Genomic DNA, 57,671 nt, shown 5'->3' with positions numbered 1-57,671 from the left:
TCGATGCCGGCATCCAGTTCACCTAGATGCGAACGGGCATGGCCGCGCCACCTGATGCCGCTGCTTCGACGCGCCGTGTAGCCGTGTAGTTCGCAAATCTTGACGATCTTCGTAGCATTCTCAAGGAGTTCCTTGTATTGCCCAAGTAGCGCACACAATTCGCACTGGGCGAGAAGACACCACGCGAGGTCGAAAGGCTTATCGACCTGGTTAAAATTTCGAATTAGGCGCTCTTTCTCTTCGACTGCAGCATCAAATAAACCCAATGTGATCAGCGTTTCGCTGAAATATTCCTGGGCAGAGACACGGGGTTGATCCGCACCGGCGAACAAGATGCCAGGACTTGGGTCAACACGATCAAGCAAATCCAAGGCCTTGCGCAAAGCTTCCGCTGCCTGCGGCTGCTCTCCCCGATTGGAATGAGCCATCCCCTTTGTTGCCCAAAGACTACCCAGATGGGCCGCTGGAAGGAAATCGGCACAGTTTGCGAGCTGCTCTTCGGCCAGGATCAGGTAGTCGTGATTGCGCCCAGTGGCATAAAAGAATGGAGCGAGTGAAAGCGCAACGTCACATTGCAATTCGACCGATGCAGCGTTCGCGGCGACAAGACGTGCATCCTCAAGGGCCTTCTCAAGGCGCTCAGACCGATACCCTTCAGCCTGCATCAAGGCATTGGCCATCGCAAGGTGGAGACGTGTCATCCGTTCAGCGCCGCCGGACACATCGCCAACTCTCCTGCTGCAGTCAATGGCACTGGCAAAGTGCGACACGGCTTCCCGGGTAGCCGCTCTGACCAGAGCGGCCACTCCCGCCTTTTGCCAGTGATCGAGCGCGCCCGACCAATCCCCGGCTTCCTGCAGATGGTGTGCGAGGAGCTCGGGTTGCGCTTCAGTGATGTCGGGCCACTTTTCCTCCAATACGTTTGCGACACGCTTATGTAGCTCCTGGCGCTTAGCGCGCAGCAGCGTGCCATACGCTGCGTCCTGAACGAGCGCATGCTTGAAGAGGTAAGTGGCCAGTGGCCGCGTCCCGCGGCAGAACACCAGACCGGCGCCGACGAGTTGATCCAGTGCATCATTTAGCTCAGCGGCATTTCGCTGTGTGACTGCTGCCAGCAATTCGTAGGAGAACTCCCGACCGAGAACCGCGCCGACCTGCGCGACCTCCTTAACGGCTGAGCCGAGGCGATCGAGGCGCGCCATCAACGAGGCATGCAGCGTGGCGGGAACGTTCAATGTCATCGCGGCAGCTCGTGAGAGCGCTGTCCTGGCGTTGCCGCTCTCCAACACCGCCTTGGTCAGCTCCTCGACGAACAGTGGCACCCCATCCGTGCGCTCGATGATCTCCGCGATCACGTCCCTCGGCAGCTCTTCGGTGCCGACGACCCGCTGGACCAGCGCGGCACCTTCACGACGATCGAGCCGATTGAGGACCATAACCGTGACGTGCGACTGCCCGATCCACGGTGGTTGAAACTCGGGGCGGTAGGTGAGGAGAAGCAGAACCGGCAGGCGCGGCACCCGATCGATGACTAGGTCGAGCAGCTCGCGCGAGCTGGGGTCGATCCAGTGCACATCCTCGAAGAGCATCAGCACCGGACCTTGTCGCGCCAGATCTTCGAGCTGCCTGAGCAGCGCATCGAAGGTTTTCTCTTTCTTACGCTGCGGCGCCAGTTGGAGAGGCGGGAAACGGCCGTCGGTCGGCAACGACAGCAGCTCAGCCAGCAGCGCACCGTCCTCCGACGAGGCCGGGGCAAGCAGGGCGCCAAGCTTATCCAGCTTTCTCTCAGGCGGGTCGTCGCGCTCCAACCCGGCGGCGCGTTCTAGCTGCGCAATGGTCGGGTGGAGCGCGCTGTCTTGACGGTGCGGCGAACAGAAATAGCGCAAGCGGGTGTGTGGCTCATTCTGGATCCGCTCCTGCAAGGTGAGGGTGAGGCGCGACTTTCCGATGCCCGGCTCCCCTGAGAGCAGCACCACACGACCTTCACCACTTTTCGCGCGCTGCCAGTGGCGCTGCAGCAGGTCGACCTCCTCCTCACGCCCGACCAGCGGCGTCGGCGTCGTCCCATGCATTGCCTCGAACCGGCTTTCGACAGCGCTCTCACGAACCACTTGATAGGGATGAATCGGCTCCGGAAAGCCTTTCACCTCGAGGGCGCCAAGATCGCGATATTCGAAAAGATCGCCGACCAGCTGCCGCGTTTGCGGCCCGATCACGACCGCGTCGCGTTCGGCAAGAGCTTGCAGGCGGGCGGCGAGGTTCGGCGTCTCGCCCACGACGCCGCGCTCTTGCCCTTCGCCGGCGGTGATCAGATCGCCAACGACGACCTGCCCGGTGCCGATACCTATGCGAGCCCGCAACGGCTCGGGCTCTGCAATTCGCCTGACGGCATCGACGAGAGCAAGACCAGCGCGCACCGCCTGCTCGGCGGCGTTCTCGTGCGCCTGCGGGTAGCCGAAATACACCAAAACTCCGTCGCCCATATATTTGGCGACAAAGCCGCCGAAGTGGGCGACCGTATCGGCAACACACCGGTGATACGCTCCGATTATCTCACGCAGGTCCTCGGGATCCAGACGCGTCGCCAGCGCCGTCGAGCCGACGAGATCCACAAACATGACGGTCAGCTGTCGACGCTCCGTGCTTAGCTCCTGGCGGTTCTGAGCCACGATGTCATCGGTGCTCGGGTCGGGATGGCTTGACGCCGGCACAAGCCCCACTACCGCCCTGCGGAATCGCTTGCGGTGACCGAGGAGCATGCCGAGCTTCTCGAGGTCGGCATCGGTCAGCTCCGGCAGGACTTCCGCGTCGATCGCGTTGTCGCGAAATGCCTGCTCGTATTGCTGGAGGCCGAGGCCTCGCAACCACGCGGCAACGTCCACACAGCTCTCCCAAGGCTGAATTCGGTCCCTCAGCCGCAATATTAGCTCAGATGCCAGGGAAATGCTGTAGACACGGATTTCTTTCGAAGCTGGAGTTCCCTCTGGAAGAATTTGGGGGGCTTCGAGCCCGGCATTGGTTGCCGGGGCAGTGATAGCTTTTGGCAGCAAAGCCGCCGTTCCTTCCGCGCGCAAAACTGAACGGATCCGCGTCAAACGGGACCCATTGCCGGCGGGCGATCCATGCTGACATATGGCTGATTAAACGGCGCGCGATCATCGAGGCGCGGCAAGGCCGTTAATGGGGCCGGAAAACGACCGTCTCCTATTGTGTAAGATCAGCGGTTAACACGCTGCCGGCAGCTGAGTTCGCAGCAGGCAATATTCCCGGTGCCAAGCTGGTCATCTACAACAGTGGCGGACATTTTTTGGTTGGACAGATGCAGGAGGTTCGCACGGCGGTTCGCACGTTTTTGGCTAGCGCGGGCTTGATCCCGTCATCCGATAGCCCAAGACAGTGACTCTCTCCTGAGAGCCCTCGCTCCGCCAAAAACAAAGATCGCACTCCAGCTTCAATATTCGCAACAGCACGGCTACGCTACTCGATATCAGCGGCGGCTCCGCATCATCAGCGTGTCGCGGCTTCCCGCCCAATGGCGGGCCAGCCGAAATCGCTCACAGGAAATGGTCCGTTCCGCGCCCGGCTTCGCGGCGGCGCGCCTAACTGCAGATACTTGTTCTTGTTCGCAACAGTCATCGGCTGACCTGAGAGGAACTATGAGAAGAGCAGCGGGTTTTGGTTTGATGCCGACACGTTCGGCGTCCATCGTCCAAGGAGGACATAATGAGACCAGCAACCGCAACTATGGCCGCTACCGTGATGATGACACTGTTGGCCTCGCCTGCGCTGGCGCAGATGGGCGGGACACCCACACCAGCAGCACCGGCACAGCAGCAGGGAGCCGAACAATCTCCGGGAAACGCCCAGACCCAGGGCTCCATGCGCGAAATGATGCGTCAGATGATGCGTGAAATGATGCAGGAAAGAATGCAAGAGGACGGCGGCGGCCGATGGCACCGCGACTTCCGAGAAGGTCCGCCTGAAGGACGCAGCATGAGGGAGGGCCGCCATGGTATGGGAGCCCGGATGATGCATGGCGCAGCGATGCGCATGATGTTTGCGATAATGGACGCCAACGGCGATGGCGCGCTGTCGCAGAACGAGGTTCAAGATTTGGTTGGGCGGATATTTAACGCCGTCGACAATAACGGCGATGGCAATATCGACATGGAAGAAATTCAAACTTTCTTCCATGGAGGGTCCGATCAGCCACCCGAATAATCCATTGCCGGTGTCCCGGACCGGCGGCACGGAGGACAGAGATCCTCGAAAGCGACTGTGATCGGCGAGCTGTCGCCGCGGTTAACCGCGCGTGCTCTAACAGCGGATACTCGGTCTGGAGCAGCGTCGGGAGGCGCCGGTTGGATCCCGTTCGAGGGAGTTCCGCCCAACTCTCGAGACGTTCGCTGCACGACATCGCCTGACGCGGTGGATCTGTAATTGCTCAAGCGTCTGATACGCTTTCTGCCGGATCAAGCCGGAAATGGGTGGGACCAACTATCGTCGAACAGGAGGCCCACAATGAACGATCGTCTCTCCAGTCCGTCCGGACTTTTGCCTGGGTTATCGCAACTTGGCTCAGCAATTTGCCCTTGGCCGCGATGGTGAACGCATCGCGCGCCTTGCATCGGCCCTGGGGAGATCAATAGGGCTCGGGCGCAAGGCGGCTGCGCCTACACCCGCTGCGGCAGAAAAACCCAAACGGGCTGCTCGTGCGGTGGCCGCGACGACGACTGCTCATTCAAGTCACCCCGAAGAACGCCCACAAGGCACCTGCCAAAGCCTGGCGGGCTGCATCTAGTCGAGGTGCCTGCCTATTGCGGGTCTGAACGCGGCGAATCCTCGCCTTTCGGCAAGGTTTTGCCGCGGTGCGCCTCTTTCTTTCCGCGCTTGGGCAGCACTGAATGTTCAAGCCGTCATGTCAACCTCTCAATCAGCGCGTGGCTGCGTATTGTTTCGAGATTTTTTTACCTTCCGGTCCCAAGCTCGATCCGGAAATTGTCCTCCGCCGCCTCGGCCACTAGACGGGCGCCTTGTGCCAGCGGCGAGAGCCATTCGGAACTGCCGGCGGTGACAAGGCTAGCTGGTTAGTCCGGGCATTTGCTGGAGCGCGTGTTCTCCCTTCTGCTTGGAATTATGGGAATCGAAGATGGAATTCGTCCAAGAATCAGTGACTTACGAATTAAGTGGGGATGCTTGGCAATGCCGCTGCCTGAAACTATCGCGTATCTGAAATGCGGGATAGTTTCATGGAGTTATAGTCGAAGTGTTTTCATGCACAATGATCCCGCTCGATACCCCCACGGGCATTTTGGATTACACTCGAGCATGTTCGATCTGGGTCTCCCTTAAATGAGGGACTTACGAGTTGCACTCTTGCCTACCGACGATCAAGAATCCAAAACCGTCGGAAGCTGGTTCTACGCTCGTCTCGAGGGCGACTCGCCACATGGAGTCGAGTGCAGTGCGCGACGAATTTTTCGATATCCCAGTGACGATCGCACCTTCCGAAACAGGCCCGTCACCTCGTCGTTACACGTACGGCCAAGGCCGCGTCGCTGCTGGCCGAAAATTAGCCCCGAAAGAATGGCCCGCGTTACAAGTCCGCAGTCAAGGCTATTATGGATGTGATGCATCAGCGCAAGACGGTTAGCGTCGCCCGCCTTTACGGCAGCGGCGAAGGAAGCCCATGTTCGTGCGTGAAGGTCGGTTCGACTGGCGGTGCCGCGCCATTGCGCCAAAAATGCATTCGCCGGAATAGAATCCCTGCTTATCGGTACAAGCAGGCAACTTTACCTCCCCGACGACGTTGCGAAGGAATGATCGTTGCATACGATCGACGTAGTGTGAGGAGATAAAAATGAACTTCAAAATTCTCGCCATGGGCGCGATGGCGCTCTCGATGGTAACTGGAGCTGCGCTGGCCGCGTCCAGCGGAGGTACCTCCGCGCTCGACGATCCGGCAAAGATGTCGCCGTTCTTCACCGATGCGGGGATGAAAACATTGAGGTCTGAGGCAGACTTCAAGACCGCCTGGAAGGCCATGAAACCCGATGAACAGAAGGCGGTTCTGAAGGATTGCGGCGATACGACGATCAATAAGTCGCATGCCGACTTCTGCGCGATGGCCAAGATGATGGGCGGCTGAACTGCGAGTAAGGAAGGACGGCGAGAAAACGCCCCTTCCAGTCCCGACCCGCGCGCATTCTTTACGAGCTGTTTGAAGGAGTAAGGCAGAGCGCCTATGCTTGCCTCGGATGAAGGCAGCAATGGGTATACGGTAGTCTGGTACGGAAGACTGGGCATCATTGACAAAGTGACCTTCGACGCTGAGAGGGCAGCCAAAGATCACGCGATGGCCATGTGCCAGACCCGGAAAGGCGACGTTGGAGTCGTGTCGGTCGAGGTTCGCAAGGATAACGTGTTCAGCCATGCGGACATTTAGGAATTGTGCCAGAAAGCATATATAGGCTCGAAAGGAGGCGGCTTAGACTCCTCTCCCAGATCGGTGCTTCCTACATATGGCTGTCGGGCATGAACCGGTTGAGCGAATGTCTGCCTCGACGTCAAACTGCAAGGCCACATGCAACACCAAGTTACCCCATCATCGCGCCCGAAAGGATAGGCGGTGGTGATCGCCGTCTGGCAGGGACTCGCCAAGCATCAAGCAACGCCCTAACTGCTTGACGTGTGCGATGTCGCGACCTTCATAGTGAGACGAAAACGGCAAGGTCCACCCTTGCGTTGAAGTGGTCGAAGCATGAGGCGAATGGCATGTCCGCGTGGTCGAGGCCGACAAGGAAACGACCCTTACCTACGATATGGAATCCTTTGCCCTCGCGTATGCGGAAGGCCAGATTGAGCCACGAGGAACCTGCGCTGACCAATGACGTTTAGGGCTCATCCGCGAGGAGCCCATGACGACGAAGTACCACATCGATGAAATGCAGGGTGACGAAGTTGTAGCCCTGCATATTGCCCACGGCGCGACAGCTTTGGAGGCTGTAAGCAAAGTTACGACCGGACCGTTCGTCGTCAGAACTGTGCAGGCTCATTGGTTCCGGGTCGCGGATGAGGGGCGGCGAGAAGTTTTCAAGTTCGCGGTCGAAAGAGACTAATTAAGCTTGCGCTAATACTTGACAATGCAGCCCGGGCAATCCGTGGGGGCGTCCGTCCACGCTCGCCGGGGAACTCTATCAGATCAGGGCTAGCCCTCCCAGAAATCCTTCAGCGTGGCGTGCGTAGCTTTTCCTCGCCCTTGAGGAACCGAACGCTTCCGACCAGCCCAGGCTTGAGCCACTCAGCCTTGGCCTTTTTCAGACCTATCGGTGTCGGGCCGCCAATCTTGCCTTGCACCCGATCCCAAAGCCGTTGCCGCTTATCTGCTTTGAATGCCACGAACGCGCCGCCGGCATATCGGCCGTTGTCGGCCATCAGCACCATCGCAGGCTTACCGGCCTCCCGTTGCACGCCGATGATGTCCATTTCCTTTTCGGTATAGCACTTGATCTTGCGCCAGTTCATCGTCGGACCACTGCGATAGCTGCTGCCCTTGCGCTTTGACACCATGCCTTCCAAGCCTGCTTGGTCGACAAGATGATAGACGGCATCGCCCGTTCCCGGCATTGCTTCGCTGAACTGGATGCGGCCACCGGTCGGGATCAGCGCCTGGAGGATTTCGCGGCGGTCTTCCACCGGCATGTCGCGCAAATCGTACCCGTTGAGGTACAGGAGATCGAAGGCGACCAGGTATAGGTCGCGCAGGCGTCGAAGCCGAACTCTTTGCCGTTGTCGAAATAGAGCGACTGCGGCATGCCCCACGCTTCGATCATGGCTGCGAAGCCTTCGATCACGTCGCGGTTTTGCACGCCGCCGCGCTTTTCGAAAAAGATCAGCCCCATCCAGAGGCGCCGCCCAGTCTAAGAAGCCGCTCAGTCTAGCAGTGGCGACTGTGCCGTCAGGACGACTGAGGTGAATGTCCCCAGGGTGAACATCGCCTACCACCAACTCTTGTTCGAATATTACAATGTCCCCCAGTTCATGTACGATCGGCTGTTGGAAGCCTCCTCTATCGGACAATTCTTCAATGCTGAAATCAGAAACGCCTATCCCTGCAACCCGATCTGATCGGCCAGTTCTGGTCGGCGCCGGTGCAGTGAAGTGAATTTCCGATGTCCGCAATCGGGCCATTTGTAATGTAGGTCGAACGACTGGCTCGAAGGTGCATTGCCGCCGCCAGCTAACAACCGCTACGGATGAGGAAGGACAAGCAGTGCGCTGGAAGGCGTCAGGCCTCTGTTCACTTGCTATGCGCCCAAATGTGCATATATTGTGCGTATGGTCGGAGATTTGTCATGACTCACGCACAGCTGGCATCGTCGAAAGTGGTCTCAGGCTTCGTCGACAGCCTGCAGGAGCCGCGCACACCTTATATCTCGCCGAAGCGCCTGTCGCAGGCGCTCGGCGTGAAGGTGGCCAACCTCGCCCAGTTGACTGGTGTCCACCGCAACACGCTGCGCAATCCCGCATCGGAGCGCCTGCAGGGCCGGATGCGCGAGATGGTGAAAGTGATCTCGGCCGCGACGGAACTCACCGGCGACGTCGACAAAGCGATTTACTGGTATCGCAACGAACCGATTGCCGATTATGGCCATCGCACGGCGGCCGAGCTCGTCGCGGACGGCCAAGTTGAAGCAGTCCTAGCCTTCATCCGGGATCTCGAGAACGGGGCGCGCGGGTGAAGGTCACCCGCGTCGGGCCGGACGAGATCTTCCATCGCTATCTGACACCCAAATGGGCTTTCCTGCCCACCAGCGGTGCAGGCGCGGCGAATGACGGCGGTCGTTTCAACCGGCCAGGCGTCGAAGCCCTTTACCTGTCCCGCGCACCTCAGACGGCGTTGGAGGAATACAAGCAGGGCGCCAGCATCACTCCGCCGGCCACCCTTGCCGCCTACAAGATAACGCTCTCCGATGTCGCCAACCTTTCGCAAGGATTTGATCCGGACATCTGGGATAGTGCGTGGAAGGAATGGGATTGTGCATGGCGCCAGATCGCGCGCATCGACAAGAAAATCCCGCCATCGTGGAAGCTCGCGGACGTGGTCATCACGGCCGGGCTGCGCGGTATCTTGTTCCCGTCGCTGTGTCACGCCGGCGGTACCAATCTGGTGATCTTTCCGGCCAATCTTGTCGACGGCGATCGTGTCGCGGTTCACGATCCTGATCACCGGCTACCGCACGACCAGTCGTCCTGGCCCTGAGTGATCGCCTGTCTTTGTGGTCGCAGCGCGGCAAGCCCCGCTGATGACACCTCCTAGTCCTCAACGACATCGTCCTCGCCGCTAGGCAAGTCGGCTGGAATACCGCCGGCCAAGAGTTTCTCCTTCGACAGCAGCCCTGCGTCCTCGAGCGCCTCGAAATCCGGCAGCTGGCGCAGCGTGTCGAGCCCGAACTGCGACAGAAAAGTCTTCGTCGTCACATAGGTGTAGGGCGCCCCCGGCTGCGGGCTGCGCGGCCCCGAGGCGATCAGCTCCTGTCGCCGTAGCACGCCGATCAGATCGCGCGAGACCTCCTTGCCGAAGAAGGAAGACAGCTCGCCACGCGTGATCGGCTGGAAATAGGCAATGCACATTAGCACGAGCGCCTCCGACTGCGACAGTTCTTTTGTCCCCTTCCCGGCCGTGCCAAAGGCGGCGTGGATGATGTCGCCAAAGACCTTTTTCGTCCGGTGCTGCCAGCCGCCGGCGACCGACACCAGCTCGTAGGGGCGGCCTTCGAGCTCGGCGCGGATGTCGTCGATGATCAGCTCGAGTTTGCAGTTCTTCCCCACCACGCGCGCTAGGACACTTCGCGTCACCGGTTCGCTGGCGGAAAAAATCACCGCCTCCACCCGGCCCATCCATTCACGCCAGCGCAGTTCTGGCGGCAGGTGATCGAGCTCGGTGTCAAGCAGCGCCGGCTGATCGTTCGGCTTGTGGCGGGCAGAGGCTTCGCTCATCGCTAGAGTCCAAACAGCCGGAAGGTGGGACGGCCGGAAAGCTCGCGCACGGCCTCCAGTTGCTGCAGCCGTTCGAACAGCCGCCGCGATGCAAAGCGCGACAGATCCTTCGTCGTCAGCGATCCGGAGACGGCGTCTTCGTTGAGCAGCAGGAAGATCACCTCGCCGGCACCCTTGGCACGCAGTTTCGGCGTCACCGCCAGGAGTTTTGCGGCGCGGCGCGACAACTCGTCAGCCAGCCGGCAGGCCTGCGCCGCCGCTTGAACGAGCGCCACGCAGACCGCGGGCTCAAAATCTTTCTCCGCGGGTCGGATGCGCTTGGCGCCGACGGCCTCTGCGCGGAAAGACGGGCCAAAGGCCTGCGCCATCAGGAGCGGCAGCGGCCGCGGCCAGCGCAGGCATTGCGCCAGCACCAGGTCGGCGAGCCACCAAGCCAAAAGCTCGGCATCGGGGCGCATGGTGACGACGCGGACGGCGATCGCCGCGGCGGCGAACGGCGCCGGCCGCCGCGAGCGCGCCAGGTCGTCGATGTGTTCACAAAGCGCGGCCAGCGCCTCGACATCCCAATGGAGGCCAAGCTGGTCGACTATCTTCCCGAGCCGGTCAGGCGTAGCGACCGGCGGCTGCCCGGCCAACTGCCGCCAGGCGCCAAAGATGGTGCCGGCGGGTCCAGGGTCAGCCCCGGCCTGGCGCAGATACCAGGCGTCGCGCAAGGCGGCCGCGTCCTCGGCGCGGCCGGCGAGCCGCATGCCGGAGGCGGCGCAATCGAGCGCCAGCCGCTGCCGCCACGCGCCGGCCCAGGCAGGCTGCGCGCGGGCCAGCGTATCGAGGACACCCAGCGCGGCGCCAGCCCGGAAGGCGGCCTCGCCGTCGCGCGGCGCGCCGGCGCTTGCAATCGCCCAGGCCGGAACGGAGGGCGGCGCAGAGGAGCTGGCGGTCGCGGGATCAAGGCGAATCATGATTGTGGAGGGTAAAGCGCTCGTGCGCTTTGTGCCATGAATTTTGCACCAAAACGCACAGCGTGTCGCGGAGACAAAACGAACGATAATCTTGCATTATCACTCGTTTGCTCTTTATAAGAGAAATGGCCATTTTCGTCGAGCAAAGCCCCGAAAACCGTGCTGGGCACCGCTCTGCTGACCAGAGAGAAGGGCCGCAGGGGTCGTGCATTCCCGCATCGGATAGAGTATATAGGCTGAAGGTAGACAATTAGGAACCAAGGTACCCTCAAATGGCCCTCAGCATCAAGGATCGGGAAACGGAACTTCTTGCCCGCAAGCTCGCCCAACGCACGGGTGAGACCATCACCATTGCCACCAAGCGAGCGCTCGAGGAGCGACTGCGCAGGACGGGCTCTGCTGCGCGCAAGGCAGCGCTGCTGGAAGATCTGGAGGCAATTCGCAAGCGCTTGAACGCGCTGCCGATTCTCGACGAGCGAACGCCCGATGAGATCATGGGCTATGACGAGAACGGAATTCCGTCCTGATGGTTATCGATGCTTCCGTGATTGCCGCAATCGCGTTCAATGAGCAGGAAGCCAGCGGTCTCCATGAGAAAATCGCCGACGATCCTGTTCGCCTGATTTCGGCTGCGACGGTGCTTGAGGCAGCCATGGTCATCGAGGCGCGCCTCGGAGAAGCAGGCGGAGCGGATTTTGACCTTTGGCTTCACAAAGCCGAGGTCGGCATCGTGGCCGTGACCGCGGAGCACGCGGACCAGGCTCGCCGTGCCTGGCGCCGCTTTGGCAAGGGACGGCATCCAGCGGCGCTCAATTACGGCGACTGCTTCTCTTATGCCCTGGCCAAACTCACCGGCGAACCGCTGCTTTTCAAGGGCGATGATTTCTCCCGAACGGACATCAAGGCGGCATGAGGATGGCTGATAACGGTCACGGATCACCGGCTTTCGGCGACGACGACATGCCCGACATCGTCGACGTCGTCATGGAGATGGGCCGCGCGCCGGAGGATCCCGCAGCCGACACCCCCTCCCCTTCCCTTCCGGCCGTCCGAACGGAGCCGCGCGTTTCGGCGCATCTGGAGCGCCTGGCCGACCGCGCCCGGAACTATGTCGAGGCAGCAAGCTCGGCCAACACCCGGCGCGCCTATGCGACCGACTGGAAGCATTTTGCGAGCTGGTGCCGCCGCCAAGGCATTGAGGTGTTTCCGCCTGATCCGCAGGTCATCGGGCTTTATATCACCGCCTGCGCGTCGGGTGCCGTCACGGGCGACAAGAAGCCGAACTCCGTGTCCACGATTGAACGGCGCCTCGCCTCCCTAACGTGGAACTATGCGCAGCGCGGCCAGCCGTTGGACAGAAAAGACCGCCATATCACCACCGTCATGGCCGGTATCCGCAACACACACGCTTCCCCACCCCGGCAGAAGGAAGCGGTTTTGCCGGAGGATCTGATCGCCATGCTGGAGACACTGGATCGCGGGACCCTGCGCGGACTGCGCGATAGGGCGATGCTGCTACTCGGCTTTGCCGGCGGACTGCGCCGCTCCGAAATCGTCGGCCTCGACGTGGCCAGGGACCAAACTGAGGATTCGTCCGGTTGGATCGAGATTTTGGACAACGGCATTCTGGTGACCTTGCGTGGCAAGACTGGTTGGCGCGAAGTTGAGATCGGCTTTGGGTCGGCCGACAGCACCTGCCCCGCGGTTGCTTTGAAGACCTGGCTGAAAATGGGGCGTATCGCGCACGGGCCTGTTTTTCGGCGCGTCACCGGCCAAGGCAAGGCCGTCGGCGCCGAACGGCTGAACGCCCAGGAAGTGGCGCGGTTGGTCAAGCGCGCGGCAATGGCCGCAGGCGTGCGGGGCGATCTGTCCGAAAGCGAGCGAGAAATGAAGTTTTCAGGCCATTCGCTGCGCGCCGGTCTGGCCTCCTCGGCCGAGGTCGACGAGAGATACGTGCAAAAGCAGCTTGGCCATGCATCCGCCGAGATGACCCGCCGCTATCAGCGCCGGCGTGACCGTTTTCGTGTCAACCTCACCAAGGCAAGCGGATTGTAGGCCGGTATAAGCCCCCTCCCCTGCCCTTCCATGAGCCTACTATGACCAAGACAACTGGTCCTTCGGCAACCGGCCGCTCGGATCGAAGACAGTTACTTTATGCGGGAGGTCCGGACCCACTCCCACAGGACCAGGTTACGATCCTCGTCCTGGGCACTTGGCGCGAAGCTCGGGACCACAATTCCGGCAATATCGCGAGACCGCAGCCGGTCGTAGATGGACCAGGACGCCGGGCGCTCTGCGTCGCCTAGAGCCGTCGCCCAGGCGCAGGCCATGTCCTCGAGCGCGATGGCGAATTCTCCCCTGGCCTGTTCGGTTGTCAGATCCACGATGTCGTCGCAGTCGACCTCATAGGAGCAAAGGACACAGGGATCGATCCGGTGCGCAAAGCCCTGGTTGGCTTCCTTCACCGCAGTCATGATTGTCAGCCCGAGATAAAGCGCCGGCACGCCTTTAGGGTTGAACCGGGCGCCTCTGATCGCCGCTCCATCACCGGAAGTCGGCTTGAATGCCCAGCGTGGATCGTGCGCCCTGTAACAGGTTCTGACGAACCTCACGCAAAGCCGCCGACGGCCATGTGATCGAGATAATCACGGACCGCGGCGGCCTTGCCATCCTTCACCAACGCTTCGGCGGTGCGTCCGCCAAATGCCGCAAGCGGCTGAGCCCGATACCAGGCCATTGCCTGTTCCTTGCCGCCCGCCCAATCCGTCACGCGGCTGATGATCTCGAGCATTTCGCGCAGACGCCCCTGGGTCTTTGTCGCAGCGCTGCGCTCTGAACGATAGAGTGTCTCACGCGCAAGACCGGCGGTCTGGGCCAACTGACCCTTGGACATGCCAAAACCATCCGCGACCTGCTCGATTGCGATCTTCCCGTTCCGATCCATATAGGACAAGACCAGCGGCCTATTCTGCTCGGCTGTCTTGAGTGCATGCCCCATAGTGTTCATCCACCATATCAGGAGTCATATTTCTTGTGCAAAAGATATGGCATTTATGGACAGCTTTCAAGCCCGGGAGCCCGCCGGCCGTAGGTGGCTGCACGCCGTCACCTACTCAGGTGCCCTTGAGCAGCGCCGATCAACCCTGAGCCCCGAACCCTGTACCTCACTCATCCCGTCATCCTGGTTGCCGGACCATTGGCCTTGAGCGCGGCCATCAGCATCGGTCCGACCGAGAACTGCCCTGCCCGAGCCTTTTCCGTCAGCACACGCAGATAGCCACCGGCCGAATTGATGTGCTGTGCCCGTTGCAGAATACACGCAATCACAATCGCGGCGACTTCCTGACCCATCACATGGCAAGCCTCCTCATAGGCCGACGGTGAAACACCAAGGTAGCCGCGCACCTGGGCCGCGGTGAGCATCAAATCGCGCCAGCTGGCGATGCCGTTGGCCGCATACTCCGCAATCTCCGGGCAGGCCTTCAGCACCAGTCCAATCGGATAGCTTTTCAACCGCTCGTCCGGTGCCGGTCTTGGCTCGACGGCCGCCCTGCTTTTTTCGAAAGCCGGTTCAAATACAAAAATGGAATCTGTGTTTGAATCAGATTGCTGCCGCTCACTTTGGGACTCATTGCCGCCGGGATTCGTGGAATTTGTGAAGCTTTCCAGCATCCTATCCACTTCATCATGGAGCACGGTCATCTCGCCGACGATCGCTTCCAGCTGTGGCAGCCCTGCCCGGCGCGGAATTGCATCCACGATGGACCGAAACCGCCTCCAGACGCCGCCCCAGTCGCCAGAAACCCCTTCCTCGACCGCCGCCTCGACCAGCTTCTGGATGTCCCTGCGATGCAGCGTGATCCGCTCCCGCATCAATTTCAGCGCCAGACATTCGGCGCGGACCTGCTCGGCGGCGCGCTGAAACTCCGAGGCCCGTGTCAGCAAAGGCGCCAACGAGAACCCGAAGACCTCCAGGACAGCACCGCCCTGCCCCTTGCGAGCGAATCTTTTGCCGTTCGGACTATCGCGGCGTATGATCAGGCCGCAACTCACGAGCTCGGCCAGGTTCCTTCTCAGCGTTGAATCGGCCATGCCGTGCGCCCGCAAAGATAGCTGTGCGTTCGACGGAAAGACCATCAAACCGTTTTCCTCGTTGATCTGGTCGTCAGGATAGAACGTCAAGAGCCCGCTCAGCACCGCCAGCGCACGATCACCAACGCCAACGATAGACTTGCCCTCGCATAGCCACCGGTAGACCTGCCATTTCTCAACGGCGGCCCCCTCCGGAATCTGCCGTGACGCGGCGTTGGCCTTCACCAAGGCAAGCGTCATCGGCCGCCGCCCAAAGGGCGTCGTCGCAAACCCACTCTCCATTTCCCTCACCTTTCACGAAGGCAAAAGAAACCTGCTCGCCGAAACGGCGCCACGACTCTTGACAGTGATTCGGGGAAGTGCGATTCTCAGCTTGCTACAGACGAGAAGGGCTTCCGCGACGGCGACGTTCGGGGGCCTTTTTCTTTTGCGGTTTCAGTCTCCCGTTTTCTTTGACATTTCCGATTGCCGGAAAGCTTCGAAAAGCTCGTCAAGCCGTTCGGTGATGAAAGCACCGAATGGCGAGGCTTCCCTCGCTTTCAGGGCAAGCGTGAACACTTTTCCAGTGTCGGTGATCTTGGCCCGCACCGACTTGTCCCGCGGCGCCCAGGCCGTGTCTCGTGTCTTCGTCGCAGCCGGCGAACGTTTCGCCGGCGCGCTCAGGAAGTCGAAAAGAAGCGCAAAACGTGCGTCACTGCTTGGCGCCGCGAAATCGGCGCTCTTCACATACTCACCCGCCCTGCCCGCGTTCCCCGGATGCTCCATGAGCTTGGCCAGTTGCCACCATCTGTCCCGCCCGACGGCCTTGGCCGCGCCAACCGCCACAATGACTGGCTCGGGAATATTGCCGGTCACGGAGCGCATCTTCGAGAAGGTCGTGTCATCGAGTGCCAAAGCGGACTTCACCGTGTCCGACGTGTGGCCGCGCTTGAGAATGCGATCGGCAAACAGGGTCCTTTCGATGAAGGACAGATTGGCCCTGGCGGCATTCTCCTGGCCCTGGGCGATAACATGGTCCTCGTCGCCCATCTTCTTGACGACGGCGCGGACCGGCCTTCCCAGTTGGCGGGCAACCTTGACGCGGCGATGGCCGAATACAGTCTGGAAGCGTCCCGAAACCTCCGGATGCGGTCTGACCAGGACCGGCGAATCTTGGCCTCTGTCGCGAATTGCCGACAGCAACTCCTGATACGCCTGATCGTCTTCGTCCAGGCGGTCCGAGACGAAAGAGGTGTCAACCATGGCAGGATCGAGATCGACGACCGAACTCTTGGAGAGCTCCTCGAAGGATTGCATGATCGAACGGGAGGCACCACGAACGGCATACCCCGATACATCCTTGTTATCGGCCACCGCAGCGACGGGCCCCATCACACTGCCGAAAATATCTTTACGGGCCATTCAGCCGCCTCCGTGCGCGGCTAGCGATCTGATTCCACGAGCAAAATAGCCGGTTTTTACTGCCGTAAAGTTCGTCGTCATGACCGACCCCAGGCGCGATGGACGAGGGTGACGATCTCGGCGTTCACCGCGTCGAGCGATTCCAAAGCGCGGTCATATGTCGAGCGGGTGAAAGCCGATTTCTCCACCTCGTAAAGCGTTTGCTTGGTGAGGCCTGCATCGGAAATCGCCGTCGACTTCAACATCGGATTTTCCAGGATCTGGCCGGCAAGCATGGACTGCATGAAGCCCACCATTTGCGCCTGCGGAATATCGGTCGGTTCGTAGCGCGTGATCAGGTAGCGAAACCAGTCGAGTTCGATCGCGGCGCCGGCGGCCTTGATGGTCTTCAAGATGCCGCCAAGCATCAGCAGGAACTGGCTCATCGACATCAGGTCGAGCATCTGCGGATGGACCGTAATGAGGACCGATGTCGCCGCCGACATTGCCGTCAAAGTCAGATAGCCAAGCTGGGGAGGGCAATCGACAACGACGACATCGTACCGGTCGTCAACCTCCGACAGCGCTTTGGCCATGCGCGTGAAGAACTGGCGGCCGGCATTGGAGCTTTTGTCCTGCATGGCAAGCGGCGTGTCGTACTCGTATTCCTGCAGCTCGAGATTGGCGGGAATGATATCAAGGCCCGGGAAATTTGTCGGTATGATCACATCCGCAATCGATCTACGTTCGTCGTCATACCTGATCGCTTCATAGAGCGAGAGGTTGCGATCGAGTTCGGGCTGGAAGCCGTGCAGTGCCGACAGCGAAGCTTGCGGATCAAGATCGATCGCAAGAACCCGATGACCGGTCAGCGCCAGGTGCTGGGCGAGGTGGGCAGCCGTGGTCGTCTTGCCGCTGCCGCCTTTGAAATTGACCACCGCAACCACCTGGAGTTTATCGCCAAGCTTGCGGTGCGGAACGTACTTCTTGACTTCGGTCCTGCCGTGCTGGTCCAGGAAATGTCTGAGCTCGAGCATCTGGGTAGCCGTGTAGGTGCGACGGCCGGAAGGACTTTGGTCAGGCAACGGCCCCTTGCCTTCGAGATGGAGACGCTTCAGATTGTTCTGCGAGACCCCAAGGTAGTGAGCGACCTCCGCCATGGAGAATGTGCGCAGCGTCTTGGTTGCATTGGGCGGAAATTTCTCCATCCGAAGCTGGTTCAACCGCCGGGAAATCTCGGCGCCCTGTTCGAGGATTTTGTCATCGAACTCGAAACGAGGCAGCCGCATGGAGATATTCATTCTCGTCGAAACCTGAATTGGCGCTTTTTGTAAGCAATACCCACAACAAGCGCCATTAAGCTCCGATTCGGACTTACCGGCAAGAAGTTTTGGGTTAACAAAAGGTTAACGCATGCCAGACCGCGGCCGATCGCACGGGCGGCCTGCGGAGTTTACCGCAGTAAAAAGATCCCGGATCGATATTGAAAACAAGGAGTTGCGCCGCAAGACAACGAACCGGCGAAGCCAACTTTTAGATCGCCGGTCGCGATAGTGTCGGAAAAACCGCGATGTTGACGCGGGACAGTGACAGGCATCGACGTGGTCTCGGTTTGAAACCGGGAAGGAGGGGACTTGCGTGTCAACGTTTGTCGCAAGAGGCCGACCGTGACAGGGGCGGGCGCTGCAGAGCCAAGCGTTCGTCGATCGTGCACCTCCGAGTAGGGACGGGGGCCAGTAAAGACCAGCAACAATGCCATTCCAACTGGCTTTGTACGGGAGCCGAGTACGTCTACTGTTTTTTCAGTGCCTGACCTATGAGGGTGTGGATCATCGATGCGCATTGCCGTTGGGCGCCCGGCCGACACCTTGCGGAGCTAGGGTCGTTCCAAACACAGAAATTGCGGCGGAGACTCGGTTTCTGCTTGACCAGCTAAATATCGGCTTTGGCGATGCGCCGACCTCGCAACGGCAAGGCTACGTTATGCTTCTAATCCTGATTGGCAGCAGAACGGTCCACTCCGGCCAACGGCGCCTCCAGATTCCATCTGATGCCATGCGAACCATATTCAAGATTTCCCCGCCCGCCCACGGCTTCAGGTGCAACCCGTTTCAGGACCACGGTTCCAAAGCCGCCCTGTCCGATAGTCGTGACTTGCGGCCCATCGGTTTCGGCCCAGGTCAGGCGGAAGAGCCGCGATGCTCCGGAACCGCTGATGTTCCATGTGACAGAAATTTGGCCGTCATCGCCGGAGAGCACGCCATACTTCGCAGAGTTGGTCGCGAGTTCGTGGAAGGCAATCCCGAGATATTGGACTGCATTGGGGCCAAGCACGAACGACGGCCCTGACATCTCGATCATCTCACCGCGTGGAAATGGCTGAGCCTGCGCGGCCAAAAGTTCACTGATGGTAGCTCCCTGCCAGTCGGCCGAAACAAGCAGGTCCTGGGAGCGCGACAATGCCATGATGCGCTCGCGCACCTGGGACTCAAACTGCTTGGGCGTCTCCGATCGTTTGTTGGTCTCCCGGATCATCGACAGGATAACCGAATACTGGTTTTTCACCCGGTGATTGACCTCGCGCATCAACATGCGGATACGCTGTTCGTTTTCCCTGGCCGATGTGATATCCCGCGCAATCTTCGAAGCGCCGACGATCTGCCCTGTTGCGTTACGCACTGGCGATATCGTCAGCGAAACCGGAACTAGACTGCCATCCTTGCGTCGACGTATCGTTTCATAGGTATCGACGCGCTCCCCACGACGGATTCGCTCAAGGATGCGCGGTTCCTCGTCCGGGTGGTCATCGGGGATAAGCATGGTTACCGACCTGCCGATCGCCTCGCTGGCGGTGTAGCCAAAGAGCTTTTCGGCGCCTCGATTCCAGCTCTTGATGATCGTGTTGAGATCCTTGCTGACAATAGCGTCAAATGAGGATTCCACGATCGCCGACAGGTGCTGTCTGGTTTCTTCGGCACGCTGGCGGTCCGTCAGGTCGAGCAGCATATTCACCGCGCCAACGAGGTCGCCCTGCTCATCGCGCAGCGGTGTGGGGTAGGGCATGAATGGGAAAAAAGACCCGTCCGGACGCTGCGCTATGGCCTGCTGGTTGCGGACCGGCCGGTTTTCCTTGAGGGCGACTGCCATCGGGCATTCGTCGTGCGGCAGTTCCTTGCCATCGGTGGTGAACAGCTTGAACGTGACGCACCATTTATCCTTGCCGACCTGAGGCTCCCGCCCTGCCAGATCCGCAGCGGCCCGATTGTAATAGGTAATGATGCCATACTGGTCAGTCGTGTAGATGGCGACCGGAAGGCCATCGAGAATCTGGTGATAGGCGTGGTCCTGCTGCCTGAGTTCTGTCCGCTTTCGCTCAAGGTCAGTTACATCGACAGTAAAGCATCTGGTGTGGACTAGCTTACCGTCGCGGAAATGGCTGCTCGACGTGAGTTCGACGTGCTTGATGGACCCGTCACGGGCGCGCAAACGCGCCGGATATCTTGCAATCTTCTCACCACGGGAGAGCCTGCTCAAAATGTCGGTTATCACGTCCCGGTCGGGATAAAACTCATCAATGTGGTGACCGACATAGTCCTCTGCTGGATAGCCGAGGAGATCGAGCTCTGCCTTGTTGGCATGCAAGATAAGGCCATCCGCGCTCACCAGATGGAGCGCCATGGCACCGTTTTCGAAAAAGTCCTGATAGTCGAAGTTGCCGCCTAGGACCATTGCCGGTTTCTTGACGGCGACAACGTCGGCCTGCGGTAGTTCAGTCATTCGAGGGTCCCCGATGTAAACGGGCCACAACGCGCCGCCTAAACAATCGTTCCAAGTCGCCGCCCACATATCGGAAGTGAAGGGTTCGTTGGCCGAGGTAATGGGGTCCGAGCTCCTAGTGCGGACGCTGACGAACTGGCCCAGAAACAGCCTGAACTATTTACGCATGACGGAGCTTTTAGCGCGGCGAGTTAACCCCGGTCGTCAGCGGGCTTGGCCGAGGCAATCGCCCACCGCCTCGGCGGCAATGTCGGCGAGGCCCATGGGCGACAAACGGATCGGGCGACTCGGCGGTTGGGCTGCCGAATTGCGCAGGGCCAGCAAGAACGACGCCAGGCGTGGTCGACCTGCTGTCGGCCGATGAACGGACCCATCTTTGGCGATTGCCGGTGTTTCGCGCGGTCGAACTGAGTCCGGAGACCAAGCACCACGCGAGATATCGTGCGGCAACAGTACCTTCACGTCGTGAAAGACAACTGGCGAGGAACGTTCCCGATATGCGCCCAGCAACTGGCTCGAGTGCTGACGGACTTGCCGACCCGGCCGCCCCGGGCGGCTCATGCGCTACCGCGCTACAGTCCGTTTCCGGCCTTCTTTCCAATGGTAACGCACGGTGATTAAGCTCGACCTCTCGGCCAGGCCGCCCGCAAGGAAAGTATGCGCGGACTTTGGGCCGTTGGCTTCAGCGGGCTGGTGCCGTGGGAACCTCGATCAACGCATTCCGTTGTGATGCATCAAGTTGCCGTCCTGTCTGCAAAAAGGGCAGGGCGGGCGACGACAACACAAAGGATAACCACCATGAGCTACAAAAGTCTGGCTGCCGCCACCGCGCTTGCAACCCTTATTGCCTCGGGAGCCTTTGCCGCGAACGTCGTGACAACGGCGCCGGCGGACAACAATGCTGCGACAACTGCTGCGGTCGCGCCAAATGGTAGCCTTGTTTCCAAAATTATCGGCGCTACCGTTTACAACGGAACGGACGCTAATGCCCAGACGATCGGCAAGGTCAATGATGTCCTGCTTGCGAAGGACGGCAAGGCACAATCTCTCATTATCGGCGTCGGGGGCTTTCTCGGCATCGGTGAAAAGAATGTCGCTTTCGACTTCAACAAGGCCCAGTGGGCCGAAAAGGACGGCAAGCGCTGGCTTGTGATCAAGACCACCAAGGAAGATCTCCAGGCTCAGCCGAACTTCGATACCAAGGCCTATGATCCCACCACGGCTTCTAATACAGCCCCCACGCCCACGACAGTGGCCCCCGACTCAACCACCACCGCGGCTGTTGACAAAACGGCTCTGACCGCCGTGCCGATCGAAAAGGTCCGGGCCGAGGATCTGGTCGGCACGACCGTCTATGGCGCCAACGATGCCAAGGTTGGAAAGATCGGCGACGTTGTGCTGACGGGGGACAAGAAAGTCGACGCAGTCCTGATCGATGTCGGTGGGTTCCTCGGGATAGGCGCCAAGGAGGTCGCCGTTGGCATGGACAATCTCAAGTTCATGACGGACAAGTCAGGAAATAAGTACCTATATACAAACTTTACAAAAGAGCAGTTTAATGCGCAGCCGGCCTATGAAAAAGGCACCTACGCCAGCGCGCGTGACAAACAACGCATGATCGCGAACTAGAAGGTGCTTGGCCTGTCCGTTGAAATGGACGGACGCTTTCTGCGACCCGGTTTTAGCGACCGGGTCGCGGAGCCTCAACAGGTTGTCCTCGGTTAGGGCGAGGCGACTGATAGGTGGTTGGACTTTAGGCTGCCGTGTGCGGGCGATGCCAATTGTATCTGTGCAGCCAGACAGGCAGTTCGGCGGCGCGGTGATCGGATGTGGGTGGGCAACGGCGTAGGCCCATTCGCGCAGCGCCGTCTGGATGAAGCGCTCGGCCTTGCCGTTGGTCTTGGGCGTATAGGGCCTCGTCCTGACGTGCTTGAGGCCGAGATCGCGGCAGGCCTTGGCGAAGGCCTTCGATCTGTAGCAGGAGCCGTAGCACCTGCGGAATGAAGGAGCGGCGGCCGAGACAGCGTGCACGCAGCTTTTCGCTGCAGGCGCGCACCGCTGGAGGCGGCCATGGCCAGTCAGAGTTTCTCTAGAATGTGAATGTTCACAACCCATTCCGGAGAGACCGACCATGACCACTTCAGATTCTACACCCACCGGCGCGGTGCTGGTAGCGATCGATATCGCCAAGGTCCGCAATGAAGTTCTGATCGAAGACCCAAGCCACAAACGCCGACGCCGTCTGCAGGTCCTCTACAACCGTGCTGAGCACGACCATCTGGTCGATGTCCTGCAGACGTACGGTCGCCCCGTGGTCTGTGGCTTCGAGGCGACGGGGAACTATCACCGGCCGATTGCATGGCGCCTGGCTCCCTTCCATTACCGCGCAGCTCTGGTAAGCCGTTCAAGTATCTGGAAGTCATCCAAATCCTTATAGGGCGTCAGATCCAAGTCCCCCGGAACGCGTTTCAGCTTTTCCTCATCGATCGGCTTTTCATGGGCTTTCATCACCCGTTGGTAGGCTCGCCATGTCAACCCCGCCCCTCGCACGGCGTCGCGCTCGGCGCGCAAGGCGACCTGGTGCGCGTGCAGGTAGTGAAGCCGCAGCTCATCGAGCAAGGCTTTTTCGACGATTTCATGGGTTACCAAGAACGGCGCTAGCCTGAAGTCCCGTCCCTTCCAAGCTAGTGTCCGGGGCAGGTGCCGGTCGATGTAAATGGTCTTTGCGTTGTCGCTGTAGCCGGCAATATATGGAATGTCGAAGTCATGGCTAACGTTGACGCGCCTGCAGAGTGCCGTCACGACGTCAGCCAGTACGCGATCATCCAGCTCCTCGGAGGTATGGCGAACTTCGTTGTCGAGCTTCAAGGCGCTATATCCGTTGGCACCACCGACGAACCCCGCTCTTCATGAAAGGTTCCGGTCGCGCAGTCAGATGGTCTCGATGTGGAAGGTTTTGGCATACGGGGGTGCTGCGTTTTAGGGGAGGGAGTAGCCCGCATCGGTCAGCGCGAGGAAATCGCAAATCGAGCCATGCGTTCAGTGCCGGGGAGCGGCCCGCGCACCTAGCATAAGCGCAGGCCGACCATACAGCCCCGCGGCCAGCGGCGCCATCAGGAAAGACGCCGCATGGCTTTACACATAGTGTCAGCGGGTAAGTTTCTTAGGCGTCCGTACTAATCCTCGTTGCCGGCTACACCTCGGAGAATATCGCAGGCTTTTCTCTACCCGGTCTTTTCGCGGCGGCTAAATGAGGTGCGCAGGCCTTCGGGTCCGGTAGCGGGTTCATGCGCTTCGGGCTGAATAATCGATCGAGACTGCGCTGCGAGCGTGTGCTGTTACCGCGCTCGACGAGAATTGCGGCTAACGCCGTGGCAGTGGGCGTCGCGTTCGATCGCCGGACGACTTAGATGTTCGTTGGTCTAACTGCTTCGTCTCGCCCGATCGTCTGTTAGGCTGGCGCGGATGTCCGTCGACGCGGAAGGGCTTGTACCAAACCGGCGGTGAGGGGTCCGGCAAAGGGACCCCTCGGACGACCGGGTCAGGCGGCCTGCTGTTCGGCAGCCCGCTCGTTCACGCCCGCCTCGCCAAGCGACGTCAATGCTTCGTCGGTGGCTTTTTCTTCTTCCAGGTTGGCGTTGAGCAATTCCGCGACATCATCCCTGCCAAGGGATGTCGCCCACGCAATCAACGTGCCATAGCGCGCGATTTCGTAGTGTTCGACCGCCTGCGCGGCGCCTACCAGCCCGGCGTCCAGCGAGACCGAGCCTTTGTACTCCTCAAGGATCTCGGAACCTTCCTCAAGAATGCCGTCGATAGCCGGACAGGTTTTGCCTCGGGCCGGCATGCCGAGAATCTCAAATACTTCTTCCAGTCGCTCGACTTGGCCTTCGGTCTCGGCACGATGCTTCTCAAAGGCGGCAGTGACCTGCTGGTCGTCCGCGCCCCTTGCCATCTTCGGCAACGCCTTCAAGATCTTTTTCTCGGCATAGTAGATGTCCTTCAGGCCTCCGAGAAACATGTCCTCAAGGCCTTTATTGGTGGCGGTTGCCTTCTTCGTAGCTGCCATTGCTGTTTTCTCCTTATTGACGAACCCATGTGGGTGAGTTTCCAACTTCATTCGAAACGCGAGGTTCCAAGCTGCGGCAGGAGATTTCAGAAGATATCGAGTGCGTAGAGCCGGTCTTAGCTGCGGCGCAGGCGATGTCGATAAGGACTGCCCGATCGGGTAGCCTGAATTCTTGTCCGGCCGTCCTCTGAGCTTAGTCTCTGAGTTTCAGCGAGAAGCATCACGCGCTTGGCTATTGCCGACCTGACCGACGCGGCGAGCTGCCCGGGAAAGTGACGCGGCAACGAAGAGATCACGGCCTCGGCCTGCCTCTCGGCGTTTTCGCCGAGGTCGTCGAAAATTTTGCGTATCAGAGATGTCCCCACGCCAGCAACGTCGGCGATCTGCAAGAAGTGACGGGGCACGATCTCATGTATCGGATAGTGCCGGCTCGTGCCGACCGACATTGCCAACTTGAACTTCTTTCGGGGAATCTGCCCGGCATCTAGGCTGGGCTGCGCGCTCAGTACGTCATAGAGCGGCGTCATCCGGAACCGCCCGCCTGAACCCAGAAAGATGCTAAAATTCTTGGCATGGCCGTCAGTCGCCCCGATCAGCCAGAATACGATGCAAGCGCGCAGAAAGACCGTGATGTCCTCTTCGGGCCTGTCACTGCCCTTCAGGAGCTCGATGATCTCCCGCATACCAGGACCACCCTCTGACTGGTACTTGCGCGTGGGCGGGACCGACAGCGCTTGACACATGTCCTCCTGCGGGAGGCGCAGGAGACGGCCGTCCCTAGCCCATAACCGGTCGAAGCGCTCGACAATCAGCGTGCGGCGCTCCCCAAAATCCGCGATCTCTGTCTTGGCGGCAGGAACGCCGAACGCCTCCAGCAGCTTAAGGCACAGATACTCGTTCTCAACGCTATTGGAGAGATCGATGCCATTCGGCAACCTGCCGATCTGTGGTTTGAGGATGTGGGTGGTCGCTGCAGTGCCGATCGGCTTGAACCAGCGTCCATCCTTGCGCAGGAGTGCGGTTTTTTCTTGGGCGCCGGCGATCGAGATACGGAAATCTTCGTCCTCACCGAGGCCGAGAGGACTGGTTGCGAGGTTTTCGATCATCTCGGCGATATCCTTTTTGCTGACTGGCTTGCCATCGCTGCTGCCGGGATTGCCAGGATCGATACCATCGGGCAAGAACTGGAGCGCGCCGACGCAGTCATGGCCGAGTATGGCCAGCAGGCTGTAGGCATCGGTGCCAGCCGCACCGACGCGTTCGGCAACGCGCTTGCGGATGGCTTCATTGTCGGGAAGCAGGTTGTCGAAGACATTGATCACAGGCGCGCCGATATAGCGGTCGTCTCGTAGAGGCAACGAGAGCGAGACCGGGAAAGTGCCCTGCCAATCCAGCCATTCGCTTGCATATTTGAAGTCCACGGCGCCGGTTGATTGTCTGCGCAGCACGCCGACCAGGCGCCCGTTTAGGAAGACATTTAGCGGTGTGTGAGCCGGCCGCCGCGCCATCAGAACAGGTCCTCGATCTCCGTAGCGCTGCTTTTGCTGCGCGGGCGAACGACGAGTTCAAGGTCGAGCGCGGAGAGAGCGGCCATCAACGTACTGAGCTGCACCGCTGGCTCGCCGGCCTCAAGGCGAGACACCGTCGCCTGGCGCAGATGGATTTGGTTGCCAAGCATCTCTTGTGTGAGGTCGGCCTGCCTACGCGCGCGTCGCAGGATGGCGCCAAGTTGCTTTTCGTTGCGTGCGATCTGGGCGGTCATGCTAAGCCTCCAGAGTCTTATATACGCATTCGCGTATCTAAAGTCAATATACGCAATCGCGTATACTATGGCATTATACGGGATTGCGTATAAGGCATCATTATGCGCACTCGCGTATTGTGCCGCCCCCTTAAATCTCGGACCCGAGGCAAGCCGGCCCGGCCGCAGACGGCCATTGACGGCATCTTCATGCCGGACATATTCACGCCGGACTGGACGTCGCGCTGGGCGCCTTGCGCAGCTGGTACGCGCTACGCGTGGTGCAAGACCGGCTCACATCACGCGGAAGTCGCGCCCTTGATGCCGAAAGCGTTTTCGAAGTGATCTTCGAGGCGATGCCTCGTCGCAAGCGGCCCAGCCAGCCTTCAGGTTGACACAGGATGACTAGCCGGGCCGCGCCGGCCATGTGAGTAAGCCGGGCGAGGTTCAGAACCGGTGCCTGTCGCGGCTTCGCAAATCCGACCGGCGGGCGCTTCCCACACTCATCAAACTCGCAGGCATGATTGCGATCCGTCCACTTTGTCGCGGCGCCGCCATCAGGCCTTCGGCCAGCTTGATTGATTCCTCGCTCATCCGTGCTTTTCACAAGGGGCGGGGAGTTGCACTATCGAGATGCTCCTGAAAACGGCCGTCCAGCACGATCATTTCCTTCAGCGCCTTCATCGCCCTTGTGCGCAACGACGAAGTTGTCAGCGACAGCCGCAAAGCTATACGACCGGCATCTCTCGGGCTGCTCGGATTTTTTTGCGGTGATCGGTTTGATGGCTCCTGTCTCAATTGTCTACAGTGAACGGAATGAGAACAAAATAGTCAAGCGCCTCTTGACCTGACAGGAATATGTTCCTTATTCCTGATCTATCTGAGCAGGAAAAGGGCCATGGGAAAGCGCCAAAATGCGCCGATCGGCGAAGCTATGTCCGAATTGGAGTTGGCGGCCCAGCAAGCCATTGCTGCAGCCGGTGGCGACGCTGTGGTCGCCTTGCTGACCGCTTTGGCCAGGAACGCCGAACTTGAACGGGAACTCGCTTTGTCACGCGCGGCGGTCTTGAATGGCTTTTCTCGCGGCTGGCATAAGGCGCGCCCCTAAATGGTGGACACCGCCGAAGACAATTTCCGGATCGAGGTTTGGGATCGAGAGGAGAAGACGCATCTCGAAACTATCTGTCGATCGCCGGACCCGGTGGTGAGCCAAGCGGCCTGGCACGCCGCCATCCGGCGCCGGCCCGGCCTGATGCTTATCCATTACAACAGCCGCCACGTCATGGAGAAGATCATCACGCCGGGCGAGGTGAAGGTCTCGCCCCAGACGATCATCGATGGCAGCATTCATGCCGGACTGGACGTGGCTCTCGGCGACCTCCGCAGATGGCACACGCTACGAGCGTGGTGCAAGAGCTGCTCGCATCATGCGGAAGTGAAGCCCGCCAGCTTGATCAAAAGGTACGGTAAGGAAGCCCTGTTCAGCTCGGTGGAGCAGGCGCTCTTGTGCACGAGTTGCGAACGGGGCGGACCGGTGAGGTTGGAAATCCACAAGCTTCCAAGGAACTAAAGGGATTTTGAGAATGCACGACTTGATCGAATTCTTTCAGACCAATGCCGCTTTGGTGATCGCCAACCCCATGGCCTTCCTCACTTTCGCCATCCTTTTTGGAACCGGGGGGTTCATCGTGGGTCGCTATTTCCTCACCGAACGTGTCGCCAATCTAGAAAGCCGTATTGCGCGGCGAGATGATGAAATCGAGGCGCTGAAAACACCCAAGGGAAGGCCGGCCGAGCTATCCTTCATCCCAATCGTCGGCACTTCGGCAATTGGTGAAAACCGGACCACCCCGCTGTTGGGAAAATGGCCCGACCGGCGTCGGCCAGGGGCGCTCTCGGCACCTCCTCATCAACGGCGTGGCTAACTCACAGATTTATTGGGATCGGTCATCTTCTGAAGTCCAGAAAAGCCCACGGAAATTCTAGAGGTATCGGACAACGCGCCTTGTCCGTCGCCGGTAGAGGTACCCGTGCCGCCAACAGTTCGAGACTCTATGACCCATGCTGGATCCGATGACAGGCAGCATGTCCGGGACATAGCCATCGCAGCCCGACCACGTGCGGATAACCGCGACCGGTGCAATTGCCGGCAGCAATCGCGCGATGGCGCGCAATTGCAATGGAAGGCGCGTGCGAGCGGCGACCGCATGGCCTAGATCGACGTCGACCGGCACCCTTTCGGCCGTGCCGCCGAAGACGATATTGCCCCGCTCGCCCTAACGCGAATAGGCGCCATGGTCCTTGTTGCGCGTCCAAATGCCAACCCCGGTGGAATCCGGTACGGCAGCGGCTCGGTCACACCCATCTGCGGACGCAGCCGTCGAGCGGTACCTCTTCGCCGAACTGTGATCCAGCCGCCCAACAACCGCACAAATCTTCCAGACTTTCTGGGTATGCCAGGACACCAAGCCAATAGGTGAACTCGGTGCAGCCGCCCCCAGGCTGGCACGCCCTTTTATTTCGAGGGAGGCGAGCCGAAACCGAGTCGCTTTTGAGCGGGATCGGCGCCATTTCCTCCATTCACTTCTAGTGACCTACACGAAATCGCTTGGAACCTTCACCTTTGCCTCCTGTTATTTTAGTCTGATCTCAGACGCGCGCTCACTTCGCTCCCAGGGGGCAAAGCATGGAAAATCCGAAATCGACGGCTCAAATCGCCGGCCATCCAATCCATCCAATGCTGGTCACCGTCCCGATTGCCTGCTTCGTTGGCGCATTATTGACCGACATCGCCTATTGGCGGACCGCGGAAATGATGTGGGCAAACTTCTCGGCTTGGCTGCTGACTGTTGGCGTCATTGTGGGAATCCTGGCTGCCATCGCCGGGTTCATCGATTTCCTTTGGGGGCGCCGGATACGCGAACAACCGATCGCTTGGGTGCATATGGCTGGCAATCTCCTTGCGATCATTCTCGCCTTCTTCAACATGCTGGTGCACACGCGCGACGCATGGACGTCGGTGGTGCCGACAGGATTAATCCTCTCGGCGCTCGTTGTGGTCATACTGATCTTTACCGGTTGGCTGGGCTGGGCGTTGGTTTATCGCCATCACGTGGGAGTGGCAGATGAAACGACTTGACAGCAAATGGGTAGCCTTGGTTTTGCTCGGCTCGACTGCGCTGGGCGTTGCTGGCTGCAGCAATGACAATACTGATCCGAACGAGCAGATCGGACCAAATCCGAAACTGCCAGAAATCAACCAGTATCTTTTCCCGCCGATGCACCTGGCATCCGTTGTCGGCTGGAAGAATGATGAAACTCCGACCGTCGCACAGGGCCTTCGTATCCAAGCGCTTGCCAACGGCCTGCAGCATCCGCGCTCGCTCTACGTGCTGCCCAACGGCGACATATTGGTGGTGGAATCGAAGGCGCCTCCTGAGGCGTCAGCCAAGCGGCCAAAGGATCTCGTCATGGCGTTGATCGAAGGCTGGGTCACGTCCGGCGGCGACACCGGGCCGAGCAACCGCATCACCCTCCTGCGCGACGCCAATGGCGACGGCAAGCCGGATTACCAGGGCGTATTCCTTGATCAGCTGAATTCGCCCTTCGGTGTGGCACTGGTCGGTAACGATCTATATGTGGCCAACACCGACGCGATCGTTCGCTATCCGTATAATCAAGGCGACACCAAGATCACTGCACCCGGCAAGGTGCTCACGGAGTTGCCGGGCGGGCCAATCGACCACCACTGGACGAAGAGCCTGGTGGCGAGTCCGGACGGTTCCCTGCTCTACGTCGGGGTCGGTTCCAACAGTAACATCACCGAGAATGGCATCCAGGCCGAGAAAGACCGTGCCGCCATCTGGGAGGTCGACCGGGCCACCGGCCGGTCGCGCATCTTCGCCAGCGGGCTGCGCAATCCCAATGGCCTATCGTTCGAACCGCAAAGCAAGGCGCTGTGGACGGTCGTCAACGAGCGCGACGAGCTAGGGCCAAACCTGGTGCCCGACTACATGACGTCAGTGAAGGACGGAGCCTTCTATGGCTGGCCATACAGCTATTACGGCCAACATGTCGATCCGCGTGTCATGCCGCAGCGGCCGGATATGGTAGCCAAAGCTATTCCGCCCGACTATGCGCTGAGCTCGCACGTCGCGCCGCTCGGGCTCGCCTTCTATACGGCTGGAAACCTGCCGCCTTCATATCGTGGCGGCGCCTTTGTCGGTGAGCACGGGAGCTGGGATCGTGACCGATTCAACGGTTACAAGGTGGTCTTCGTGCCCTTCAGCGGCGGACGTCCCAACGGCAAGGCCCAGGACGTCGTCTCCGGCTTCCTCAATGCCAAAGGCGAGGCGCGAGGTCGGCCGGTTGGCGTGGCCGTCGACAAATCCGGGGCGCTCCTGATCGCGGATGATGTAGGAAACACTGTGTGGCGTGTAACGGCGGCGGCGCCAGGGTCATAAGGCATTTACGCCCTCAACGTCTGCAGTGCTCCTCGAGGGCGATTGCCGACGTCAAGGATAGGGCTGTTCGCTTTCGGAGGCTGATTGCGGCGATTGGTGCAGGTCTTGGACTAGCCTAGTTGCTCGAAAGTACATTGGGGCGGCGCCTTGTCTGGACGCCAGCGCACGAGCTTTGTTCCATGCCGGAAGCGGTCGCCGGTGACATGGTCAAAGCGAACCTCGACGACCAGTTCCGGTATTATCGGTTCCCATTCGCCGCTACGCTCGGTGCTCCAGCGGCTCGGGCCGCCCGGCGCCTTGCCGGTGAAGCCGGATCCGCCACGCAGGTGTTCGAGCTTTTCCGTCAGCACCGCACGCTCGTCATTGGCAATGGTCGATGTGAATCCGACATGATCGAGCAGACCATCTTTGTTGTAGAGACCGAGCAGCAGCGATCCAACCTGTCGTTTGCCGTTCAGATAGCGGAACCCGCCCACCACACAGTCGGCCGTGCGCAGGCGCTTTACCTTCACCATCGCGCGTTCGCCCGGCTTGTAGGGACCGTTGAGCAGCTTGGCCACGACGCCGTCGGTGGAACCGCTACCGGCGCCCTTCAACCACTTTTCGGCTGTCGCCAGGCTGGTGGCGGCCGGCGAAAGCCGCAAAGCCTTGGTTGTTGCCTTGGCCACCAAGTCCTCGGCTTCCGTGCGCCGATCATGCAATGGCAGGTCCATTAGCGGCCGACCTCCCGGAGCCACAAGCATATCGAAGACGACCAGGCGTGCGGGAGTTTCCCGACTGAGCTTGCGGATGCGGCTCTCTGCTGGATGAAGCCGCATCTGCAGCGCATCGAAAGAGGCACGGCCCTCGATCTCGATTATGATTTCACCGTCGATGACGAAATCTGTCGCCTCGTGCGCACTCAAGGCCGCCAGCAGTTCGGGAAAATAGCGGCCAAGCGGTTTGCCGGATTTTGCCCTGAGGTCGACGGCCTTGCCGCCCTTGAAGGCGAGGCAGCGGAAGCCATCCCATTTCGGTTCGTACTGCCAGGGACCGTCGTCTCGCGGCAATGCCATCGCCTGGCGCGCTTCCATGGGCTGCGTGTTCAAGGGCAAGGGAAACTCAACGCCGGATGCCCCTACCATCGCTCTGTCCTATCGCGATGGGGCAGGTCGATGCCGCAGCAAACCCAGCTGAGCGGCTGCGCGGATCCGTGATTGTGTTGTAGCTCGAGTTCCGCCGGATTGTCGAAGGTTCCGACAGGCAGGGCGATTTCCTGGACGGGGGCATCATAGGCAAGAGTAAGCTGCGTCCCGCACGCTTGGCAGAAGCCGCGCTGGGCGAGGGGCGATGACCGGCGGCAGGTAGGTTCCTCGCTTTGCCAAGAACCTCCGGTAGGAGGCAGCCACGCGAGCACCGCAAAGGCGCTGCCGGTCGCACCTCGGCATATGTCGCAATGGCAGTAATGCACGCGCGGGTCGCCTGCGACCCAATAGCGGATCTTTCGGCAGAGGCATCCCCCTGTACGTTCGATAGCAATGGCCCGGATGAAATTCTCTCCTGTGTTCATCCAACTTGAACGCTCGGCGCGGCAACTGGTTTCCGAGGGGACGGGTACCCGGGCGGGGCATTTTCCGACATTGCGAGGATCAACTACTGAATCTCAACAACCGCTTCGGCTCGCCCCAAACATATGTTGTCCTACTTGACCTTCGTGAAGTGGGGGTAAGGCCGCCTGGCATTGTGATGTCAACTCCGGACACGACCTCCAGCGTCGGCTGCGCTGACCCTTTCACCAGATAGCCACCGGCTGCGACCGGGGAGGGCGGTCCGCTTGCGGGCTCGCACAATGAGGGATCTCGACCTTGCCGGCAAGATCATCGCAAAGGGCGGCGCCTCGGCGAAGGTCGAGGATGGCTTCAAGGCGATGCAGGTCGGCGCGATCATGGCGCAAATCTTCTCGAAAGACGCCGATGGCGTTGCGCGCTTTGGCGGTTCTGCTGATCGCCGTGGCGACTGGGGGGCATCCTTCCCCGTTCGGACCTTACAACGGTAGTGAGGGAGCCCTTGGCGCAGCCGGTGCCGTCCGGACCTTTAACGCAAGCCTTTTGGAACATTCACCAGCGTCGCTAGTTCAGCGCTAAAGGAGCGCACAGATGAGACGATTGGCTTTGATAGTGGTCGCAGGCCTCATCGCCGGATGCAGTGACAATGGCGTCGACGGCTCGAAGACGAACTCGGTGAGCAATCAGCCGCCAGATCAGAATCCGCAAGTCGACAGGGATCCAACGGCGAAATCGAGCACGGGCGGCGATCAGCAAGGCGTCCAGCCAACTCAGCCAGCCGCGCCGCAGAAATAGACGAGGAACGCAAGGCCGGCAGATTGATCAGAGGTTGCTTCCAAGAATGACGTCGAAGCCGAACGTCCCAAGGGCAGCAGACGACGGCGTTGCAAGCCCTAATCCACGCGTATTCGGAACGAAGGAACGTTTCCGATGCCCTTTAAGAGAAGCTGCAATGCCCAATTTTCGTTTTGAAACTGTTGTTGCAGGTCGCTCCCACATTACTGTGCAGAATCTCGCGAGCGTCGACTTGGCCAGTCCCAAAGCTTTGGAATTGGTAAGAGCGGCGGCGAGCAGCGCTCCAGCAGATGCCGACCACTTTGGCTCTCACGTCAACGTCTACGATGATGCCGGCTATCTGGTCGCGGCTGTCAATTTCTCCGACCTGCTTGAGAACGGTCCATCGGATCCCAGCGATCCACCCGCCGAAGAGCCTGGTGTAATGCGCTCGGGTTGAGGACCCTCGAGGGCTCAAAAGTGCCACCGCCTCCCCTCAATTGCTGAAAGCCTTCGACGACAGGAGAGGTCCTCGCCGCCGATCTGCTCTCCGCACTCAAGGGCCCTGGGTGAGAGGCGCGATGTGCAGGCCTTGGATCACGACGTCAAGCCGGGAGTGCTTTCCGACATGGGAATGGCGACGACTGGCCGGCGCTAGTAAATCCTGGCGGCCGACCTTTTCATTCTCGGCACGCCGATCTGCTCGGACAGCCTTCCCCGTCGCCAGACGCGTGATGGCGCGCATGGACAGTACGGGACACCCGCACGAAACACGCCGTTGGTTACGCAGTTGGGAGTCAACAATGTTACCTTGAAAAGCCGCCAACCGCCCAACCTAGCGACAGGGCTAACACAAACCCGAGAATGACAGCTGTAAACAACCACATGCTATTGTCCGTCCTCCTCTGCAGGAGGCAGCGCGGGCTTCTCGCGTTGTCGCACGCAGAATTTCTGTGCGATGGCAAAGAAGATGGGCGGCTGATCCAGCGTCGAAGCTCCAAGACCTCCAACCCAATGCTTAAGGTGGGTTCCGCGCTGATCAGGCGTCGGCCCACCAGGCATCGGCGACGCCTTCCAACAGCCTGGGGTCTCTACCATGTTACGAACAGCGCCACGGCAGCAGCCGCCATCACCGCGGTGGCCACCCAGCCCATAATCTTGAGGCCTATTGGCAGCTGAAAATCGCCCATCGCCGCCCGCTTGCCCGAAAGATGCATCATCATGCCCATTACCGGGACAGCCACCACGCCGTTGATGACGGCGCTCCAGAACAGCGCCTTTATGGGATCGATCGAAGTGAAATTGAGGCCGGCGCCGATCAGCGTCGCTGCTGCAATCGTGGTATAAAAGGCTTTGGCCCGATGCGGCTTTTTGGCCAGTCCGACATTCCAACCAAGCGTCTCGCCCAACGCATAGGCGGACGAGCCGGCGAGCACCGGCAGGGCCAGCAGTCCCGTTCCGATAATTCCAATCGCAAAGACGAGGAAAGCGAACTTGCCTGCAATCGGGCGAAGAGCTTCCGCCGCCTGCGATGAAGTCTCGATGTCGGTGACGCCGCTGGCGTGCAGCGTTGCAGCCGTCGTCACGATAACGAAGAGTGCGACAGCGTTCGAGATCGCCATTCCAAAATAGGTATCGATGCGAATACGTTTGAGTTCTTCCGGTGCCTGCTCGGGCGCTACCCTCAACGGCGATGCTTCATCGCGCTCCTTGACTTCCTCAACTTCCTGTCCGGCCTGCCAGAAGAAAAGGTAGGGGCTAATCGTAGTCCCAAGGATGGCCACGACGGAGGTGATGTATTGGTTTTGAAAGCTGATGTGTGGAACAATCAGATTGTAGCCGACCGTCGACCAGGGCACTTTCGCAACGAAGGCCACCGCGACATAGGCGAGCAGCGACAGCGTAAGCCACTTCAGCACCGAAACATAGCGAGCGTATTGCGAGAAGATCTCAAGCAGGGCCGTGAGGATCCCGAACGTAGCGACGTACAGTAGCTGGGGACCGCCCGCGATCAGTTTCAGCGCAGCTCCCATTGCGCCAAGGTCGGCACCGATATTGATTATATTGGCGACCATCAAAAGGAAAACGATCGAGATGCCGACTGCAGATGGATAGTGCTTTCGCAGATTGCCCGCTATGCCACGGCCGGTAACGCGGCCAATCCTGGCGCTAATTTCCTGGATGGCGCACATAAGAGGCCAGCTGAACAGCATTACCCACCCCAGGCCATAGCCGAACTGGGCACCGACCTGAGAGTATGTTGCGATGCCGCTGGGATCATCGTCCGAAGCGCCCGTGATCAATCCCGGGCCAATGATCTGCAAAATCTTCGAGCTATCCGGCTGATTTACCGATGCAGCGGCAGTCTTGTGCACGATCTCAGTCATATTCCTCTCGCTATTCGCTCTGGTGGCGGATCTCTTGAAGTTCGGTGAGCGGCGGTGGTCGCGCTGCTTGGTCTCGCCGTCACGCTGGGGACAATTTTCATTTCAGTTGACGCTAATATTTCTCACACCAAATGCGAGAGATCCCCGATCGTTCCGCGCCGGACGCTTTTGAAGAATGGCAAATTGCGCCGCGGAGAAACCGAAGGCGACGCAATGCTCAGCCTAAAGGAGCTCTCGGTCTCGCTCGATGATTGGTACTGCGGTCGTCGAGGAGACCGAAATCCCATCACCGCTGGCGAGCGGGTTCTGGCCGCTGGCGAGTCGGGTCGAGGAAAGCACGCACGTTCGGGCGATCGGTGGCCTGTGGCCTTGGGCGCGGCAGCGGTAATTTCCATCCCGACAAGCGAATGTTCATATTGCCTTTGGAGCGGCACAAGGACGGGGCAAAACTTGTCGGCGAGATCGATCTGATCCCGCGCAGGAGCCTCAGGAAATTGCGAGCCTTTCTGCGACACCCACGGGCCGGCTGAACCGCGTGTGAAAAGAAGGGACGTCGTTGTTAGAGAACCAGGGCGGGCGCTCGGCGACGCCAGTGCAGTTCGCCATCCGGTAACTCACACGTTCGTGCAATTTTCGACTTGGGATAGTTGATAAATGCGGCGCGGAACAAAATTGAAATTGCGGCGTTTGGAGGCTTGGGGGGTAGTGTGACGTCCGCGCACGAGGGGGATTTATCCTACATGGATCGATTGGGAGTGGCGCTGTGACTGTGCAGGCATCCAAGAAGCAATTGGCCCGTCGTAGCATACTGAATTCTTTGAAGGCCTTCCGACGTGGTGACTTTTCAGTCCGCATCGACAACGTCTACGAAGGCCTCGATTCCGAGATCGCAGAAACCTTCAACGAGATCGTGGATCTGAACGATCAGGTCTCCCGAGAATTCGAGCGTCTGAGCAGGGTCGTTGGCAAGGATGGGCGGATAGGCGAGCGTGGCCGCGTCCGCAACGCTACAGGCAGTTGGGAATCCAGCGTCCGGTCCGTCAACGATCTCATAGAAGACATGGTCCAACCCACCGCCGAGGTCGCTCGCGTTATCGGCGCCGTAGCCAAGGGTGATCTGTCGCAGACGATGATGGTCGAGATCGACGGCCGACCGCTGCGCGGCGAATTTCTGCGCATAGGCAAGATCGTCAACACCATGGTTGGTCAGCTTGCTTCCTTTGCCTCCGAGGTGACGCGCGTGGCGCGCGAAGTCGGCACCGAAGGCAAACTCGGCGGTCAGGCGCGCGTGAAAGGTGTCGCCGGGACGTGGAAAGATTTGACCGATAACGTCAACGCCATGGCAACGAACCTGACCGGCCAGGTGCGCAACATCGCGGAGGTGACTACGGCGGTTGCATCCGGAGACCTGTCGAAAAAGATCACCGTCGACGTGAAGGGCGAGATCCTGGAGCTGAAGAACACGATCAACACGATGGTCGACCAGCTCAATTCCTTCGCTTCGGAAGTGACCCGCGTGGCGCGCGAAGTCGGCACCGAAGGCAAGCTCGGCGGCCAGGCGCGCGTCGAAGGCGTCGGTGGGACATGGAAGGATCTGACCGACAATGTAAATTCCATGGCCGAGAACCTGACCGGCCAAGTGCGCAATATCGCCGAGGTGACGACGGCCGTCGCCTTGGGCGACCTGTCGAAGAAGATCACGGTCGATGTGAAAGGCGAAATCCTTGAGCTGAAATCGACTATCAACACGATGGTCGACCAGCTCAATTCTTTCGCCGGCGAGGTGACCCGCGTCGCGCGCGAGGTTGGCACCGAAGGCAAGCTCGGCGGCCAGGCTCAGGTGCGCGGCGTTGCGGGCACTTGGAAGGACCTCACTGACAACGTCAACTCGATGGCTGAAAATCTCACTGGACAGGTGCGCAACATCGCCGAGGTCACGACGGCGGTTGCTTCTGGAGATCTTTCAAAGAAGATCACCGTCGCGGTTCAAGGTGAAATCCTGGAGTTGAAAGACACCATCAACACGATGGTGGACCAGCTGAACTCTTTTGCCTCGGAGGTGACGCGCGTGGCGCGCGAAGTCGGCACCGAAGGCAAGCTCGGCGGTCAGGCCGAGGTGAGGGGGGTTGGCGGCACGTGGAAGGATCTGACCGACAATGTCAATCTGATGGCTGCCAATCTGACCGGACAGGTGCGCAACATCGCCGAGGTGACTACGGCCGTGGCACGCGGCGACCTGTCGAAGAAAATCACCGTCGACGTCAAGGGCGAAATCCTGGAGCTTAAGGATACTGTCAACACGATGGTCGATCAGTTGAATTCCTTCGCTTCGGAAGTGACGCGTGTGGCGCGCGAAGTCGGTTCGGAAGGCAAGCTTGGTGGACAGGCCCATGTCGAAGGCGTCGGCGGCACCTGGAAGGACCTGACCGACAACGTCAATGCCATGGCTGGCAATCTAACCGTGCAGTTGCGCGATGTGTCCAAGGTGGCGACGGCGATTGCCACCGGCGACCTGACGCAGAAGATCACGGTCGATGCACTGGGCGAGATCTTGCAGATCAAGGACGTCATCAACACGATGGTGGACCAGCTCAATTCGTTCGCATCGGAGGTGACGCGCGTGGCGCGCGAGGTCGGCTCGGACGGCAAGCTGGGCGGCCAGGCGCAGGTGCGTGGCGTCGCCGGCACCTGGAAGGATTTGACCGACAACGTCAATGCCATGGCCGCCAATCTTACCGGCCAGGTGCGCAACATCGCCGAAGTGACCACGGCCGTGGCGCTTGGCGATCTGTCGAAGAAGATCACCGTCGACGTCCGCGGCGAGATTCTGGAGTTGAAGGACACGATCAACACGATGGTCGACCAGCTCAATTCCTTCGCCTCGGAGGTCACGCGTGTGGCGCGCGAGGTCGGTACCGAAGGCAAGCTGGGCGGCCAGGCTCAGGTGCGCGGCGTAGCTGGCACTTGGAAAGACCTGACCGACAATGTCAATTCAATGGCTGAGAACCTGACCGGCCAGGTGCGCAACATCGCCGAAGTGACAACCGCTGTGGCGCGCGGTGACCTCTCCAAAAAGATCACGGTCGACGTCAAAGGCGAAATCCTTGAGCTCAAGTCGACCATCAACACCATGGTGGACCAGCTCAACTCCTTCGCCGGCGAGGTGACCCGCGTGGCGCGTGAGGTTGGCACCGAGGGCAAGCTCGGCGGCCAGGCCCGCGTTGAGGGCGTCGCCGGGACCTGGAAGGACCTGACCGACAACGTCAACCTCATGGCGACGAACCTGACCAATCAGGTGCGTGGCATCGCCGACGTCGTGACAGCGGTTGCGCAAGGTAACCTCAAGCGCAAACTGACGGTGGACGCCAAGGGCGAAATCGCTTCTCTCGCTGACACCATCAACGGCATGATTGAGACGCTGGCCACCTTCGCCGACCAGGTGACCAATGTCGCGCGTGAAGTGGGCATCGAGGGCAAGCTCGGCGGGCAGGCCCGCGTGCCGGGCGCCGCAGGCCTGTGGCGCGACCTCACCGATAATGTCAATCAGCTCGCCGCCAACCTGACGACTCAGGTGCGCGCCATTGCCGAGGTTTCGACGGCGGTAACCAAGGGCGATCTGACCCGTTCGATCAGCGTCGAGGCCTCAGGTGAAGTCGCCGCTCTCAAGGACAATATCAACGAAATGATCCGCAATCTGAAGGATCAGACGCTGAAGAATGCGGAGCAGGATTGGTTGAAGACCAATCTCGCGCGGTTTTCGCGCATGCTGCAGGGCGAACGCGACCTTGCCACGGTCTCGCGGCTTATCATGTCCGAGCTCGCTCCGCTGGTGAACGCGCAATATGGCGTCTTCTACGTCACCAACCGCGACGAAGAGGAATCCTATCTTGAGTTGGCGGCGTCGTATGGCGCCGAAAGCAGGGCCGCCATAAAACAGCGTCTCGATCTGCGCGAAGGCCTCGTCGGGCAAAGTGCCGCCGACAAGCGCGCCATCATGCTGAACAATGTGCCGCCGGAATTTCTGCGCGTAACGTCGGGTCTCGGCAGCGCCTCGCCGGCCAACGTCATCATCCTTCCGGCCTTGTTCGAGGATGAGGTCAAAGCCGTCATCGAACTCGCCTCGTTCGGCGAATTCCGTGACACCCATCAGTCCTTTCTCAACCAGCTGATGGAATCCGTCGGCATCGTTCTCAACACCATTGCCGCAACGATGCGCACCGAGGGGCTGCTCAAGCAGTCCCAGCTGCTGACCTCGGAATTGCAGGCGCGGCAGACCGAGCTGACCAAGAAGCAGGAAGAGTTGCATGCCACGAACGAGGAGCTGCAAGAAAAGGCGCAGCTGCTCGAGAACGAAAAAAAGCAGGTGGAAAACAAGAATCTCGAAATCGAGATGGCACGGCGCGCCCTGGAGGAGAAAGCCGAACAGCTGGCGCTTACTTCCAAGTACAAGTCCGAGTTCCTGGCCAATATGAGCCACGAACTGCGTACACCGCTCAACTCATTGCTCATTCTCTCCAACCTCCTTGCGACCAACCAGCAGGGCAATCTGAATGAAAAACAGGTCGAGTTCGCGCGCACCATCAATTCTGCCGGAACCGACCTTCTCAGCCTCATCAACGACATCCTCGATCTGTCGAAGATCGAGTCCGGTACCGTCTCGATAGATATCAACGATATGCCGGTGACCCATCTGCGCCAGCATATGGAACGCACGTTCCGCCAGTTGGCCGCCGACAAGGGCCTCGGCTTCACTATTAAGGTCGATCCCGCACTGCCCGAGACGGTCCGAACGGACGAGAAGCGCCTGCAGCAGATTGTCCTCAATCTGCTTTCGAATGCATTCAAGTTCACATCGCAGGGCGAGGTCAGCTTGAATTTCCGGGTCGAGAAGGCGGGCGGCCGCAACCGTTCCGGGCACGCGACGAAGGCCTTGGCGATCGCAGTGACCGACACCGGCATCGGCATCCCGGAAGATAAGCAGAAACTTATCTTCGAAGCTTTCCAGCAGGCAGATGGAACCACCAGCCGCAAATATGGCGGCACCGGGCTCGGGCTTTCGATCAGCCGCGAGATCGCTCGCCTGCTTGGCGGTGAGCTACGGGTTGAAAGCACCCCGGGCAAGGGCTCAACCTTTACGCTGGTCATACCGTTCGCCGGTCCCCGTGTGGCGGCCGCCCAGTCGGCCTTACCTGCGCCGACCGAGGTTGCTGCCGAGCCGGCATCGCTCGGCAGCTCGCCCTCGGCGGAGCTGATCGATGATCGCGATTCCATCGCGCCGACCGATCGGGTCGTGCTCATTGTCGAGGACGACCCGACCTTTGGCGGGCTCCTGCTTGGTCTCGCTCGTTCGGCGGGCCTCAAAGGCGTCTTGTCGAATGCGGGGTCCGGCACCCTGGCCCTGGCTCGCAAACTGGTTCCCGATGCCATTACGCTTGATCTAGGGCTTTCGGACATCGATGGATGGGTGCTTTTCGATCTGTTGCGCCATGATCAGAAGACGAAGGGAATTCCCATTCACGTCATCTCGGGTGCCGAAGCCATAGACAGTCTCGCCCGCAAGGGGGCATCCAGTATTTCCACCAAGCCTGTTTCATCCGACGACCTCATGCAGGTGTTTCAGGATATCCATTCCAGGAAGCTGCGCATTCAGCGGCGCGTGCTGGTCGCGGACCCCGACCCGGAGCGCCGGCTATCGCTCGTCGAAGCGATCCGCGACGGCGTGACCTCGGTCACTGCGGTCGGCCGTTTCGCGGCAAATGCCGACGATATCGGCACGGCTTCATATGATGCCATCGTGCTCGGTTTCGGGCGCTCGGCCAAGGACAATGCACAGTCGCTGGACGAGCTCGCCGACCAGTTCGACGGAACCCTTCCGCAGCTGTTGTTCTTTGCCCCTCATCCTGATGCGCTTGAACAGGTGTTGGCCTTGAATCCGGCGCTTGCGAATACGCCGCGGGCCGAGAATTTCGCTCAGCTGGCGCTTCATATGTCGGCGACGCTGCCAGGAGAGGACCGTGAGGAGCGCGCAACGGAAACCGAGCATGCGGGCAAGTCCGACCTGGCTGGGGCGAAAGTTCTCATCGTCGACGACGATATCCGCAACATCTACTCGCTCACCAGTGTCCTGGAGACGTACGATATTCAGGTTCTCCATGCCGAGCGGGGCCGCGACGGCATCGCACTGCTGGAGCAGGTGCCCGATGTCGACGCCGCTTTGATCGATATCATGATGCCGGAGATGGACGGCTACGAGACGATGCGGCGTATTCGCGCGACGCCGGCGATCGCTCACATCCCGCTGATTTCCGTCACTGCCAAAGCGATGAAGGGCGATCGGCAGAAATGTCTCGACGCCGGTGCTTCGGATTATATCGCCAAGCCGGTCGATCTTGATCTGCTGCTGGCATTGCTTCGTGTCTGGATAGGCCGTTCCCGGGGACGCACGGAGAACCCGGAACAAATGCTCTTGGCAGTGAACTGACGGCCGGTCCATGCAAAAGCCTTCGAGAAACAGGGTAAGAAAACTTGAGGCCGGGCAATTGGCCGAGGGACCGGCAAGGGCACGGATCCTCGCCGTGGACGACGATGAACGCAACCTTCTGGCGATCAGCGAAGTCCTTGCTTCGACGGGAGACGTCATCTGCGCCCAATCGGGCGAAGAGGCATTGCGCTTTCTGCTGAAGGAGGACTTCGCCATCATCCTCCTGGACGTCCTCATGCCGGGAATAGACGGCTATGAAACGGCTGCGCTTATACGCCAGCGCGAACAATCCAAGCATACTCCCATCATCTTCCTTACAGCCATCAACAAGGAGCAGGCTCACATGCTGCGCGGCTATGATGCCGGCGCGGTCGACTATGTGTTTAAGCCATTCGATCCGATCATGCTGCGCTCGAAAGTCGCGGTCTTCGTCGAACTCCACGAAAAGACCCTGGAAATTCAGCGAAAGGCAGCGACCGAGAAGAGACTGCTGGCACAGGCACTCCAGGCGCAGAAGGACAAGCTTCAGGCCGAGCAGGCCCTGCGCAACGCGGAGGAACGGCAGGATGCGATTTTGGGTTCCCTGCCTGTCTGTTTCCATGCGCGGGCAGCCGCGCCGCCCTTCGCGACGCGCTTTGTCACCGACGGGGTCGAACGTCTAGCTGGCTTTACATCCAAGACATTGACCTCCGATCCGTCCTTTGGCCTTAGCCGGGTCCACCCGGACGATCGCGCCAGGTTGGAGCAAGCGCTTTTGGTGGCAAAAACGACCGGCTCCTACACCTGTGAATTCCGCTGGCTGTGCGCCAATGGCGAGTATCGGATCTTTCTCGACCAAGGTGTGATGTCGAATGGCGCAGATGGCCGCGAACCGGAAATCTTTGGGACGCTGCTTGACGTCACAGAGCGGCGGGCTCTTGAGGACCAGCTGCTTCAGTCGCAGCGACTTGATGCTATTGGCAAGCTGACCGGTGGCCTGGCTCATGATTTCAACAATCTGCTCGCCGCAATCTTGAGTGGGTTGGGACTGCTCGAACGCGGTGCAACCTTGGATGACCAGGCCCGGCAGGTCCTTGAGCTGATGCGGCGCTCGGCCAAACAAGGCGCCGATCTCGTCACTCGCATGCTCGCCTTTTCGCGTCGTCAGACGCTGAAGCCGGAAGCGGTGCGTCTTGCAGGGTTCGGCGACACCATGAACGGGTTGGTAGCACCAGTCTTAGGGGGCTTGATACGCTTCGACTGGCAGATCGACGACACGGTATGGCCGGTCCACGTGGATTCCGGGCAGCTTGAACTTGCGCTGATGAACCTTGTTTTCAACGCACGCGACGCCATGCCGTCGGGTGGGACTATCAGCGTGCTTGCGCAAAATCGCTCCCTCAAGACGACGTCGCAAGATCTGGCGCCTGGCGAATATGTGGTCATAACGGTCAAGGATACGGGTTCGGGAATCCCTTCCGACATACTGGCGAAGGTCATTGAACCTTTCTTCACGACAAAGCCGGTTGGAAAGGGAACAGGGCTCGGGCTCAGCACGGTTTATGGCTTCATGAAGCAGTCCGGGGGTTCTCTTCGCATAGAAAGCGCCCCTGGTCGCGGAACGGCAATGGAACTGTGGCTGCCACGTTCTTTTGATGATTCATTTAGCGATGACACGGCGGCCAAAGAGGAACCAGTAACTTATAGCGGCAAAGAAAACCCGTCTGTCCTTCTGATCGACGACAGCAGCGTGTTGCGGCAACTGACTGCCGAGTCGCTTCGTCAGCGAGGTTTTTCGGTGACCTGCGCGTCTGGCGGCGCTGAGGCGCTGGCTGCCATTGAACGGGCCCCGCATGATTTTGATGTAATCGTCACTGACTTTGCCATGCCGCTGGTCACCGGGATCGACGTTATTCGATTCGCACGCAACCTCCGCAGCGATTGGCCGGCGGTGATAGTGACGGGCTACGCCGAAGCGGCTACGATTTCGGATCGCCCGTCGGATGTCCCTCTGTTGAGCAAGCCCTTCCGAGAAAAGGATCTCGTAGAGGCTATCTTTCGAGCAATCGCACCAGCCCTAAAGCAACAAAGACAGGATAGGGCGGCTAAGTCCGTTTGATCCGATAAAAAGCGAAGGGCGGGGCATGCGCATAAACGCCTGACCAAGAATTGAACGAGCCAGGCGTAAACTTTTACTCGAAGACTGCATTGCGCCTCAGTCTATCGATCGTTAAGCCTCCGTAGCGGACAGCAGGCCGCAGTGCCATCGCAGGGTCGCGCGGGCCCGACACACTCAATACCCCTCGGGACACCTGGCAACATAGACGCGCCCTTGGCGATCCCTATAACGGCACTGGCCGGCCTCGCTGGCGTGTCCGATCACCGCCCCTGCGATGGCACCAGCAGCTCCGCCAACGACCGCGCCTTGCACTGGGTTACCAGCCACGGCCGCGCCGATTGCCGCCCCACCCAGTCCGCCGACGGCAGCACCCTGTTCAGTGCGGGAACATGCAACAAGCGGAATGAGAAGGCTTAATACGAGCATTGTCTTTTTCATCAGTCGTCCTCCAGCAGCCCGAAAGCGGGCCGGATACTAAATGCGCAGTTCCCGCTTTTTGATCCATATCTCTCTAATTTAGATTTAGCTGTTGACGGGATCACATGCATGCCGACAAAGCCGGCGTGCACGTCCGAGACCAGGAACTCTCTGAAAGGGACCGCCTGGCTCGGAGTTGCGCTTGTTGGGGAACGCGCCGGCCCTCTTGCGAGTTCGTCCGTCACTTCAACTGCTTCTCGGCCAGCTTACCGCCGGTGGGCCGTTATTTCGCTTTGGTGTTGAATTGACGGTTTGCAGCATAATCGATGGTGAAGGTGCCTGGAGGAGCGCGAACGCCCTCCTTCACATTAGAGATAGTCACTGTCGTGATCTGCCCTCTTTCGTCGGTGAGGCTCCATCTGCGTAGATCCAACGATTTCTTGTCAAAGACCATCGTGATGTTCGAGTTTCCGAAAGCCGACTTGTCAGCCAGCTTAATGATAACCTGGGCACCAGGCGTGAGGTCTTGAGCTTCTTGTTGTAGATTACGACGGATCTTCCATCTGCAATCAAGCTGATCCCGGATTGGCCTGCATAGTCGAATCGGAGCTTGCCCGGGCGTTGCAGAAAAAATCTCCCGCTGGTCTTTTCCGCCCTAGGACCAGACTGGACGAAGTCCCCTGACATGGACTTTATGGCTGAGAAATGATCGGCAATCGTCGCTGCATCTGCCGGCGCGGCCGCGACGGCAGGAGTAAGTTCGGAATTGATCGCGGTAGCGCTGACAACCACAAACCAGAAAGCCAGCAGTCTTCTGATCTTTTCCATTTACTTTCCAGGTTCGAGCGGCGTGATTAAAGGAGTTGGCGCGCCTTTTGGCCCCGCGTAGCGCACAATCCAGCACGCGAATTTGCTTTCGCCGACTACCGTAGCAGGCTCGGCTGCGCTGGTGTGCCCGAGCTCCGACCAACCGCCAATTCGGTTTAGCTTTCGCCGATCATACATCGTAATGCGTGCCCGGCTCTCCAAGTGAGAGCCGGGCAAAAAGGAGGCGGTCAATAACCGCCATTCTCCTGCTGAATAACAACGTGGCGGTGACGATGGTGGTGCGATCGATCCATCGGGCTTCGGACAACAACCGCATCGGAGCGATGGTGGCGACGACCGTGATCGAAGAAAGTGATATCACCATGATGGCGGTGATGGAGGCGATGTCCTTCACGATAGATAACGACACGATCATTGTTCCAGTGGTGGTGTCGGTGGTGTCTATGGGTCTGAACTACGATCGCGTCGGCCGAGGCGACGCAGGGTACGAGTAGGCACAGGGCCAAAGCAGTAACAATGGCGACTTTCATTTGAGATCCTCAACGATTTAAGATGGCCCTTCGCCTGCTTAACATCGTGCGATCGCTTTGGTTCCGTTACCGCAGGACCCGTCAGGGACATTGAGAGGTGACCAATTGTCGGCCGACGGCCAATACTCCGGCACTCGTCATCGGCCCAGCATTAGCAGGGCGAGTGCGGCGCAGTGATAGATGCAATTTCGAAGGTAAAACGGATTTCTTTTGCCACGCCCTCAAAAGGATCTCGGGCGTCTATCGGCCATTCCTAAGGCCGGCACTGACGCTGCGGCACAAGTTGCCAACCCGCTAAAGCCGGCCCAACGGCGACCTCCTAAAAATACGGCCCACATATGGAACATTAGGCGGTCCGAAATGTTGATTTCGACGCAATAACCGTACGGTAGGCCAAAGAGCGTGGCCTGCCTATTATTTTGGAGTCCGATCGATGCACAGCATAATCTACATTGTAGGGCTAGTCGTCGTTGTTCTTGCGGTGCTGAGCTTTTTTGGCCTGAGGAGATAGGCACGGCAAGTGGGGAGGCATGACGTTGGTTTCCCGGGCTAGCCAAGCCATCAATGCCGGAACTGATGATGGCCGCGCGTGGCCGCAGCGATGAGCTGAGGAACGCTGGGCCAATGTTGATGGTCGGTATGTTTGCAAGCCCGCGCGCATCGGGCCATCGCATCGGACCCCGTCTTTCCACATTGCGTGTTCCTGCCGACCACATCGAAACTAGCAGCGGCGCCCATCCGGAATGCCGGCAAATACTACGGGCAAACGATTGTGCTGTAACGGACGACGCGGTGACCGACTATTGGCGCAACTCACTCGACGCCTCCATCCAGGCGCGGCAATTTTATCGCCGAGACGTCGCGCCTTCTTACCAAAAGCGAGCCGCACCGCAAAGACAGCCAGCACCTAATCACCGCTCATTGCAATGCTCCCTTCGCGGGCTTCGGTTCTTGTCGGGATTGGAGAATGGAAGTTCGTGCGGGATCCGGGGCAGGCTCTCGCACGTCGGATGTCCAGGCCGGCGCATCTAGCAGCGATTCTTTATTGGGCTCTGGTTTGGGCGGCATGTCTGCCGGTCAGCAGAGGGGTTTGCCGACCCGGGCCGCGCACCAGTTTGTCTGGCAGGGAATGGTCTTCCTGGCCAACCGACCAGCCGTAGAGAATGTTCCATCTGCAGCGGAACTGGCACTGACGGGGGCGGTTATCGTTGATCACGGAGGACCAAAGTCATGCGTGACAACGAAAACCATCGCGAAACCGGGGCCACAAAATATCCGGCAAAGACCGGCGTCGACTCTTCGAACGCGTCCTCTCAGGACGCGGCCGCAAACAAGAAGCCCAAGCCTGGCGGTGGCCTGACGCGCCCCGTGAATGAGGTGGAAGACAAGACTCACCAATCAGACGGGCGGCAACCATCAGAAGAGGAAACCGATTCCAGGCCCTGATCCTCGCCATCCGGTGGGCGCGTTAACCCTTCGCAGAGAATTCGTGGCAAGGCAGAAAAGTGATGCCAGTCATTTTGCGGTCTTGCCCAAAGTGTCCGCTACGACCGCGCCACGTTTGCCCATGGGCAGGGGCAGGCCGGTAGTGGAATCAATCGCTGTCTGATGCTCCATCTCGGCATTGATCGCGGCGCCGGCGATAAGGATGATGACGGAAATCCACGTCCACATCATTAAACCGACTACGGCGCCGAGCGATCCGTATGTGGCGTTGTAGTTGGCGAAATGCTGCAAATAGAATGAAAACAGCCACGACGCCGCGATCCACGCAACGGTCGCAATCAAAGAGCCCCAACTCAGCCAACGCCATTTGGCACGTTCGCGGCTTGGTCCGAAGCGATAAAGCAGAGAAATTCCGGTCAGCATCGCGCAGACCAAGACCGGCCACCGGGCTGCTGCTATTAACGTCTCCGTCCACGCATCCAGATAGAAATAGCGCAAAAGCGCGGGAACGACGCCCACCGTGAGCAACAGCACGATGCCGATCAACAACGCGCCGACAGTAAACAGGATCGACATTAGGTTGAGCGTGATGAAGCTGCGTTTTTCCCGTTCCTCGTAGGCGATATTCATGGCATCAAAGAGTGCCTTCATGCCGCTGTTGGAACTCCAAAGCGCGATACCAAGGCCGATGAAGAAACCGATGCCGAGAGCGCCGGGTTTTTGCCTGGCCAAGGCTTGAAGCTGTTCGCGAATGAGGTCTAGCCCGCCCGACGGAAGCAATCCGCCGAGATAGGCAATATGGTCGGCAACCGAAACCGGGTCCGCGACAAAGCCGTAAATTGAAATGAAAGCGGCCAAGGCCGGAAACAGTGCCAGAAGCAGGTAGAACGTGGCGCCGGCCGCAACGAGCAAAACCCGGTCCTTGTTGAATTCTTCCCATAAGCGCCAGAAGATATCTTTCCAACCAAGCGCAGGTATCTGGGATGGCCAAGCCGCGTCGCGTCCGCGGTCTCCCTCCTCCGATCTCAGAGCTGCCTTACTCTCTTCCGTTGTTAAGGCCGCGCGACTGGCCGCTTCTTCATCGATTAAAGACGCCTCTGTGGCGGGCAGCTTCTGACTCCGTCTCGCTTTCGAAGTCACAGGGCTAACCCCATCGCTGTCCACCACATTCGACTACGCTCCAATGTGCGGCCAATGCTTCCCTTGACCGCTGTGGGTTGCCGTCGAACGCTTCCGCAATGCGCTTCCTCATGCCCGGGCTTGAACCTCTCAACGCCTTGAACGGCGTAGCTGTTCCGTTGCCCCTGCGAGCTGGCAAGCCAGCCGAAAACCTGTCCATGGTTTCGACTGGCGCAAAAACCGCTCGAAACTGCCAGCCTATTTGGCGATGCGACACATCGCCGACATTCATCCAAAATCGGCGGCCTCACGAAGGCGCCAAGCAGACCTATCGGGACCCTTGATCGTGCAGGCACCGGCGTAGCCTCAGGCGCGGCATGAGTAACGAAAAGCACGGAGAACAGAACCCCCAAAGCAACGCGATACCAATAATCAAAGCCATTCCTGGACCTCCACCCACTCGAACGCGGAGAACGTGTTGCGAAATCAGCGTGCCCCAGCCCTGCGTCTAGTTCCCCCAGCGGTGATTTGACCGCGCGGCCAACGGCGAGGACCGCTATCGAGACGCCCGACGCTTTCACCAATCCTGAACGCTGCATATACGATGCCGATCTGGATCAACAATTTGAGCATGAATAGTCTCCTTGGCAGCAAAAACTTGGTCGCTGGCCATTGGTTCCGCTGGCGATTCCGTCACCAATTCGTCTCCGCAATGTGGTTCGAGCCGTTACCCGGATCATCGATCGCTGCCTCAGTCTGAGAAAGCACTGCCCGACCTTGACCACCTGGCGCTATTCCGCGGATCCGTTGTTGGTAAATGGTGAAGCGCTGGGGATGCACTGCAAGGTCCAGCCCGACGGCGTCGGCTGCCTCTGGTATTCGGCGATGGCCGCCATGCATTGTTCACGCTTGTCGAAACTGCCAGGCAAGATTGCCATGCCACCCTGCGGACCGGCTATTACCAGGTACCAGATTAACGCTGCTGTCGAAGCCATGGTGTTTCCTCGTTGCAAGCGAAGCTATAAAAGCGGGCGGCTGGACCGCTTTATGACAGTGGCAGGAATGAGCTAGCGGCAAGCTGGTGAACATCGTCGTGCTCTGCCTACGGTTCGCAACGCGCGCTTTCAGAGCATGGGATTTTGCGAGATCTTGCATTTTGAAGCCCGCCGCCACGAGACGACGGGCTTGAGCCAGGAAGGTCAGTCGTAGACCTTGACGATCTTGTGGGTGCCTGGATCGACCAGAACAGTCCGGTTGTCGATCACGACATAACGATATTTGACGTTGGGGACTTCGCGAAGCTCGACTGTATCGGGTAGAGCCGTGCCGATATTGAGTTCCACTCCGGGGACCTTTACCGACGCGAGCGGCTGCTTCTTCACATATTCGCGGATCACCGTGTCCTGCTCGGGCTGAATGATGATATCCTCGGCCGCCGCGACGCCGACGCCTGTGAGCAGAAGAAATGCCGCGGCTGCAGCAGACAGATGCAATTTCATATTGGGCTCCTCGTGAGAGTGGCTCCGACTGGTGGTGTCGAAGCTCAATAGCCAACTTGGCGCTGACGCAATCGTTCCCCTTGGTGGACTTCGGTCTGGGGTCCGGTTGGACATATGTCTGGCCACGTTCGGCAATGGTCTTGCAGACGGTGCGGCTTGGAACGGTCCCCTTTTGCGGAAGTTGTGAGCCGGAACCGAAGGAAAAATCTATTGATAGGAGCGTTGGTCAAGCGCGTTCTGTTGGCCATTATCTCCCTCGTGATCGGAATATCTCTTGGCTGAAGTCAACCATCGCGACTTTCCGAATCGGCGCAGTTATGTCCCTTCCTGCGCTGATAAGGGTTCGCTCGTCTCCCCGGGGGCGAGCGAACCCGTGGACTTCAGCTTGGCGCCGGAAGATTGGATGTTCAACGAGAAAGAAAATCGGTTCATTGAAGCTGGCTTGCTCCTGGCCGTGCCCATTTCCGTCGCCATCACCTCACTGATAGCGGTTTTCGCCTTGGCCGGAATGTGATTTCGACGGCGGGCTTGTTCAGACAGGCTTCCACGTTCATTAGGTTGCAATAGTGTTGTTCACCGCGCTGATGCGGTCGGTAACCTAGCACCGAATTGAGATCGCCGGGACCCCAAGCGGGCTGGGGCCGATTTTCTGGAGGCGCGGGCGTGCATTCCTTCAAGGAAATGTCTCAACGCCTTGTGCAGTCTCAGGGTTGCATCTTCGATCAGTGCGCTTTCCGGGCTCCAAACAGCCGCTTTCTGACAGGTTATGCCGCACCGCTGTGGCGCAAATCCCGCTATCGAACTGTGTGGCGGCAGCGCATGCCTCCAACGGAACATTCTTCGCCAACTGAAGTTCTGAATTTGCCTTGGTTTTGATCCCCGTGGGCCAAGGCGAGGAGGCTGTCTCCATCAGCTTCCAACCAGCCCGCCTCGGATGGGGGCAAAACTGTCCGGGGCGGGCTTCGGTCAGGCCTAAAGCGAGCATGGTTTTCCACCGTTAACTCTTTGGATCGAGTTTTCTTGCTGGCGCTTCGGCGACTCGCTTATTAGAGACTCCTTATGGAGAGGCGGCACGCAATCCGAAGGGTCAGTGATGGGCTCTGGGAGGTCTACGACATAGACAACAACAAGGTTGTGCGCGTGGGTGGAGTGCCCTTGACAAACTTGTTGGATGAAGACGCGCTCGACGCGTTGGACCTGATAAGGGATGGCTTCCTCGCCCCGGGCCGGTCCAGGAGGACAAAGGCCTAAGCAAGGTGCCAGGTCAGGGCGCCTGGCAGCATGGCATAAGCGCGCAAAAGGCCCCGGCGAAGCGTGGAGCGCCGAGGCCTTGGCCATGTACGAGCTACTTGCATTTCCGCTGATCATGATGCGCCAAACATGCTCAATTATCTGTAAATCCGCTTCACAACCTGGAGCTGATGGCAGGCAAGCGAAGGACATAATCCGCGCAGTTGCGGGAGCCCTCAAAACGGAGACACCCAATGGCCAGAGATCGAGCGTTTTCTGATGCCGGCGGATGCCCTACGCAAGACCATAGAAGCTCATGTCGCCAACCGGCGAGACCACGGGCAATGATGCTCCGTTCATCGGATGGAACGGGCGACTTGGGTAGGCAAACATGCGCCCGGGCCACCGCAAGGGCAGGTGCGGTCCCTGAGTAACGCTTTCACCGGCAATGCGGCCCGGCGCCTACCAGTAGGACGCCGGGCCTAAACGACGGGACGCCGGCTGGCTATACGCTAGTGCTAGTATAGCTGCATTCGACCTTTCGTGCAGGCTCAAAGGGCCCCCTGCAACCAGATCAGGGCTCGCGGGTTCTTAGTCTCATTAAACAGCGCCTCGTTTTCCTCCGAATTTGGTCAATCCATGAACGTCTCGGTTACGCCAACAACGGCCGACAGAATCAAAGCGGGTAAGAGTGGCCTGCTTATGATCTCTGACAATTACGATGCGTTCGCCGCGCGTGTCTTAGCGGCAAGGAGTGCGGCTCGCACTCTCGATCTCATGTATTATCTCTGGCATGACGACCTTACTGGGCGCTTGCTTCTACAGGAAGTTGTCCGCGCCGCGCAGCGGGGCGTACGCGTCAGAATGCTGCTCGACGACGTCAATCCGCGCAAGAGCGATGCAGCTTATTTGGCGCTGAGCAACCATCCAAACATCGAACTCAAATTGTTCAACCCGAGCGGCATCAGAGCACGCGGCGTAATGCGAGGCGCGGAAGTCCTCTTGCGGATTTTTGCATTGACCAGGCGGATGCACAACAAGGCGTGGATCGCCGACGACAACATCGCCATCGTCGGTGGACGTAATATCGGCGATGCCTATTTTGACGCGGCGGAGACGAATTTTCGTGACCTCGACATGCTGCTCCTCGGTCCTGCCGTCCAGCAAACCACACAGATCTTCCAGACTTTCTGGGCATGCCAGGACGCCAAGCCAATAGGTGAACTCGGTGCAACCGCGCCGGGTTCGTATTCCCCTTATTTCGAAGGAAGCGAGGAGGAAACCGAGTCGACGCTCCTGAGCGGTATCGGAGACAAGGGCTCCATCGCCGGGTTCATAGCGGCCAGCAGCGACGTTCATTGGGTCGAGGGCGCGCGCGTGATCTCTGACCCTCCGGAAAAGGTGCGAGGCTGGAGACCGCGTGGTTGGCTGATGAAGGAGTTGCTCCCAATCATACAGTCGGCGCGCAAGCGTGTGGAAATCGTGTCGCCATATTTCATCCCCGGCAAGAAGGGTTCAAAAATCCTCGGCGACCTCGTGGACGACGGGGTGCAGGTCGCTGTTTTGACCAACTCCTTGGCCGCGACCGATGTCGCTGCCGCTCACGGGGCCTACGCCAACTATCGCAAGCGCTTGCTCAGAAAGGGCGTACAGCTCTTCGAGCTTCAGCCCTTTAGTAGGCAGCCCAAGATTTCTGTATTTGGATCAAAGGGTGCCAGCCTGCACACAAAAGCGTTCAGCGTCGATAACAGGATCGGTTTCGTGGGATCCTTCAACTTCGATCCGCGGTCCGTATCGTTGAATTCGGAAATGGGAGTGCTTTTTGAAGACGAGAAGTTGGTCGCGGAACTCCGGCACCGGTTCAAATCCGAGATAGCGCCGGAAGCAAGCTACCGGCTCGAACTGAAGAACGAGGTTCTGCGCTGGCATGGCAGCGATGAAGGCAGACCTCAAACCTATACTCGCGAACCCGAGGCAGCATGGTCCCGCCGTATCCTGGCCGCCCTGGTCAGGTACCTACCCATCGAATCTCAGCTTTAGCGGTATGTCGATTCTGGAAATGTTGGCGCTCTCCCCCAGCCGCCATTCAAGCAGGTTCCCACCCGCCTGGACCTTGCCGAAAGGAATAGCTGGCCGAGGTTTCGAACCCGGAACGCGAAGACTGCCATGCCCGGCATTCGACGGAGATCCTCGGATGCTCGACGCGAATGATGTTAAACGAATTTGCAGCATGGCGTACCCGGGACGAAACCGCCGTCCCCGCTTGAATAAGCAGTGCCGCATAGCCGTCGATTAGGTAGCGCCGTGCGCTCGAACCGGCGCGATGAAGATGCTGGTGGCCAGACAATATGACGTCTACGCCGCTGCGCGAGAAGGCATCCATTGCCAGATCCGCGCGGCCAACGATTCCGTCGTCGTTTTCCAGGTCCAGTCCTTCGAAAGGATGGTGCGTCACCACTATCCGGGTAACGTTATTGGACATATTTGCGAACTTGTCCCTCGCCGCCTCTAGCTGGCGGACGTTGATCCTGCCGTCCTTGATTGTCAGGGATCGTGCCGTGTTGATCCCGACGACAGCGACTTCGCTATCGGCGTAGAATGGGTCCGTGTCCGCCTCGATGTAGCGCCTGTAACGTGCCAGAGGTGTCACGGCACGCGCAAAGACATTCCAGAGCGGCACGTCGTGATTGCCGGGCACCACGATGCGGGGGCCGGGAAGAGAGTCAAGGCAAGCCCGCGCCTGCAGGAATTCGTCTTTCCGGGCGCGCTGCGTCAGATCTCCCGACACGACGAGCAAATCAAAATCGACGGCACGAACCTCAGCCGCGATCGCTTCCACGAGCTGGCTCTCTGTTTTTCCGAAGTGCAAATCCGAAAGGTGGACGAGTGTCTTCACTGAATTTCTCCGCTTTCAGTTATGGCCACTCGTCTTTGTCGTTTTGGTCAGGCGCAAGGACCTGCAAGGCCGCCGGTCGAATCCGAAAATTCAGGGGCATGTCCATACGGACGGCTTCGCCGTCCAGAGAAACCAGCATGGCGCGGCGATGCGATGTGATTTGAAGTGAAGTAGCCCGATAGGTTTCCAGATCTCGGGTCGAATCTATCATGCCGAATGCGATTTTGAACGGAAGCAATGCCAGCCCAAACCAGGACTGTTGCTTGACGACATAAATGCATAGTTCTTTTGACGAGAGGCTGCGGCGGTGGCCAAGATTGGCGACGTCGTAGAAATTGTTGCCAACAAACACGCAAGGAGTCCGCAGTCTTTCGCGAGCGCCCTGGGCAGAAACGTGGACAGCCTGCCACGTGGCGAATCTCACCGTTCTCATGAGGGCGGGGCCGATGGCGGCAAGCTTGCAAAATCCGCGGTGCCGCTGCTCGGCTGAGCGCTTTGCCACAAAGAACGGATAGATCCCGATCGATGAATTGTTGAGAAACACGCGGCCGTTGACCTCGGCGACATCGACTGCGACAGGCGTGCCTGTCGCGATTGTATCGATCGCCGCCGTCAGATCGAGCGGCACACCCAAATCCTTGGCAAAGTGGTTCAATGTGCCGAGCGGAAGAACACCGAGAACCAGATTCGTCCCCGCCAGCGCCGAGGCAGCGGTGCCGAGAGTGCCGTCGCCACCGCCCACCACCAATCTCGATCCATGATCGGAAGTCGACTTATTGTCGGCAACGAAACGCCGAGCGAGTTCTCCAACCTCTCGCCCGTCTACCAATCGCACATCCGCCTCGGCGCCACGTTCGGCGAACGCATCCCGCACGGCTCTCGCTATGTCGCCCTTGCGCACCGCAGCGCCGGCACCCTTGTTGATGAGCGCCATAACCTTCAAGTCTTTGGTCCCCGCTTTGGTCTTTCCTGAAACCACAAAGCGACTATCCAACACAGGATCGCCCAGCCAGAGCCAACGCACCACCCTGCCAATACATCCGTTGGATAGTGGACTGCGAGGTAGACCCGGCTTATGCCAACGGCCACCGTCAGAAACAAGGCGAGCGCCATGAAATACACTTTGAGGCGCAGATCCTGACTTGCATGTGAAAGGAGAGCCCCTACGGTCAGGAACGTGATCGCCGAAAGCATTGCATGTCCACTCGGGAAGCTTGCCGTGAATACTCGCGTGACATGAGGGATCTCCGGCCTGGGCCGGTTGAAGCTCAGCTTGAGGATCGTGCCAAGCAGTTCGCCGCCGCCCACCGCCACCGCCATCCAAATGGCCAGAGCCCGCTTGTGGACCAGAAGCAGATAAACAGCCGCTCCCAGCAACACGAAGCCAAGAAACACCACGCTGCCGAGTGAGGTCACATCCCTGGCCGCTTCCTGAAGCCAGGGCGGACCGATCGGATAGGCGGGATCGGCTGCGCGAAGGGCCGACATAATGGCCAGATCAAATTTGGTTGTGTCGCCTTCCAGGACTTCCTCGGCGAGCAGCCCAAAGCCGAGAACGAGGCAGGCGACTAGCATGCCCGCAATAAGCCTGTTCTTGCCTTGTGCGGAAGCACTGCCGATCCGAGGCGGCGTGGGAGGGCAGTGATTCCCGAGGGGCCCGCGCTCGATGTCTGGAATTGGTTCTCTCAAGCGTGGGACCTCATTGGTGAGGCATAACGGGCTCGCGAGAACGAGGTTCCCCAGCCATCACCGCGCTGAGAATGTAAGAATTTGCAGCCGCACTGCGCTACAGCCCCGACAACATGACGGGTGGGAAAGGGGCCGTCACCCTCTCTTTTCAAGAGGGAACTATTGAAAATGCTATCCGTTAAGGAGGTCACCAAAGGCGTGTGGGGACAACGTGGATCAAGAGGACGCTTCACCAATATCATCTGGCGTGGAAGGCCTCGACTACGTCCTGCGAGGCGGCTATGCAAAATTCCGTTCACATCTTGTAGAGGGCAGGCCTGGTTCAGGAAAGACCACACTTGGTCTGCAGTTTCTGATCAAAGGCGCGACAGATGGCGAGAAATGCCTCTACATAACGCTGTCCGAAAGCAAGCGTGAACTGCACTCGGTCGCGCAACGGCATGGGTTTTCTCTTGAAGGTGTCGAAATCCTCGAGCTGGTCCCGCCGGAGCTGAGCCTCGATCCGTCGCAGTTACAGACTCTGGTTCATTCCTCCGATCTGGAACTCGGTGAAACTGTGCAGTCCGCGCTTGCCGAGATCGAGCGCATAAAGCCGGATCGCGTGGTGTTCGATTCCCTGTCGGAAATACGTCTTTTGTCACAGGGATCGTTACGCTATCGACGGCAGGTCCTGGCGTTGAAAAGCTTTTTCCTGCTCAACAATGCAACGGTGCTTCTCCTTGACGATCTCACTGCCGAACATGACGATCTCAACCTGCATTCCATCAGTCATGGCGTCATCCGGATGGAACAGCTTTCGCCAATCTATGGCGGAGAGCGGCGGCGGCTGCGCGTCATCAAAATGCGCGGCGTTCAAATTCGCGGCGGCTTCCACGACTTCGTCATTCGACCCGGCGGCGTGACGGTATTTCCTCGCTTGGTTGCCTCCGAGCATGAGCTGGCCGAGCCTGGAACGCCCGCCATCGGCAACAGTTCTGTCGACACGCTCTTGGGTGGCGGGCTTGACCGCGGCACCAGCACGCTTCTGATGGGACCTTCTGGTGTCGGCAAGTCAACCATCGCGTGCAGCTATTGCCATGCCGCTCTCAAGCGGGGCGAACATGTGTTGGTGCTTTTGTTCGATGAAACCAAGCGGATATTCCTGGCGCGCGCGTCGGGCCTCGGCATGGATCTGGGCCCGTTCGCCGACAATGGCAGTTTGCTGCTGGAACAGATCGATCCGGCGGAATTGTCGCCCGGTGAATTGTCGTCGCGCATCCAGTCGGCTGTCGAGCGGTCAAATGCGCGGATCGTCGTCATCGACAGCTTGACCGGGTACCTCAATGCGATGTCGGAGGAACAGCATCTTGTGCTGCAGATGCACGAGATCCTGACATATCTCAATCAGAAAGGCGTTGTGACGATCCTGCTGCTGGCCAATCATGGAGTGATCGGTCAAATGTCAGCCCCCGTAGACATGACCTATCTCTGCGATTCCTTAATGCTCCTGCGCTTCTTCGAAAGCGGCGGCCGTCTGAGACGGGCTATTTCCGTGGTCAAGAAACGCGCCGGGCCGCATGAGGACACCATTCGCGAATTCAAGATAAGCGCGACCGGGCTGGCCGTCGGTGAACCATTGGAGGAGTTTCGGGGGATCCTGACTGGCGTGCCCACCTACGAGGGAAAGCAAGGCAACCTGCTGCAAGACAAGGCCTCGTGATGCCTTCAGACTGCAGTGTGCTCGTATTGGCACCAGTCGGGCGCGACGCGAAGGTCGCGTCGGCAATCCTCGCGGAGAACGGGATCAAGTCTCACATCTGCGCCACCCTCGACGAAGCAGTACCGCTGTTGGACCAAGCCCAGTGCTTTTTGGTTACCGAAGAAGCCTTGATCAGTTCTGATCGAAATCAGTTCGCATCCTGGCTCAATCTTCAACCGGCGTGGTCCGATTTTCCGATCGTGCTGCTGACGATGCGGGGAACGGAGATTGACAAGCGCCTGGCCTTTCTGGACCGCTATCTGATCGTTCTCGAGAGGCCTTTTCTGGCGTCGAGCCTGGCAAATTCGGTACGCTCGGCTCTGCGCGCCCGCGCCCGTCAGCTCGAGGTCAAGTCGTATATTGAACAGAAGCAAGAGGTCGCTGACCGGCAGAAACTGCTGATCAGGGAGCTCCATCATCGCGTCAAGAACACGCTGGCAAATGTCCGAGCGATGATGGGTGCGACCGCCAAGTCGAGCGGAAGCGTCGATGATTTCGTGCGCGATTTCTCGGCC

48 protein-coding genes and 5 pseudogenes (2 of these 53 cut by a window edge) are annotated in these 57,671 nt (G+C 59.4%); 26 read left to right on the top strand and 27 right to left on the bottom strand.

Annotation, left to right across the window (positions count from 1 at the left end; genetic code table 11):
* Window positions 1-3,095, bottom strand: partial view of an AAA family ATPase gene (locus CK226_RS26105; protein ID WP_095789983.1) — the 5' portion only. 454 nt of this gene lie to the left of the window's left edge; 3,095 of the gene's 3,549 nt are visible here — the first part of the coding sequence; the start codon lies at window positions 3,093-3,095; its stop codon lies off the left edge, out of view.
* Window positions 3,096-3,723: 628 nt separating this feature from the next.
* Between CK226_RS26105 and CK226_RS26095 the strand changes: the two genes are divergently transcribed.
* From CK226_RS26095 to CK226_RS26075, 3 genes are all read left to right on the top strand, one after another.
* A complete protein-coding gene (locus CK226_RS26095) occupies window positions 3,724-4,221 on the top strand; it encodes an EF-hand domain-containing protein (RefSeq protein ID WP_095789984.1) in 498 nt (165 codons plus the stop codon).
* Window positions 4,222-5,860: 1,639 nt separating this feature from the next.
* Window positions 5,861-6,148: a hypothetical protein gene (locus CK226_RS26090; RefSeq protein ID WP_095789985.1), complete on the top strand. Its 288-nt coding sequence runs from the start codon at window positions 5,861-5,863 to the stop codon at window positions 6,146-6,148.
* 769 nt (window positions 6,149-6,917) lie between these two features.
* Window positions 6,918-7,118: a hypothetical protein gene (locus tag CK226_RS26075; RefSeq protein WP_095789988.1), complete on the top strand. Its 201-nt coding sequence runs from the start codon at window positions 6,918-6,920 to the stop codon at window positions 7,116-7,118.
* Between the two features lie 109 nt (window positions 7,119-7,227).
* On the opposite strand, the gene CK226_RS26070 is transcribed toward CK226_RS26075, so the two are convergent.
* Window positions 7,228-7,731: a hypothetical protein gene (locus CK226_RS26070; protein ID WP_348629099.1), complete on the bottom strand. Its 504-nt coding sequence runs from the start codon at window positions 7,729-7,731 to the stop codon at window positions 7,228-7,230.
* A complete protein-coding gene (locus CK226_RS35090) occupies window positions 7,662-7,901 on the bottom strand; it encodes a hypothetical protein (RefSeq protein ID WP_179296074.1) in 240 nt (79 codons plus the stop codon). The genes CK226_RS26070 and CK226_RS35090 overlap by 70 nt, the downstream gene beginning before the upstream one ends.
* Before the next feature lie 453 nt (window positions 7,902-8,354).
* Between CK226_RS35090 and CK226_RS26060 the strand changes: the two genes are divergently transcribed.
* Window positions 8,355-8,741, top strand: a complete 387-nt coding sequence (locus CK226_RS26060; protein WP_095789990.1) for a hypothetical protein — start codon at window positions 8,355-8,357, stop codon at window positions 8,739-8,741.
* Window positions 8,738-9,262: an RES domain-containing protein gene (locus CK226_RS26055; protein WP_095789991.1), complete on the top strand. Its 525-nt coding sequence runs from the start codon at window positions 8,738-8,740 to the stop codon at window positions 9,260-9,262. Before CK226_RS26060 ends, CK226_RS26055 begins: the two co-directional genes overlap by 4 nt.
* A gap of 53 nt (window positions 9,263-9,315) precedes the next feature.
* Here CK226_RS26055 and CK226_RS26050 read toward each other — a convergent pair whose 3' ends face one another.
* Both CK226_RS26050 and CK226_RS26045 read right to left on the bottom strand, forming a co-directional pair.
* A complete protein-coding gene (locus tag CK226_RS26050) occupies window positions 9,316-9,999 on the bottom strand; it encodes an SMC-Scp complex subunit ScpB (RefSeq protein WP_095793422.1) in 684 nt (227 codons plus the stop codon).
* Between the two features lie 2 nt (window positions 10,000-10,001).
* Window positions 10,002-10,958, bottom strand: coding sequence for a DUF1403 family protein (locus CK226_RS26045; RefSeq protein ID WP_095789993.1), 957 nt, complete (start codon window positions 10,956-10,958; stop codon window positions 10,002-10,004).
* A gap of 272 nt (window positions 10,959-11,230) precedes the next feature.
* Between CK226_RS26045 and CK226_RS26040 the strand changes: the two genes are divergently transcribed.
* The 3 genes from CK226_RS26040 to CK226_RS26030 are packed head-to-tail and all read left to right on the top strand — an operon-like array spanning window position 11,231 to window position 13,013.
* A complete protein-coding gene (locus CK226_RS26040; protein ID WP_095793421.1) occupies window positions 11,231-11,485 on the top strand; it encodes a type II toxin-antitoxin system VapB family antitoxin in 255 nt (84 codons plus the stop codon).
* Window positions 11,485-11,871 carry a type II toxin-antitoxin system VapC family toxin gene (locus CK226_RS26035; RefSeq protein WP_095789994.1) on the top strand — a complete coding sequence of 129 codons (387 nt, stop codon included), beginning with the start codon at window positions 11,485-11,487 and terminating at the stop codon, window positions 11,869-11,871. The genes CK226_RS26040 and CK226_RS26035 overlap by 1 nt, the downstream gene beginning before the upstream one ends.
* Window positions 11,868-13,013: a tyrosine-type recombinase/integrase gene (locus CK226_RS26030; protein WP_095793420.1), complete on the top strand. Its 1,146-nt coding sequence runs from the start codon at window positions 11,868-11,870 to the stop codon at window positions 13,011-13,013. The genes CK226_RS26035 and CK226_RS26030 overlap by 4 nt, the downstream gene beginning before the upstream one ends.
* Before the next feature lie 39 nt (window positions 13,014-13,052).
* Here CK226_RS26030 and CK226_RS26025 read toward each other — a convergent pair.
* From CK226_RS26025 to CK226_RS26000, 6 genes and pseudogenes are all read right to left on the bottom strand, one after another.
* Window positions 13,053-13,570: pseudogene (locus CK226_RS26025) on the bottom strand (RES family NAD+ phosphorylase).
* Complete coding sequence (locus CK226_RS26020; protein ID WP_095774639.1) at window positions 13,567-13,956, bottom strand: MbcA/ParS/Xre antitoxin family protein; 390 nt, start codon at window positions 13,954-13,956, stop codon at window positions 13,567-13,569. The pseudogene CK226_RS26025 and the gene CK226_RS26020 overlap by 4 nt, the downstream one beginning before the upstream one ends.
* Before the next feature lie 170 nt (window positions 13,957-14,126).
* The gene (gene repC / locus CK226_RS26015) at window positions 14,127-15,332 is read right to left on the bottom strand and encodes a plasmid replication protein RepC (RefSeq protein WP_095793419.1); all 1,206 of its coding nucleotides are present in this window, start codon (window positions 15,330-15,332) and stop codon (window positions 14,127-14,129) included.
* Window positions 15,333-15,485: 153 nt separating this feature from the next.
* Window positions 15,486-16,451: a plasmid partitioning protein RepB gene (gene repB, locus CK226_RS26010; protein WP_095774637.1), complete on the bottom strand. Its 966-nt coding sequence runs from the start codon at window positions 16,449-16,451 to the stop codon at window positions 15,486-15,488.
* 77 nt (window positions 16,452-16,528) lie between these two features.
* Complete coding sequence (gene repA / locus CK226_RS26005) at window positions 16,529-17,731, bottom strand: plasmid partitioning protein RepA (protein ID WP_095793418.1); 1,203 nt, start codon at window positions 17,729-17,731, stop codon at window positions 16,529-16,531.
* A gap of 688 nt (window positions 17,732-18,419) precedes the next feature.
* Window positions 18,420-20,207 (bottom strand): PAS domain S-box protein, encoded by a 1,788-nt coding sequence (locus CK226_RS26000; RefSeq protein WP_095793417.1) that lies wholly within the window; start codon window positions 20,205-20,207, stop codon window positions 18,420-18,422.
* 798 nt (window positions 20,208-21,005) lie between these two features.
* Between CK226_RS26000 and CK226_RS25995 the strand changes: the two genes are divergently transcribed.
* Window positions 21,006-21,836, top strand: coding sequence for a PRC-barrel domain-containing protein (locus CK226_RS25995; RefSeq protein ID WP_245437857.1), 831 nt, complete (start codon window positions 21,006-21,008; stop codon window positions 21,834-21,836).
* 127 nt (window positions 21,837-21,963) lie between these two features.
* Here CK226_RS25995 and CK226_RS25990 read toward each other — a convergent pair.
* Window positions 21,964-22,193, bottom strand: a pseudogene (locus CK226_RS25990) (integrase core domain-containing protein); the annotation flags it as partial.
* A 145-nt stretch (window positions 22,194-22,338) separates the two neighbouring features.
* Between CK226_RS25990 and CK226_RS25985 the strand changes: the two are divergent.
* A pseudogene (locus CK226_RS25985) lies at window positions 22,339-22,575 on the top strand (IS110 family transposase); the annotation flags it as partial.
* Between the two features lie 11 nt (window positions 22,576-22,586).
* Here CK226_RS25985 and CK226_RS25980 read toward each other — a convergent pair.
* The 4 genes from CK226_RS25980 to CK226_RS25965 all read right to left on the bottom strand — a co-directional run bounded on the left by CK226_RS25980 (window position 22,587) and on the right by CK226_RS25965 (window position 26,038).
* Window positions 22,587-23,075 carry a hypothetical protein gene (locus CK226_RS25980; protein ID WP_095793416.1) on the bottom strand — a complete coding sequence of 163 codons (489 nt, stop codon included), beginning with the start codon at window positions 23,073-23,075 and terminating at the stop codon, window positions 22,587-22,589.
* Between the two features lie 673 nt (window positions 23,076-23,748).
* Window positions 23,749-24,276: a ferritin-like domain-containing protein gene (locus tag CK226_RS25975; protein WP_095789999.1), complete on the bottom strand. Its 528-nt coding sequence runs from the start codon at window positions 24,274-24,276 to the stop codon at window positions 23,749-23,751.
* A 116-nt stretch (window positions 24,277-24,392) separates the two neighbouring features.
* Window positions 24,393-25,784 carry a type II toxin-antitoxin system HipA family toxin gene (locus CK226_RS25970; RefSeq protein ID WP_095793415.1) on the bottom strand — a complete coding sequence of 464 codons (1,392 nt, stop codon included), beginning with the start codon at window positions 25,782-25,784 and terminating at the stop codon, window positions 24,393-24,395.
* The gene (locus CK226_RS25965) at window positions 25,784-26,038 is read right to left on the bottom strand and encodes a helix-turn-helix transcriptional regulator (RefSeq protein ID WP_095790001.1); all 255 of its coding nucleotides are present in this window, start codon (window positions 26,036-26,038) and stop codon (window positions 25,784-25,786) included. Before CK226_RS25965 ends, CK226_RS25970 begins: the two co-directional genes overlap by 1 nt.
* 877 nt (window positions 26,039-26,915) lie before the next feature.
* On the opposite strand from CK226_RS25965, the gene CK226_RS25960 reads away from it, so the two are divergent.
* From CK226_RS25960 to CK226_RS25950, 3 genes are read left to right on the top strand one after another with little or no spacing between them, the layout of a single operon-like run.
* The gene (locus CK226_RS25960; RefSeq protein WP_095793414.1) at window positions 26,916-27,125 is read left to right on the top strand and encodes a hypothetical protein; all 210 of its coding nucleotides are present in this window, start codon (window positions 26,916-26,918) and stop codon (window positions 27,123-27,125) included.
* Entirely contained in the window at window positions 27,126-27,587 is a 462-nt protein-coding gene (locus tag CK226_RS25955; RefSeq protein ID WP_095793413.1) for a hypothetical protein, read from the top strand. It abuts the gene before it with no gap.
* A 13-nt stretch (window positions 27,588-27,600) separates the two neighbouring features.
* Window positions 27,601-27,942 carry a hypothetical protein gene (locus CK226_RS25950; protein ID WP_095793412.1) on the top strand — a complete coding sequence of 114 codons (342 nt, stop codon included), beginning with the start codon at window positions 27,601-27,603 and terminating at the stop codon, window positions 27,940-27,942.
* 144 nt (window positions 27,943-28,086) lie between these two features.
* On the opposite strand, the pseudogene CK226_RS35705 reads toward CK226_RS25950, so the two are convergent.
* A pseudogene (locus tag CK226_RS35705) lies at window positions 28,087-28,426 on the bottom strand (FAD-dependent oxidoreductase); the annotation flags it as partial.
* A 277-nt stretch (window positions 28,427-28,703) separates the two neighbouring features.
* On the opposite strand from CK226_RS35705, the gene CK226_RS25940 reads away from it, so the two are divergent.
* Window positions 28,704-29,156 carry a DUF2231 domain-containing protein gene (locus CK226_RS25940; protein ID WP_245437856.1) on the top strand — a complete coding sequence of 151 codons (453 nt, stop codon included), beginning with the start codon at window positions 28,704-28,706 and terminating at the stop codon, window positions 29,154-29,156.
* Complete coding sequence (locus tag CK226_RS25935; protein ID WP_095793411.1) at window positions 29,143-30,480, top strand: sorbosone dehydrogenase family protein; 1,338 nt, start codon at window positions 29,143-29,145, stop codon at window positions 30,478-30,480. Before CK226_RS25940 ends, CK226_RS25935 begins: the two co-directional genes overlap by 14 nt.
* 110 nt (window positions 30,481-30,590) lie before the next feature.
* Here CK226_RS25935 and CK226_RS25930 read toward each other — a convergent pair whose 3' ends face one another.
* Window positions 30,591-31,604 carry an ATP-dependent DNA ligase gene (locus CK226_RS25930; RefSeq protein WP_095793410.1) on the bottom strand — a complete coding sequence of 338 codons (1,014 nt, stop codon included), beginning with the start codon at window positions 31,602-31,604 and terminating at the stop codon, window positions 30,591-30,593.
* Window positions 31,605-32,308: 704 nt separating this feature from the next.
* Here CK226_RS25930 and CK226_RS35085 point away from each other — a divergent pair.
* Together CK226_RS35085 and CK226_RS34520 are read left to right on the top strand one after the other, a co-directional pair.
* Window positions 32,309-32,515 carry a hypothetical protein gene (locus CK226_RS35085; protein WP_095790008.1) on the top strand — a complete coding sequence of 69 codons (207 nt, stop codon included), beginning with the start codon at window positions 32,309-32,311 and terminating at the stop codon, window positions 32,513-32,515.
* 461 nt (window positions 32,516-32,976) lie between these two features.
* Window positions 32,977-33,258 carry a hypothetical protein gene (locus tag CK226_RS34520; protein ID WP_142887697.1) on the top strand — a complete coding sequence of 94 codons (282 nt, stop codon included), beginning with the start codon at window positions 32,977-32,979 and terminating at the stop codon, window positions 33,256-33,258.
* A gap of 631 nt (window positions 33,259-33,889) precedes the next feature.
* Here the strand turns inward: CK226_RS34520 and CK226_RS25905 are convergent.
* Together CK226_RS25905 and CK226_RS35695 are read right to left on the bottom strand one after the other, a co-directional pair.
* Window positions 33,890-35,185, bottom strand: coding sequence for a divalent metal cation transporter (locus CK226_RS25905; RefSeq protein ID WP_095774623.1), 1,296 nt, complete (start codon window positions 35,183-35,185; stop codon window positions 33,890-33,892).
* A gap of 844 nt (window positions 35,186-36,029) precedes the next feature.
* Entirely contained in the window at window positions 36,030-36,254 is a 225-nt protein-coding gene (locus CK226_RS35695; protein ID WP_245437855.1) for a hypothetical protein, read from the bottom strand.
* Between CK226_RS35695 and CK226_RS25900 the strand changes: the two genes are divergently transcribed.
* Window positions 36,246-41,666 (top strand): HAMP domain-containing protein, encoded by a 5,421-nt coding sequence (locus CK226_RS25900; protein ID WP_245437854.1) that lies wholly within the window; start codon window positions 36,246-36,248, stop codon window positions 41,664-41,666. The two genes, CK226_RS35695 and CK226_RS25900, sit on opposite strands and share 9 nt — an antisense overlap.
* Window positions 41,667-41,760: 94 nt before the next feature.
* On the top strand, window positions 41,761-43,764 hold the full coding sequence (locus CK226_RS25895; protein ID WP_245437853.1) for a response regulator: 2,004 nt from the start codon (window positions 41,761-41,763) through the stop codon (window positions 43,762-43,764).
* A 174-nt stretch (window positions 43,765-43,938) separates the two neighbouring features.
* Here CK226_RS25895 and CK226_RS25890 read toward each other — a convergent pair whose 3' ends face one another.
* Both CK226_RS25890 and CK226_RS25885 read right to left on the bottom strand, forming a co-directional pair.
* A complete protein-coding gene (locus CK226_RS25890; RefSeq protein WP_095774620.1) occupies window positions 43,939-44,202 on the bottom strand; it encodes a YMGG-like glycine zipper-containing protein in 264 nt (87 codons plus the stop codon).
* Between the two features lie 262 nt (window positions 44,203-44,464).
* Window positions 44,465-45,009 (bottom strand): annotated as a pseudogene (locus CK226_RS25885) (outer membrane lipoprotein carrier protein LolA).
* Window positions 45,010-45,269: 260 nt separating this feature from the next.
* On the opposite strand from CK226_RS25885, the gene CK226_RS36175 reads away from it, so the two are divergent.
* Window positions 45,270-45,503, top strand: coding sequence for a hypothetical protein (locus CK226_RS36175; RefSeq protein WP_179296076.1), 234 nt, complete (start codon window positions 45,270-45,272; stop codon window positions 45,501-45,503).
* Between the two features lie 1,266 nt (window positions 45,504-46,769).
* Window positions 46,770-46,985 (top strand): hypothetical protein, encoded by a 216-nt coding sequence (locus tag CK226_RS25875; RefSeq protein ID WP_095790014.1) that lies wholly within the window; start codon window positions 46,770-46,772, stop codon window positions 46,983-46,985.
* Window positions 46,986-47,054: 69 nt separating this feature from the next.
* Here the strand turns inward: CK226_RS25875 and CK226_RS25870 are convergent, their stop codons facing one another.
* A complete protein-coding gene (locus CK226_RS25870; protein ID WP_095774691.1) occupies window positions 47,055-48,125 on the bottom strand; it encodes a YihY/virulence factor BrkB family protein in 1,071 nt (356 codons plus the stop codon).
* Window positions 48,126-48,881: 756 nt separating this feature from the next.
* Between CK226_RS25870 and CK226_RS35075 the strand changes: the two genes are divergently transcribed.
* Entirely contained in the window at window positions 48,882-49,175 is a 294-nt protein-coding gene (locus tag CK226_RS35075; protein ID WP_179301132.1) for a hypothetical protein, read from the top strand.
* A gap of 128 nt (window positions 49,176-49,303) precedes the next feature.
* Here the strand turns inward: CK226_RS35075 and CK226_RS25860 are convergent, their stop codons facing one another.
* The gene (locus tag CK226_RS25860) at window positions 49,304-49,603 is read right to left on the bottom strand and encodes a DUF1236 domain-containing protein (protein ID WP_095774616.1); all 300 of its coding nucleotides are present in this window, start codon (window positions 49,601-49,603) and stop codon (window positions 49,304-49,306) included.
* 274 nt (window positions 49,604-49,877) lie between these two features.
* Here CK226_RS25860 and CK226_RS34515 point away from each other — a divergent pair, with 274 nt between their 5' ends.
* Both CK226_RS34515 and CK226_RS25845 read left to right on the top strand, forming a co-directional pair.
* Complete coding sequence (locus tag CK226_RS34515) at window positions 49,878-50,117, top strand: hypothetical protein (RefSeq protein ID WP_142887698.1); 240 nt, start codon at window positions 49,878-49,880, stop codon at window positions 50,115-50,117.
* A gap of 1,355 nt (window positions 50,118-51,472) precedes the next feature.
* Window positions 51,473-52,873: a phospholipase D family protein gene (locus CK226_RS25845; RefSeq protein ID WP_095790017.1), complete on the top strand. Its 1,401-nt coding sequence runs from the start codon at window positions 51,473-51,475 to the stop codon at window positions 52,871-52,873.
* Window positions 52,874-52,919: 46 nt separating this feature from the next.
* Here CK226_RS25845 and CK226_RS25840 read toward each other — a convergent pair whose 3' ends face one another.
* The 3 genes from CK226_RS25840 to CK226_RS25830 are packed head-to-tail and all read right to left on the bottom strand — an operon-like array spanning window position 52,920 to window position 55,304.
* Window positions 52,920-53,729, bottom strand: a complete 810-nt coding sequence (locus CK226_RS25840; protein WP_095790018.1) for a metallophosphoesterase — start codon at window positions 53,727-53,729, stop codon at window positions 52,920-52,922.
* 19 nt (window positions 53,730-53,748) lie between these two features.
* Window positions 53,749-54,663, bottom strand: coding sequence for a diacylglycerol kinase family protein (locus CK226_RS25835; RefSeq protein ID WP_245437852.1), 915 nt, complete (start codon window positions 54,661-54,663; stop codon window positions 53,749-53,751).
* Window positions 54,664-54,668: 5 nt separating this feature from the next.
* A complete protein-coding gene (locus CK226_RS25830) occupies window positions 54,669-55,304 on the bottom strand; it encodes a phosphatase PAP2 family protein (protein ID WP_245318236.1) in 636 nt (211 codons plus the stop codon).
* 361 nt (window positions 55,305-55,665) lie between these two features.
* On the opposite strand from CK226_RS25830, the gene CK226_RS25825 reads away from it, so the two are divergent.
* Complete coding sequence (locus CK226_RS25825; protein ID WP_245437851.1) at window positions 55,666-57,117, top strand: ATPase domain-containing protein; 1,452 nt, start codon at window positions 55,666-55,668, stop codon at window positions 57,115-57,117.
* Window positions 57,114-57,671: the 5' portion of a sensor histidine kinase gene (locus CK226_RS25820; protein WP_095790021.1), read on the top strand. Its footprint extends 483 nt past the window's final position; only the first 558 of its 1,041 coding nucleotides appear in the window; the start codon lies at window positions 57,114-57,116; its stop codon lies off the right edge, out of view. Before CK226_RS25825 ends, CK226_RS25820 begins: the two co-directional genes overlap by 4 nt.

Origin of the sequence: Mesorhizobium sp. WSM4311 (assembly GCF_002295115.1) — a bacterium.
In the GTDB taxonomy this organism is placed as follows: domain Bacteria; phylum Pseudomonadota; class Alphaproteobacteria; order Rhizobiales; family Rhizobiaceae; genus Mesorhizobium.
This window is presented reverse-complemented; position numbering and strand designations above follow the sequence as displayed.

Excerpts from the sequence above, each read along its gene's own strand:
- CK226_RS25940 (WP_245437856.1), top strand. The coding sequence starts at position 28,704 with ATGGAAAATCCGAAATCGACGGCTCAAATCGCCGGCCATCCAATCCAT.
- CK226_RS25950 (WP_095793412.1), top strand. The coding sequence starts at position 27,601 with ATGCACGACTTGATCGAATTCTTTCAGACCAATGCCGCTTTGGTGATC.
- CK226_RS25995 (WP_245437857.1), top strand. The coding sequence starts at position 21,006 with ATGAGCTACAAAAGTCTGGCTGCCGCCACCGCGCTTGCAACCCTTATT.
- CK226_RS25860 (WP_095774616.1), bottom strand. The coding sequence starts at position 49,603 with ATGAAATTGCATCTGTCTGCTGCAGCCGCGGCATTTCTTCTGCTCACA.
- CK226_RS35090 (WP_179296074.1), bottom strand. The coding sequence starts at position 7,901 with ATGGGGCTGATCTTTTTCGAAAAGCGCGGCGGCGTGCAAAACCGCGAC.
- CK226_RS25935 (WP_095793411.1), top strand. The coding sequence starts at position 29,143 with ATGAAACGACTTGACAGCAAATGGGTAGCCTTGGTTTTGCTCGGCTCG.
- CK226_RS26000 (WP_095793417.1), bottom strand. The coding sequence starts at position 20,207 with ATGACTGAACTACCGCAGGCCGACGTTGTCGCCGTCAAGAAACCGGCA.
- CK226_RS25845 (WP_095790017.1), top strand. The coding sequence starts at position 51,473 with ATGAACGTCTCGGTTACGCCAACAACGGCCGACAGAATCAAAGCGGGT.
- CK226_RS26050 (WP_095793422.1), bottom strand. The coding sequence starts at position 9,999 with ATGAGCGAAGCCTCTGCCCGCCACAAGCCGAACGATCAGCCGGCGCTG.
- CK226_RS34520 (WP_142887697.1), top strand. The coding sequence starts at position 32,977 with ATGCCCAATTTTCGTTTTGAAACTGTTGTTGCAGGTCGCTCCCACATT.
- repB (WP_095774637.1), bottom strand. The coding sequence starts at position 16,451 with ATGGCCCGTAAAGATATTTTCGGCAGTGTGATGGGGCCCGTCGCTGCG.
- CK226_RS26075 (WP_095789988.1), top strand. The coding sequence starts at position 6,918 with ATGACGACGAAGTACCACATCGATGAAATGCAGGGTGACGAAGTTGTA.
- CK226_RS25835 (WP_245437852.1), bottom strand. The coding sequence starts at position 54,663 with ATGGCGCTCATCAACAAGGGTGCCGGCGCTGCGGTGCGCAAGGGCGAC.
- CK226_RS25960 (WP_095793414.1), top strand. The coding sequence starts at position 26,916 with ATGGGAAAGCGCCAAAATGCGCCGATCGGCGAAGCTATGTCCGAATTG.
- CK226_RS26045 (WP_095789993.1), bottom strand. The coding sequence starts at position 10,958 with ATGATTCGCCTTGATCCCGCGACCGCCAGCTCCTCTGCGCCGCCCTCC.
- CK226_RS25875 (WP_095790014.1), top strand. The coding sequence starts at position 46,770 with ATGCGTGACAACGAAAACCATCGCGAAACCGGGGCCACAAAATATCCG.
- CK226_RS25900 (WP_245437854.1), top strand. The coding sequence starts at position 36,246 with ATGGTCCAACCCACCGCCGAGGTCGCTCGCGTTATCGGCGCCGTAGCC.
- CK226_RS25955 (WP_095793413.1), top strand. The coding sequence starts at position 27,126 with ATGGTGGACACCGCCGAAGACAATTTCCGGATCGAGGTTTGGGATCGA.
- CK226_RS25975 (WP_095789999.1), bottom strand. The coding sequence starts at position 24,276 with ATGGCAGCTACGAAGAAGGCAACCGCCACCAATAAAGGCCTTGAGGAC.
- CK226_RS26020 (WP_095774639.1), bottom strand. The coding sequence starts at position 13,956 with ATGGGGCATGCACTCAAGACAGCCGAGCAGAATAGGCCGCTGGTCTTG.
- CK226_RS26060 (WP_095789990.1), top strand. The coding sequence starts at position 8,355 with ATGACTCACGCACAGCTGGCATCGTCGAAAGTGGTCTCAGGCTTCGTC.
- CK226_RS25905 (WP_095774623.1), bottom strand. The coding sequence starts at position 35,185 with ATGACTGAGATCGTGCACAAGACTGCCGCTGCATCGGTAAATCAGCCG.
- CK226_RS25830 (WP_245318236.1), bottom strand. The coding sequence starts at position 55,304 with ATGCTAGTCGCCTGCCTCGTTCTCGGCTTTGGGCTGCTCGCCGAGGAA.
- CK226_RS26090 (WP_095789985.1), top strand. The coding sequence starts at position 5,861 with ATGAACTTCAAAATTCTCGCCATGGGCGCGATGGCGCTCTCGATGGTA.
- CK226_RS25930 (WP_095793410.1), bottom strand. The coding sequence starts at position 31,604 with ATGGTAGGGGCATCCGGCGTTGAGTTTCCCTTGCCCTTGAACACGCAG.
- CK226_RS26095 (WP_095789984.1), top strand. The coding sequence starts at position 3,724 with ATGAGACCAGCAACCGCAACTATGGCCGCTACCGTGATGATGACACTG.
- CK226_RS25965 (WP_095790001.1), bottom strand. The coding sequence starts at position 26,038 with ATGACCGCCCAGATCGCACGCAACGAAAAGCAACTTGGCGCCATCCTG.
- CK226_RS26040 (WP_095793421.1), top strand. The coding sequence starts at position 11,231 with ATGGCCCTCAGCATCAAGGATCGGGAAACGGAACTTCTTGCCCGCAAG.
- CK226_RS26035 (WP_095789994.1), top strand. The coding sequence starts at position 11,485 with ATGGTTATCGATGCTTCCGTGATTGCCGCAATCGCGTTCAATGAGCAG.
- repC (WP_095793419.1), bottom strand. The coding sequence starts at position 15,332 with ATGGAGAGTGGGTTTGCGACGACGCCCTTTGGGCGGCGGCCGATGACG.
- CK226_RS35085 (WP_095790008.1), top strand. The coding sequence starts at position 32,309 with ATGAGGGATCTCGACCTTGCCGGCAAGATCATCGCAAAGGGCGGCGCC.
- CK226_RS25970 (WP_095793415.1), bottom strand. The coding sequence starts at position 25,784 with ATGGCGCGGCGGCCGGCTCACACACCGCTAAATGTCTTCCTAAACGGG.
- CK226_RS25890 (WP_095774620.1), bottom strand. The coding sequence starts at position 44,202 with ATGAAAAAGACAATGCTCGTATTAAGCCTTCTCATTCCGCTTGTTGCA.
- repA (WP_095793418.1), bottom strand. The coding sequence starts at position 17,731 with ATGAATATCTCCATGCGGCTGCCTCGTTTCGAGTTCGATGACAAAATC.
- CK226_RS26030 (WP_095793420.1), top strand. The coding sequence starts at position 11,868 with ATGAGGATGGCTGATAACGGTCACGGATCACCGGCTTTCGGCGACGAC.